The 57,671-nt window shown below is 51.5% G+C and carries 50 protein-coding genes, 1 tRNA gene and 1 pseudogene (1 of these 52 running past the window's edge); 23 read left to right on the forward strand and 29 right to left on the reverse strand.

What is annotated here, in order from left to right; all coding sequences use genetic code 11:
* Positions 1-161 precede the first annotated feature (161 nt).
* From ACO0LI_RS21570 to ACO0LI_RS21580, 3 genes and pseudogenes are all read left to right on the forward strand, one after another.
* Positions 162-1,880 (forward strand): AAA family ATPase, encoded by a 1,719-nt coding sequence (locus ACO0LI_RS21570; RefSeq protein ID WP_423035144.1) that lies wholly within the window; start codon positions 162-164, stop codon positions 1,878-1,880.
* Positions 1,811-2,422 (forward strand): AAA family ATPase, encoded by a 612-nt coding sequence (locus ACO0LI_RS21575; protein WP_423035146.1) that lies wholly within the window; start codon positions 1,811-1,813, stop codon positions 2,420-2,422. Before ACO0LI_RS21570 ends, ACO0LI_RS21575 begins: the two co-directional genes overlap by 70 nt.
* Positions 2,423-2,652: 230 nt before the next feature.
* Positions 2,653-2,925 (forward strand): annotated as a pseudogene (locus tag ACO0LI_RS21580) (hypothetical protein); the annotation flags it as partial.
* On the opposite strand, the gene ACO0LI_RS21585 reads toward ACO0LI_RS21580, so the two are convergent.
* The 8 genes from ACO0LI_RS21585 to ACO0LI_RS21620 form a co-directional block, all read right to left on the reverse strand.
* Positions 2,877-3,233 (reverse strand): phage integrase central domain-containing protein, encoded by a 357-nt coding sequence (locus ACO0LI_RS21585; protein WP_423035148.1) that lies wholly within the window; start codon positions 3,231-3,233, stop codon positions 2,877-2,879. The pseudogene ACO0LI_RS21580 and the gene ACO0LI_RS21585 overlap by 49 nt on opposite strands.
* A gap of 50 nt (positions 3,234-3,283) precedes the next feature.
* Entirely contained in the window at positions 3,284-3,487 is a 204-nt protein-coding gene (locus ACO0LI_RS21590) for an Arm DNA-binding domain-containing protein (RefSeq protein ID WP_423035150.1), read from the reverse strand.
* Between the two features lie 159 nt (positions 3,488-3,646).
* Positions 3,647-3,738, reverse strand: a tRNA-Ser gene (locus ACO0LI_RS21595).
* Positions 3,739-3,829: 91 nt separating this feature from the next.
* Entirely contained in the window at positions 3,830-5,080 is a 1,251-nt protein-coding gene (locus tag ACO0LI_RS21600) for an aspartate kinase (protein WP_422950511.1), read from the reverse strand.
* Positions 5,081-5,551: 471 nt separating this feature from the next.
* Positions 5,552-6,118 (reverse strand): DUF1415 domain-containing protein, encoded by a 567-nt coding sequence (locus tag ACO0LI_RS21605; protein ID WP_422950512.1) that lies wholly within the window; start codon positions 6,116-6,118, stop codon positions 5,552-5,554.
* A gap of 142 nt (positions 6,119-6,260) precedes the next feature.
* Positions 6,261-6,950, reverse strand: a complete 690-nt coding sequence (aqpZ, locus tag ACO0LI_RS21610) for an aquaporin Z (RefSeq protein WP_422950513.1) — start codon at positions 6,948-6,950, stop codon at positions 6,261-6,263.
* A 373-nt stretch (positions 6,951-7,323) separates the two neighbouring features.
* Positions 7,324-8,910, reverse strand: coding sequence for a malate synthase A (gene aceB, locus ACO0LI_RS21615; RefSeq protein ID WP_423035152.1), 1,587 nt, complete (start codon positions 8,908-8,910; stop codon positions 7,324-7,326).
* A 30-nt stretch (positions 8,911-8,940) separates the two neighbouring features.
* On the reverse strand, positions 8,941-9,621 hold the full coding sequence (locus ACO0LI_RS21620) for a haloacid dehalogenase type II (RefSeq protein WP_423035154.1): 681 nt from the start codon (positions 9,619-9,621) through the stop codon (positions 8,941-8,943).
* Between the two features lie 164 nt (positions 9,622-9,785).
* On the opposite strand from ACO0LI_RS21620, the gene ACO0LI_RS21625 reads away from it, so the two are divergent.
* Positions 9,786-10,691, forward strand: coding sequence for a LysR family transcriptional regulator (locus ACO0LI_RS21625; protein ID WP_423035156.1), 906 nt, complete (start codon positions 9,786-9,788; stop codon positions 10,689-10,691).
* A 43-nt stretch (positions 10,692-10,734) separates the two neighbouring features.
* Here the strand turns inward: ACO0LI_RS21625 and ACO0LI_RS21630 are convergent, their stop codons facing one another.
* The 4 genes from ACO0LI_RS21630 to ACO0LI_RS21645 all read right to left on the reverse strand — a co-directional run bounded on the left by ACO0LI_RS21630 (position 10,735) and on the right by ACO0LI_RS21645 (position 14,479).
* The gene (locus tag ACO0LI_RS21630; protein ID WP_423035158.1) at positions 10,735-12,459 is read right to left on the reverse strand and encodes a methyl-accepting chemotaxis protein; all 1,725 of its coding nucleotides are present in this window, start codon (positions 12,457-12,459) and stop codon (positions 10,735-10,737) included.
* Positions 12,460-12,695: 236 nt separating this feature from the next.
* Positions 12,696-12,899, reverse strand: a complete 204-nt coding sequence (locus tag ACO0LI_RS21635; RefSeq protein WP_007878889.1) for a cold-shock protein — start codon at positions 12,897-12,899, stop codon at positions 12,696-12,698.
* A 255-nt stretch (positions 12,900-13,154) separates the two neighbouring features.
* Complete coding sequence (locus ACO0LI_RS21640; RefSeq protein ID WP_422950518.1) at positions 13,155-13,940, reverse strand: enoyl-CoA hydratase/isomerase family protein; 786 nt, start codon at positions 13,938-13,940, stop codon at positions 13,155-13,157.
* A 59-nt stretch (positions 13,941-13,999) separates the two neighbouring features.
* Positions 14,000-14,479, reverse strand: a complete 480-nt coding sequence (locus ACO0LI_RS21645) for a thioesterase family protein (protein WP_423035160.1) — start codon at positions 14,477-14,479, stop codon at positions 14,000-14,002.
* Positions 14,480-14,634: 155 nt separating this feature from the next.
* Here ACO0LI_RS21645 and ACO0LI_RS21650 point away from each other — a divergent pair, with 155 nt between their 5' ends.
* From ACO0LI_RS21650 to ACO0LI_RS21665, 4 genes are all read left to right on the forward strand, one after another.
* Positions 14,635-15,837 (forward strand): acetyl-CoA C-acetyltransferase, encoded by a 1,203-nt coding sequence (locus tag ACO0LI_RS21650; protein WP_423035162.1) that lies wholly within the window; start codon positions 14,635-14,637, stop codon positions 15,835-15,837.
* A gap of 21 nt (positions 15,838-15,858) precedes the next feature.
* Positions 15,859-17,991: a 3-hydroxyacyl-CoA dehydrogenase NAD-binding domain-containing protein gene (locus ACO0LI_RS21655; protein ID WP_423035164.1), complete on the forward strand. Its 2,133-nt coding sequence runs from the start codon at positions 15,859-15,861 to the stop codon at positions 17,989-17,991.
* A gap of 196 nt (positions 17,992-18,187) precedes the next feature.
* Positions 18,188-18,547 (forward strand): hypothetical protein, encoded by a 360-nt coding sequence (locus ACO0LI_RS21660; RefSeq protein ID WP_423035166.1) that lies wholly within the window; start codon positions 18,188-18,190, stop codon positions 18,545-18,547.
* A gap of 26 nt (positions 18,548-18,573) precedes the next feature.
* Positions 18,574-19,539, forward strand: coding sequence for a CapA family protein (locus ACO0LI_RS21665; protein ID WP_423035168.1), 966 nt, complete (start codon positions 18,574-18,576; stop codon positions 19,537-19,539).
* Between the two features lie 15 nt (positions 19,540-19,554).
* Here ACO0LI_RS21665 and ACO0LI_RS21670 read toward each other — a convergent pair whose 3' ends face one another.
* Entirely contained in the window at positions 19,555-19,866 is a 312-nt protein-coding gene (locus tag ACO0LI_RS21670) for a 2Fe-2S iron-sulfur cluster-binding protein (protein ID WP_423035170.1), read from the reverse strand.
* Between the two features lie 103 nt (positions 19,867-19,969).
* On the opposite strand from ACO0LI_RS21670, the gene ACO0LI_RS21675 reads away from it, so the two are divergent.
* Positions 19,970-20,308: a hypothetical protein gene (locus ACO0LI_RS21675; protein WP_162041942.1), complete on the forward strand. Its 339-nt coding sequence runs from the start codon at positions 19,970-19,972 to the stop codon at positions 20,306-20,308.
* Between the two features lie 111 nt (positions 20,309-20,419).
* Here ACO0LI_RS21675 and ACO0LI_RS21680 read toward each other — a convergent pair whose 3' ends face one another.
* The 4 genes from ACO0LI_RS21680 to ACO0LI_RS21695 all read right to left on the reverse strand — a co-directional run bounded on the left by ACO0LI_RS21680 (position 20,420) and on the right by ACO0LI_RS21695 (position 23,199).
* Positions 20,420-20,716, reverse strand: a complete 297-nt coding sequence (locus ACO0LI_RS21680) for an SCP2 sterol-binding domain-containing protein (protein ID WP_162059462.1) — start codon at positions 20,714-20,716, stop codon at positions 20,420-20,422.
* Positions 20,717-20,811: 95 nt separating this feature from the next.
* A complete protein-coding gene (locus ACO0LI_RS21685) occupies positions 20,812-21,465 on the reverse strand; it encodes a class I SAM-dependent methyltransferase (protein WP_423035172.1) in 654 nt (217 codons plus the stop codon).
* Positions 21,458-22,261, reverse strand: coding sequence for an HAD family hydrolase (locus tag ACO0LI_RS21690; protein WP_423035174.1), 804 nt, complete (start codon positions 22,259-22,261; stop codon positions 21,458-21,460). Before ACO0LI_RS21690 ends, ACO0LI_RS21685 begins: the two co-directional genes overlap by 8 nt.
* The gene (locus ACO0LI_RS21695) at positions 22,258-23,199 is read right to left on the reverse strand and encodes a CysB family HTH-type transcriptional regulator (RefSeq protein WP_422950529.1); all 942 of its coding nucleotides are present in this window, start codon (positions 23,197-23,199) and stop codon (positions 22,258-22,260) included. Before ACO0LI_RS21695 ends, ACO0LI_RS21690 begins: the two co-directional genes overlap by 4 nt.
* Before the next feature lie 152 nt (positions 23,200-23,351).
* Between ACO0LI_RS21695 and ACO0LI_RS21700 the strand changes: the two genes are divergently transcribed.
* The gene (locus ACO0LI_RS21700) at positions 23,352-25,586 is read left to right on the forward strand and encodes a patatin-like phospholipase family protein (protein WP_423035176.1); all 2,235 of its coding nucleotides are present in this window, start codon (positions 23,352-23,354) and stop codon (positions 25,584-25,586) included.
* Positions 25,587-25,591: 5 nt separating this feature from the next.
* Here the strand turns inward: ACO0LI_RS21700 and ACO0LI_RS21705 are convergent, their stop codons facing one another.
* A complete protein-coding gene (locus ACO0LI_RS21705) occupies positions 25,592-26,749 on the reverse strand; it encodes an ABC transporter substrate-binding protein (RefSeq protein WP_423035325.1) in 1,158 nt (385 codons plus the stop codon).
* Between the two features lie 97 nt (positions 26,750-26,846).
* The gene (locus ACO0LI_RS21710; protein WP_162059468.1) at positions 26,847-27,833 is read right to left on the reverse strand and encodes a fumarylacetoacetate hydrolase family protein; all 987 of its coding nucleotides are present in this window, start codon (positions 27,831-27,833) and stop codon (positions 26,847-26,849) included.
* Between the two features lie 187 nt (positions 27,834-28,020).
* On the opposite strand from ACO0LI_RS21710, the gene ACO0LI_RS21715 reads away from it, so the two are divergent.
* Positions 28,021-29,751, forward strand: a complete 1,731-nt coding sequence (locus ACO0LI_RS21715; protein ID WP_423035178.1) for a methyl-accepting chemotaxis protein — start codon at positions 28,021-28,023, stop codon at positions 29,749-29,751.
* 108 nt (positions 29,752-29,859) lie between these two features.
* Here the strand turns inward: ACO0LI_RS21715 and ACO0LI_RS21720 are convergent, their stop codons facing one another.
* Positions 29,860-30,969, reverse strand: coding sequence for a hypothetical protein (locus ACO0LI_RS21720; RefSeq protein WP_423035180.1), 1,110 nt, complete (start codon positions 30,967-30,969; stop codon positions 29,860-29,862).
* 420 nt (positions 30,970-31,389) lie between these two features.
* Between ACO0LI_RS21720 and ACO0LI_RS21725 the strand changes: the two genes are divergently transcribed.
* Complete coding sequence (locus tag ACO0LI_RS21725) at positions 31,390-33,243, forward strand: DUF885 domain-containing protein (RefSeq protein WP_423035182.1); 1,854 nt, start codon at positions 31,390-31,392, stop codon at positions 33,241-33,243.
* Positions 33,244-33,471: 228 nt separating this feature from the next.
* On the forward strand, positions 33,472-34,356 hold the full coding sequence (locus ACO0LI_RS21730; protein ID WP_422950535.1) for an HDOD domain-containing protein: 885 nt from the start codon (positions 33,472-33,474) through the stop codon (positions 34,354-34,356).
* A gap of 88 nt (positions 34,357-34,444) precedes the next feature.
* Here ACO0LI_RS21730 and ACO0LI_RS21735 read toward each other — a convergent pair whose 3' ends face one another.
* The 7 genes from ACO0LI_RS21735 to prpB all read right to left on the reverse strand — a co-directional run bounded on the left by ACO0LI_RS21735 (position 34,445) and on the right by prpB (position 43,860).
* Positions 34,445-36,334, reverse strand: a complete 1,890-nt coding sequence (locus ACO0LI_RS21735; protein WP_423035184.1) for a propionate--CoA ligase — start codon at positions 36,332-36,334, stop codon at positions 34,445-34,447.
* 52 nt (positions 36,335-36,386) lie between these two features.
* Positions 36,387-37,100 (reverse strand): hypothetical protein, encoded by a 714-nt coding sequence (locus ACO0LI_RS21740; protein WP_423035186.1) that lies wholly within the window; start codon positions 37,098-37,100, stop codon positions 36,387-36,389.
* 146 nt (positions 37,101-37,246) lie between these two features.
* Positions 37,247-38,437 (reverse strand): 2-methylaconitate cis-trans isomerase PrpF, encoded by a 1,191-nt coding sequence (prpF, locus tag ACO0LI_RS21745; protein WP_423035188.1) that lies wholly within the window; start codon positions 38,435-38,437, stop codon positions 37,247-37,249.
* A gap of 76 nt (positions 38,438-38,513) precedes the next feature.
* Complete coding sequence (gene acnD / locus ACO0LI_RS21750; RefSeq protein WP_423035190.1) at positions 38,514-41,108, reverse strand: Fe/S-dependent 2-methylisocitrate dehydratase AcnD; 2,595 nt, start codon at positions 41,106-41,108, stop codon at positions 38,514-38,516.
* A gap of 82 nt (positions 41,109-41,190) precedes the next feature.
* Positions 41,191-41,664, reverse strand: coding sequence for a GNAT family N-acetyltransferase (locus ACO0LI_RS21755; protein WP_423035192.1), 474 nt, complete (start codon positions 41,662-41,664; stop codon positions 41,191-41,193).
* Between the two features lie 71 nt (positions 41,665-41,735).
* Positions 41,736-42,884 carry a bifunctional 2-methylcitrate synthase/citrate synthase gene (gene prpC, locus ACO0LI_RS21760; RefSeq protein WP_110254118.1) on the reverse strand — a complete coding sequence of 383 codons (1,149 nt, stop codon included), beginning with the start codon at positions 42,882-42,884 and terminating at the stop codon, positions 41,736-41,738.
* 85 nt (positions 42,885-42,969) lie between these two features.
* On the reverse strand, positions 42,970-43,860 hold the full coding sequence (prpB, locus tag ACO0LI_RS21765; RefSeq protein ID WP_423000559.1) for a methylisocitrate lyase: 891 nt from the start codon (positions 43,858-43,860) through the stop codon (positions 42,970-42,972).
* A gap of 207 nt (positions 43,861-44,067) precedes the next feature.
* Here prpB and prpR point away from each other — a divergent pair, with 207 nt between their 5' ends.
* The 8 genes from prpR (at position 44,068) to phnE (ending at position 51,304) form a co-directional block, all read left to right on the forward strand.
* Positions 44,068-45,705, forward strand: a complete 1,638-nt coding sequence (prpR, locus tag ACO0LI_RS21770) for a propionate catabolism operon regulatory protein PrpR (protein ID WP_423035195.1) — start codon at positions 44,068-44,070, stop codon at positions 45,703-45,705.
* 116 nt (positions 45,706-45,821) lie between these two features.
* Positions 45,822-46,187, forward strand: coding sequence for a response regulator transcription factor (locus tag ACO0LI_RS21775; RefSeq protein ID WP_423035197.1), 366 nt, complete (start codon positions 45,822-45,824; stop codon positions 46,185-46,187).
* Positions 46,184-46,795 carry a chemotaxis protein CheX gene (locus ACO0LI_RS21780; protein ID WP_422950545.1) on the forward strand — a complete coding sequence of 204 codons (612 nt, stop codon included), beginning with the start codon at positions 46,184-46,186 and terminating at the stop codon, positions 46,793-46,795. Before ACO0LI_RS21775 ends, ACO0LI_RS21780 begins: the two co-directional genes overlap by 4 nt.
* Entirely contained in the window at positions 46,796-47,818 is a 1,023-nt protein-coding gene (locus tag ACO0LI_RS21785; RefSeq protein WP_423035199.1) for a diguanylate cyclase, read from the forward strand.
* 132 nt (positions 47,819-47,950) lie between these two features.
* Positions 47,951-48,784 carry a putative selenate ABC transporter substrate-binding protein gene (locus ACO0LI_RS21790; protein WP_423035327.1) on the forward strand — a complete coding sequence of 278 codons (834 nt, stop codon included), beginning with the start codon at positions 47,951-47,953 and terminating at the stop codon, positions 48,782-48,784.
* The gene (locus ACO0LI_RS21795; protein WP_423035201.1) at positions 48,784-49,659 is read left to right on the forward strand and encodes a phosphonate ABC transporter ATP-binding protein; all 876 of its coding nucleotides are present in this window, start codon (positions 48,784-48,786) and stop codon (positions 49,657-49,659) included. Before ACO0LI_RS21790 ends, ACO0LI_RS21795 begins: the two co-directional genes overlap by 1 nt.
* A 5-nt stretch (positions 49,660-49,664) precedes the next feature.
* Positions 49,665-50,504: a PhnE/PtxC family ABC transporter permease gene (locus tag ACO0LI_RS21800; RefSeq protein WP_422950548.1), complete on the forward strand. Its 840-nt coding sequence runs from the start codon at positions 49,665-49,667 to the stop codon at positions 50,502-50,504.
* Positions 50,501-51,304: a phosphonate ABC transporter, permease protein PhnE gene (gene phnE / locus ACO0LI_RS21805; protein ID WP_423035203.1), complete on the forward strand. Its 804-nt coding sequence runs from the start codon at positions 50,501-50,503 to the stop codon at positions 51,302-51,304. The genes ACO0LI_RS21800 and phnE overlap by 4 nt, the downstream gene beginning before the upstream one ends.
* 41 nt (positions 51,305-51,345) lie before the next feature.
* Here phnE and ACO0LI_RS21810 read toward each other — a convergent pair whose 3' ends face one another.
* On the reverse strand, positions 51,346-52,737 hold the full coding sequence (locus ACO0LI_RS21810) for a YfcC family protein (protein ID WP_423035205.1): 1,392 nt from the start codon (positions 52,735-52,737) through the stop codon (positions 51,346-51,348).
* A 13-nt stretch (positions 52,738-52,750) separates the two neighbouring features.
* The gene (locus tag ACO0LI_RS21815) at positions 52,751-53,869 is read right to left on the reverse strand and encodes a succinylglutamate desuccinylase/aspartoacylase family protein (protein WP_423035207.1); all 1,119 of its coding nucleotides are present in this window, start codon (positions 53,867-53,869) and stop codon (positions 52,751-52,753) included.
* 318 nt (positions 53,870-54,187) lie between these two features.
* On the opposite strand from ACO0LI_RS21815, the gene ACO0LI_RS21820 reads away from it, so the two are divergent.
* Together ACO0LI_RS21820 and ACO0LI_RS21825 are read left to right on the forward strand one after the other, a co-directional pair.
* Positions 54,188-55,141: a MurR/RpiR family transcriptional regulator gene (locus ACO0LI_RS21820; protein WP_423011122.1), complete on the forward strand. Its 954-nt coding sequence runs from the start codon at positions 54,188-54,190 to the stop codon at positions 55,139-55,141.
* A gap of 92 nt (positions 55,142-55,233) precedes the next feature.
* Positions 55,234-57,671 carry the 5' portion of a TonB-dependent receptor gene (locus ACO0LI_RS21825; RefSeq protein WP_423035209.1) on the forward strand. The gene runs 277 nt beyond the window's last position, so 2,438 of the gene's 2,715 nt are visible here — the first part of the coding sequence; its start codon is at positions 55,234-55,236; its stop codon lies beyond the right edge, outside the window.

The raw sequence follows: 57,671 nt of genomic DNA on the forward strand, positions 1-57,671 counted from the left end.
ACTGAAGAAGTTGGGGATACAACTCCCCAATTCTTGATGAAAATCATGTTCAGCAGCACGTTTTATGCTTTGACTGGAACATGATTTTGTAATTGATGGAAATTAGAACTTAATCAGATGTTCCTTAGCTACAGTATGAGATGTTTCTTGGGAAAGTCGTTATGATTGAATCCATCAAGATTGCCAATGTTGCGACGTACACAGGACCTCAAACCATGGACGGTTTGGGGCACCTCAATTTCGTTTTCGGTGCCAATGGCGCCGGCAAAACCACCATTAGCAGGGCCTTGACCCAGCAGCCAGGCTATGAGCACTGCGCCGTCACATGGAATGATGGCGCTCCGTTGCGGACACTGGTCTACAACCGCGATTTCGTTGATACTAATTTCAACGCATCTAGTGATTTAAAGGGGATTTTTACGCTCGGGAACGATGGGATTGTCAACGAGGCAGCGATCGCAGCTAAAAAAGCGGAAGTGCAAGAAATCGACGAAGAAATGGCTAAGCTCAAGAGAAGCCTCGGAAGCAATGGCAATATCGGTAGCAAGAACAACGGCCCCCAAGTGAAAACTGGGAAATACGATGATCTTGATAAGCTTATATCCACGTTTGAGGGCCAATGTTGGGTATGGAAGCAAAAGTACGACGAAGTGTTCAAGGTAGCGTTCACCGGTGTTAGGGACTCGCGCGCCAAATTCAAAGACAAGATACTCGATCAATTGGTTTCTAACCAATCCGAGTCGCGTCCCCTGGAGGAGCTGATGGAACGCGCAAAGACCGTCTTCGGCCCACCTCCTCAAATCGAGCAAACCATTCAAGAACTGGGCACTGCCGATTTGGTGGGTTTAGAAGCCAGCGAGATCTTGCGCAAAAAAGTCGTCGGGAAGGCTGACGTCAATATCGCAGCGATGATCCATCGCCTGGGGCACAGCGACTGGGTGAAGGAAGGTCAGGGGTTTTTGAATGAAAGCGCGCCGAACTGCCCATTCTGCCAACAGCCGGTTCCGATGGACTTCGAGAAAACCTTGTCGGCATATTTCGACGAGACGTTCGAGCTAGACACCGCTGCAATCACCGACTTGCAGACCAGCTACGAAGCAAAATCAAAGACGATGTTGGCACGGCTGCAGTCGGCGCTCGATGCCAATTGCAGTTTCCTCGATAGGGTAGCGTTCGAAGCCGAGCAGGCAACGATTGAAGCGAAGTTAAGGGCCAACGCCCTGATCCTTGCCAATAAGCGCAAAGAACCCAGTTCGACCCAGACTTTGGAATCCATCGCGGCACCGTTGGCTGCTGCAACCACGCTCATCAAGGAGGCGAATCAAGCCGTCGCTGAGCACAATCGTATCGTGACCAACCTGGCCACCGAGAAAACGAAGCTTACCAACGAAGTTTGGCGCCACCTCCTCAACGTCGACCTCAAAGACGATTTGTCCAACTATCTCAAGGATAGAAAAGCGCTCGATGCCGCTATTGAGAGTTTGAGCCAGAAGATACAGGATGCCGGCGTGACTAAGACTGCGCTGGAGGTCGAGCTGGGCACGTTGGAACGAGCTGCTATCAGCGTTCAGCCAACCGTCGACTCCATCAATGGTATGCTTAAATCCTTTGGCTTCAAGACGTTTTCACTGGCGAAAGTCGACGAAGGACCTCGCTACAAGTTGGTGCGCCAAGACGGCAAAGACGCGCGCAACTCACTCAGCGATGGAGAGAAGTCGTTCGTCACATTCCTCTACTTTTACCAGTTAATCAAGGGCAGCGATAGCGAGAATGGTATCACGCTGATCGGGTGGTGGTATTCGACGATCCCGTGTCCAGTCTGGACAGCGAGGTGCTATTCATCGTCAGCAGTCTTATTCGAACGCTCTTCGATGACATGAGAAACAACCGAGGGCAGGTCAAACAAATATTCATCTTGACGCACAACGTGTATTTCCACAAAGAGGTTTGTTTCAACGCCGTTCAACCCAAAGGAAAAGATAAGATCAAAACTGGCAAAGATGCCCAGAAATCGCTGAAGCCGACATATTGGGTTGTACGCAAAGACGCCGCAGGCCCGCACATAGAATTTCATGACAAGAATCCCATTAACACGTCATACGATTTGCTCTGGAAGGAGATTGCCAGGGAAGTGCCGAACCCATTGACCATCCAGAACTCGATGCGCAGGATCTTGGAGCATTACTTCAAAATTCTTGGAGGAATCGATTTCGACGATTTGTGCGAAAAGTTCGAAGGCCAGGACAAGATCGTGTGTCGCTCTCTCCTCTCGTGGGTCAATGATGGCTCACACTATTCGCACGACGACGTGCATTATTCGTTTGGCGATGACGTCATTAAGGCACAGCTTGAGATATTCAAGAGAATATTCGAGGAAACGAACCATTTGCCGCACTACAATATGATGATTGAAAGGGCGTAAGTACGCCCTTGAAATGTGCGATCTTTACCAGTGCGCACTGAAAAAACAAGTTTGACAGTATTTGGGTTTACTTGCGCTACTCAGGTTACCTACGCAACAAATACGAATAGATGCGCAGGACTAGACATTCCGCAACCAGCCATTTTCTTATATTTTTTTGGCCTATCGGCATTGAGCTTATGCACAACTAGTTTGGACAAACTGGCGCGCTCACGGATCAGTCCGTACCGGCGTCAGAGGAGGTTGCACTTGCAAATCTTTTCGCTGGCGCGATTGGGTCATGTGGAAATCCCAATTCTCACCGAACCGTCACAATTAGGGATGTGCAGGACGCTCAAGAGATAGCAAATACTATCCAGGCGCTCGCGAACTGGTCAGCGTTTAACAGAATAGCTGGTCAGACTTCAATGGATTTATTGGTCACACTAGTCCGGTACATGCAACAAACTACAAGTCACTGCCAAATACTCCAATCATCACTGAGTTCAATGCAGGCCATGTGACGCCGCGCACGGATCGACGGCAGTACTCTAGTTAAATTGCTTGCTGAATGCTGCTCTAAGTAGCCCAGGTCCATTGCGTAATCCATCACCATAGTTACCCGGCCAGCCAATCGCCTAGCGCTTTCTGGCGTATCTGCGAAGTCTTGCAAAGCCTGAACGAATGTAGTGCGAGGTATTTTATCAACAGGCAGATTACCTATTTTCGCAATGATCTGTTCCAGGGACGTGATGGTCTGGTGCTGGTGCTTGCTATTGGAAAGTGACGGCACTTTGTTATCGAGCCATTGCCGGGCCACCTCTTTAAACAAAGGTATTTTGTTTTTTATTTCTGCCGGTGCTTTTTTCCGTTCGAGATTCTTTAGCCTTGCATCAGCCAGGGAGACTTCGGGATATTTGCCATACGTGATGGTCGTGCGCTTTCCAGCGACATCGCAATCGCAATCGCACTTCCATGTTTGGAGCCAGCCGTCGACGCATAGAGGTATAGGCCCTCTATATCGCGGATTTTGTATGGCTTGTCTTTGGGCTTTGCTGCATCAATTTGTTTAACGGTAAGAGCCATCGCGGAAAGTAGGTAAATTTTTTATCTTACCTACATTCTACCTACTTATCTATATTTACAATAGATTACGCCAAATTGCACAAAACGACGTTAAACCGTTGATTACAAAAGGAAAAAGAGGTTAAACCTTAATAGACTTAACCCCTTCTTACGTGTTACTGGCGGAGATGGTGAGATTCGAACTCACGATTCAGGTTACCCCAAATGCTTCCTTAGCAGGGAAGTGCCTTCGGCCACTCGGCCACATCTCCACACTATTGCAGCCGCTAAACTCAGCTGCAATTGAGACCGTGATAATAGCTGCTTGTATGACTTTGGTCAACAGTCAGGCCAGAAAAAATTTTAAGCGCTTTCCAGACCGAATGCTTTATGCAGGGAGCGGACCGCCAGTTCCATGTATTTTTCATCAATCAGGACCGATATCTTGATTTCTGAAGTGGAGATCATCTGGATATTGATGCTCTCTTCTGACAAGGTGCGGAACATCTGGGAAGCGATACCAACGTGGCTGCGCATGCCTACGCCAACGACCGAGACCTTGGAGACCTTGGAGTCACCGACAATGCTGCCAGCGCCGATATGGGCCTTGACGCTGTTTTCCAGCACGTCCATGGCCTTGGTGTATTCGCCGCGTGGTACGGTGAAGGTAAAGTCGGTCTTGCCTTCGACAGACTGGTTCTGGATGATCATATCGACTTCGATATTGGCATCAGCAACCGGGCCCAGGATTTGATAGGCGATGCCTGGTCTGTCTGGTACACCCAGGACGGTGATTTTTGCTTCATCACGGTTAAACGCGATGCCGGTGATGGTAGCTTGTTCCATGTGTGTATCTTCCTCAAACGAAATCAGAGTGCCGGAATTCGCTTCTTCTTCCAGCGGTATTAATGGGTCGGTCAATGATGAGAGAACGCGGGTAGGCATGCGGTAGTTACCGGCAAATTCGACGGAGCGGATTTGCAGGACTTTGGAACCCAGCGATGCCATTTCCAGCATTTCTTCAAAGGTAACGGTATTCAGGCGACGCGCATCAGATACCACGCGCGGATCGGTCGTATAGACACCATCGACGTCAGTATAAATCAGGCATTCTTGCGCCTTGAGTGCTGCGGCAACAGCCACGGCAGACGTATCAGAGCCGCCACGACCCAGGGTCGTGATATTGCCCAGTTCATCGACACCCTGGAAGCCGGTGATGATGACGATCTTGCCGGCATCGAGATCAGCCTTGACCTTGGCTTCATCAATCGAGGCGATCCTGGCCTTGGTATGGGCAGAATCGGTCTTGATGGCAACTTGCCAGCCTGCATAGGACACGGCTTGTTTGCCTATCGCCTGCAGGGCAATGGCCAGCAAACCGACTGAGACTTGTTCGCCGGTAGAGGCAATCATGTCAAGTTCACGGGGATCAGGCTGGGCAGAAATTTCTTTTGCCAGGCCGATGATACGATTTGTTTCACCAGACATTGCTGAAGGCACCACGACTATCTGGTGACCGGCATCATGCCATTTGGCGACGCGCTTGGCGACGTTCTTGATGCGTTCTGTCGAACCCATCGAAGTACCGCCGTATTTGTGGACGATTAAAGCCATAGATATAGAAACTGAGATAGAAACTGAGATAGAAGACCAAAGGGTGAAAAATGCGGAAAATCAGCCTCTTACTGTACATGTTGCTCTGCAAAATAACAAGGCACTTGTCAGCAGAAAATCAGAAGAAACACTTGCTCAGCAATTGCCAAAAGCAAATTTTCTACAGAAGCGTGGTTATTAAGGCATGGGATTTGCAAGGAAATGGGATCTGCCAGGCTTAAGCTGGCCCTGGAATTTGCGGCTGTTTTTTGGAGGCGGCAGGGACAATAGAAATAATTATATAAAATATTCCAATTTTTCTATTTTGAATCAATCACTTACGCCAACATACCCCTGCCAGTATATTGATTTTATAGTATGCCGAGCAATTGTCAGCCTTATGCAGATCGCAAATTACTTATTCACATATCGATATAAGAATTCGATTGATCTGCATTCGTCAACCGGGCTTAAGTTGCTCACTTTCTTTACTTACTTTTTAGCATAATTGGAAAACAGGCGACGCCAGCCTTCATGACCAAGCTCACGCATGGTTTCCATATTCTTTTCATAGATTTGCTCGGCTTCTGGGAAGGCTTCTACCGCCTTGTCTATGCTTTCTTCGCGCAACAGATGCAGCGTTGGGTATGGCGAGCGATTGGTATAGTTTTCTATATCGTCCTGCTCGGTATCGGCAAACTGATAGTCAGGGTGAAAGCTGGCAACCTGCAGGATGCCGTCGAGTTCCATTTCTTCCAGCATGCCATCGGCGACATCCAGAAAATCATTGAAGTCCAGAAAATCGTTCAATGCCAGTGGGTGGATCAGCAAGGTGGTTTCTATTTTCTCGGGATTGGCTTCGGCCAGTAATTCGAGTTCACGCTCCAGGTCTTCCAGCAAGGCTTCTGGCGTCTTCGCTTCACTGACGACATAGCGCACCTGCTGCTTGACCTGCACAGCCTTGGCAAAAGGACAGAGATTCAAACCGATGACGGCTTTGTCCAGCCAGGCTGCGGTCGCGGAAATAACGTCGTCGGAATTGATGAGGTGACTGGGCATGATATGCATAAAAGACAGGGAAGGCCCGAGGATACCATGCCAGATTTTCAGGTGCGTGACATCCGTCAATTTTGCATCGTATTTACGAGCCTTCAGTGCTTATGCATTACCTTGCGCGGTACTACCCTGCCCTGCAATCTGTTTATCTCGCCTCACCAGCAATCGCCTTATAGCTGACAGCACCCAGCACAGCACCAACGATAGGTGCAAGCCAGAACAGCCACAATTGCTGCAAAGCCCAGCCGCCAACATAGATGGCCACGCCTGTACTACGTGCAGGATTGACCGAGGTATTGGTGACAGGAATGCTGATCAGATGTATCAGCGTCAAACCCAGGCCAATAGCGATAGGTGCAAAACCTTGTGGTGCGCGGCTGTCGGTCGCGCCAAGGATGATGACCAGAAACATCATCGTCATGACAACCTCAGTCACCAGAGCAGCCACCATGGAATAACCGCCAGGCGAGTGTTCAGCAAAACCGTTGGACGCAAAACCACCAGACACGTCAAAACCTGCTTTGCCACTGGCAATCAGGTACAAGACACCACCGGCAACGATACCGCCCAATACCTGGGCGACGATGTAAGGCAGCAATTTGTTGGCAGGAAAACGGCCACCTGCCCACAAGCCGATAGAGACTGCGGGATTAAGATGACAGCCAGAGATATGGCCTATAGCAAAAGCCATGGTCAGCACAGTCAAACCAAAAGCCAGCGACACGCCGTGCAAGCCTATGCCCACACCAGGGAAAGCCGCTGCCAGCACCGCACTGCCGCAGCCGCCAAGTACCAGCCAGAATGTTCCCAAAAATTCAGCACCATATTGTTTCATTTTTTCACTCACTTTTCTAAGGTATGGGTTGCCCGGTTTTCCATGCGGCAGGATTAAAAATCTTGCCCGCATAGTGAGGAACAATATAACAAACTTACATTGCCATATTGTTAAATATTTATGATGAATTATTAATTTTTCGAGAAATCAACTGATTAATTAAACATGTTTTTCAAACATTGAAATATGTCTGAAAAAAACCCCAAAAAAAGACGAAAAAAAAGCGAGCTAAATTCGAGCTCGCTTTTTCACTTCTATGGCATTTACAAAGGCCTACTACCTGTTCAAGTCAAAATTCATAGATGACTTAAAGTTTGGCTTTAATGCGTAAGCTGACAAGCCACCGCGTGCCAGCCAATGCTTGCCTGCAACATTAAATTTCTTCGTACAAAGGCAAAGTCAGGAATTCTGCAAAGTCTTCTGACGTTGACATCTCTTCAAATATTTGCGCTGCGCGGTCATAGGTAGGGCCTGTACCAGCCACTTCTTTAACCTTGGCCAGCTCTTCCGGGATCATGGCACGCACCATGTCGGCAGTGACTTTGCGGCCGTCTTCCAGATTGCCCTTGACAGAGCGTATCCATTGCCAGACTTGTGAACGGCTGATTTCTGCAGTTGCAGCATCTTCCATGAGGTTATGGATAGGCACGCAACCATTGCCAGCCAGCCATGCGCCGAGGTAATGAATACCGACGTTGATGTTGTAACGCAGGCCAGCTTCGGTGATCGGTGTTTCTGGCTGGAAGTTCAGCAAGTCCTTGGCACTAACTTCGATATCAGGGCGCTGTTTGGAAATCTGGTTAGGGGCGTCACCCAATACCTTTTTGAACTCTGTCATCGCCAGTTCTACCAGACCTGGATGCGCTACCCAGCCACCATCGTAACCATCTGTCGCATCGCGGGCTTTGTCAGTACGCACGCCACCCATGGCGATGTCATTTTTCTCAGGATCGTTCTTGATCGGGATCAGTGCCGCCATGCCGCCTATCGCTGGTGCATTGCGCTTGTGGCAGGTTTTCAGCAACAGCAAAGCATAAGAACGCATGAAAGGCGCAGTCATCGTGACCTTGGCGCGATCTGCCAGGCAGAAGTCTTTGTCGTTCTTGAATTTTTTGATACAAGAGAAGATGTAATCCCAGCGACCAGCGTTCAGGCCTGAGCTATGCTCACGCAGTTCATACAGAATCTCATCCATTTCGAAGGCAGCGACGATGGTTTCGATGAGCACTGTGGCCTTGATAGTGCCCTGTGCCAGGCCGATTTCATTCTGTGCCATGACGAAGATATCGTTCCACAGACGCGCTTCCAGGTGGGATTCCATCTTAGGCAGATAGAAGTAAGGGCCAGCGCCGCGTGCCAGTTGTTCTTTGGCGTTATGGAACAGAAACAGGGCAAAATCAAAAATGCCGCCAGAGATGCGCTTGCCATCGACGAGCACATGTTTTTCATCGAGATGCCAGCCACGTGGGCGCACGACCAGAGTGGCGATCTTGTCGTTCAGTTTGTAGGATTTACCGTTTTGTTCCAGGCTGATAGTGCGGCGCACAGCGTCGCGCATATTGATCTGACCTGTGATCTGGTTATCCCAGTTTGGCGTATTGGAATCTTCAAAGTCTGTCATATAGCTATCAGCGCCAGAGTTAAAGGCGTTGATGACCATCTTGCGTTCTACCGGGCCGGTGATTTCTACACGGCGGCATTCCAGTGCCTTGGGGATAGGTGCGATCTTCCAGTCACCTTCGCGGATATGCAGGGTTTCTGGCAAGAAGTCTGGTGTTTCACCGGCATCCAGGCGTTTCGCACGCTCTACGCGGGCAGCCAGCAATTCCTGACGGCGTGGCTCAAAAGCGCGGCTCAGTTTGGCAACCAGAGCCAGGGCTTCTGGTGTCAAAATCTCGGCAAAGCCTGGCTTGATTTCGCCGCTGATTTGCATGCCTTCAGGTAAAGTCAGTTGTGTCATTGTAGTCTCCAAAAATGAATTAAAACGAAATCAGTTGCGATGTTTTGCGATAAAGGGAATCAGGTCTTGCAGCGTGTGCCCTACACCGTGCGGCGTCACGCCCAGTTGTTCCAGCGGCGCATTTTGCCGGTTAACCCAGAAGGTGGTGTAACCAAACCAGGTAGCACAACAGGCATCCCAGCAATTGCTGGATACAAACAAAATATTTTTTGCTGGCACACCAAATACATCAGGTGCCATTTGATAGGCTTCAGGTGCGGTCTTGAATTTCTTGACGACTTCGACCGACAGCAAGTGGCTGAATATACCCTGCATGCCAGCGGCATCGACAGCCGACTGTAGCATGTGCAGATTACCATTCGATAAAATCGACATTTTCATGTCTTGTGCCTGCAAGGCTTGCAGGACGGACAGATTTTCAGGAAAAGCTTTCAGCCGTGCATACTGCCCCATCAGGCTGTTTTGTGCATCCAGCGTCAAATCCAGATCCAGCTTCTGGCAGCAAAATATCAACGCGTCCTGGGTGACTTCCCAGAATGGCTTGTACATGCTGCACATGGTACGCAGGCGGGTGTATTCAATCTGCTTGTCGCGCCACAACTCTGCCAGTGCCCTGCCCTTACCGGGAAAAAGCTTGTCTGCCAGTTCGCTGATGGAATACACATCGAACAGGGTACCGTAGGCATCAAAGGCAATGGCGGAAATGGTCATGGTTTTATTGATTGCGCTGAATGTGAGACTGGCCTGGATGTGAAAAATTAAATGGCAAACATCATGAAAGCAGTATATTCAATATAAAATACTATAATCATCGAATTTCATCACTACATCTTTTCATTTTAGTTGCAAATGAAGAGGTAAGAAGCCAGGTTCTCATGGATCAGTTTAAACAAATCTCCACTTTTGCAGAAGTGGCAACCAGAGGCAGCCTGTCTGCAGCCGCCCGTGCTGAAGGCGTGGCCCCTGCCATGATAGGCCGCCGTCTTGATGCACTCGAAGAACGCCTGGGTGTCAAACTCTTGCAACGCACGACCCGCAAGCTGGCGCTAACCAATGAGGGCGAAGCCTTCCTCGAAGATTGCCAGCGCATACTGGCTGATCTGCAAGATGCCGAAGGCGCAGTATCTGAACGCAGCGCCCGTGCCAGCGGCACGCTGACGATTTCAGCCCCTGCCGGTTTTGGCCGCCAGCATGTGGCGCCACTGATGCCCTCTTTTTTAAGTGAACACCGCGATGTGAAGCTGACGCTGAGTCTGAATGACCGGGTAGTGGATTTGATCGGCGAAGGCATAGACGTCGCAATACGCATAGCCGCACTGACTGACTCCAACCTCATAGGCGTGAAGCTGGCGGACAACAAGCGTGTGGTAGTCGCCTCACCCGCCTACATCAAACGCCATGGCACACCGCAAACCCTGGATGAACTCAGCAAACACAATTGCCTGGCTTTCAGCGCTGATGGCAGCCAGCGTGGCTGGACCTTTCGGCAGAACGGTAAAAATGTGACCCTGAAGGTAGAAGGCAATATGGTCTGCAACGATGGAGAAGTCTTGCATGACTGGGCCTTGTCAGGCAAAGGCCTGGCCTGGCGCTCGATGTGGGAGGTGGGATCAGAAATTGAATCAGGCAAGCTGGTCACAGTGCTCGATGAATTCAACGCGCCGGGCAACGATATCTATGCGATCTTTGCCCAGCGCCGCCACCTGCCCTTGCGCATACGTGCCTTCATTGACTTTTTACGTCACGCCTACAGCCAGCCGGATTACTGGCAAAAATCCTGAACATGATTTTTGCCATTCAGGTTTGAACCCTGGTTGCGGAGAATTAAAACTCTTCCCAGTCATCCTGCGCTGCTGAAGCGGCCGGTTTGGCTGTCTTTTTCGGCGCAGTTGGAGTTGCCGCAGGCAGTGATTTGACTGCAGACCGCTTAGTCACAGGATTATCCCTGATGACAGCCCTTGCAGGACTAAGCACTGCAGGCCTGCTGCTATTGCCGCCCGCATCGTTTGCATCAATCTTGAAGATACTCACAGCATTGTTCAGGTTATTTGCCTGGTCACGCATGCTGCTGGCTGCGGCAGCGGCCTGCTCTACCAGCGCAGCATTTTGCTGGGTAGCTTCATCCATCTTGCTGATTGCCAGGCTAACCTGGTTGATACCATCTCTTTGTTCGGCACTGGCAGAAGTGATTTCTGCCATGATATCGGCGACGTTTTTGATGGAGACCACGATCTCGTCCATGGTCTTGCCCGCATCATCGACCAGGCGCGAGCCAACTTCGACCTTATCAACAGAATCACTGATGAGTGCCTTGATTTCCTTGGCTGCATTGGCCGAGCGCTGCGCGAGGTTACGCACTTCAGTCGCTACCACGGCAAAGCCACGGCCCTGCTCACCCGCACGTGCAGCCTCTACCGCAGCATTCAAGGCCAGGATATTGGTCTGAAAGGCAATGCCATCAATGACACCGATAATATCGACGATCTTTTTGGAACTGTCCTTGATCGAAGACATGGTGTGCACGACGTCACCGACCACCTGACCACCTTTGCTGGCAACATCCGAAGCACTCGATGCGAGGGTGCTGGCCTGGCGTGCATTGTCGGCATTCTGCTGCACTGTCGAAGTCAGCTCTTCCATGGAAGAAGCAGTTTCTTCGAGGCTGGCAGCCTGCTGCTCAGTGCGGCTGGACAAATCCATATTGCCAGTTGCAATTTCTTCTGAAGAGACGGCGATAGAACCGCTTGATTGCCGTACCATGGTGACAGTTTGCATGAGACTCTGACGCATGTTTTCAAGCGCAGAAACCAGTTGTCCCATTTCATCACGGGATGTTGGTTTCAGTTGCTGGGTCAGGTCACCATTGCCTATCGCTTCAAACTGATCAATTGCCAGCTTCAAGGGGCTGGAAATAGCAGCCAGCAAATAATAAGCCGAGATACATACGGCAACCAGACCACCAATCACACCCAGGATATCAACCCATAAAAAGGTAGTGAATGCAGTCTCGCTGTCTTTTAAAGAATTGGCGGCACCGGTAAATTGGTATTCACTGAGCTTGGCCATTTTGTCGGAGTAAGCAGTGAATGCTGGCGGTACAAGCTTCATATTGATGTTGTCGGCCTCTTCCTTGTTGCCTGCCTTGATGGCGTTGAACATGGGCATGTGCGCAGTCTTGATGTAATTGTCACGCAAGACGGCAACCTCATCAGACAACTTTTTTTCGTCGGCATCTTGCGGCAAGGCCAGGTATTTTTTCCAGTAAGCTTCAGACTGGTTAAAAAAATCCTCTGAACGCTTGAGGGTTTCAGCTGTATCCGGGAATTCGGGATGGGCGATTGCCCTGTCGACCGCAGTGCGGGCTCGCAGGAGAAAAACACGGGATTGCCCCATTGCTTCTACCGACGGCAATTGATTGGAAAAAATCTCTTTGATGACCGCATTGCTGTTGTGAACGCCGTACACTCCCATCAATCCGCCAATGATCAGCATGATTGCCATGAAAGCCATTGCACCTATCAGTCTTAGTCTGATTGTTAGATTGAACATCTTCACTTCCCCCTTTTTTACGTTCCGATTTGGAACCAGAATACAAAAAATTCTTATTAAGAGTATTGATCAGAGACAACATTAGCACGGCTAATACAGCTCAAGTATAAATAAAATTGCAAATTTTCGTGAAAGAAAATTTTGTGCTTTTGCAAAAAAAAAATCCCCGGAGAACCGGGGATTTTTTGAGCAAATCTGGCATGACACCAGATATCAGCAGACTAACAAATCAGCAATTAGATTGCTTGGATGTTAGAAGCTTGCTTGCCTTTAGGGCCTGTAGTTACTTCGAAAGAAACGCGTTGGTTTTCTTTCAAAGATTTGAAGCCGTTAGATTGGATAGCGGAGAAATGAGCAAACAGATCTTCACCGCCTTCATCTGGAGTGATGAAGCCGAAACCTTTTGAATCATTGAACCATTTAACAATACCTGTTGCCATTACAATTTCCTATTTCAGTTAATGTGGGCATATGCCCGATAGATCGTTTCAACCAAGTAAGAAATGACAGACTGATACTGCACTACCACTTTGAATCTCAACGACTGAACGATTATACGCAGAATTTCGGGGAAAAGTAAAATAAAACACTACACTCTCGATTTATCTTGCAGTTTCAGAGGAGAAAACCGGTTTTTAGACACAAAACCTGTCACAAAACTGTCATATATCCTTGTAATTGCCAAAAAATCGCGCTTAATTAAGCTTGCAGCCAAAATGGGCGGTGCGTTTATCCAGGAAGGCAGACACACCTTCGGCAAAGTCCGATGTCATTGTGACTGAGGCAAAAGCCTCGATTTCATCATTGACCTGCTGCTCCAGTGAGGTCGCATCTGACTGATAAACCAGGCGCTTCATCCTGGCATAGCTTTCTTGCGGGCCACGTAACAGTCGCATTGCCAGCTTTTCTGTGACATCCTTCAATTGTTCAGGCGGCACGACAAGGTTGATCAGGCCAAAGGCCAACGCCTCTTCAGCATCAAAATTTTCTGAAAACAATAGCCATTCCAGTGCCTTGCGGTTACCAACGAGGCGCGGCAGGAACCAGGTATTGCCCACATCCGGGCTGGCACCTATCTTGGCATAAGCCATATTGAAGCGCGTGCCTTTGGCCGCCACCACCAGATCAGCCGCATTCATGGTACCCATGCTGCCACCGGCAACTGCGCCGTGCACAGAGGCAATCACGATGGCTGGCAGCTTATGCAGGCGCAATATTGCCTGGTTCAGCTCGGCACCAATTTCACGTATGGCTTCGGGGGATGCCGGGTCACCGGGCTTGAAGCTGGCGATGTCACCACCCGCACCAAACACCTTGCCCTCAGCACGGATAATAACAACGCGTATGCTTTGGTCTTCTGCCAGCAATTCGGTTAACTGGTTCAGGGCACGAATCTCTGCTGCGCCCATGACGTTCATGCAATCGGGATTATCAAAAATGATGGTAGCCAGTCCATTGGCTTTTTCCAGACGTATGCTCATGCTGCCTCCCCTTGTTGTAGTTTGTATCTACATCCTAGTACAAGCGGGCAGAAAGGCAATCAGGCGCGGCCATGCAACATGAAGGCGGCGGCCCCAGTCGCAATCCTGTCCCCCTTCTCATTACGCAAGTCCATCAAGACATTGGCGACACGCTTGCCCAGTCGCGTGACTTCGGCAGCCGCGACAAAATGCTTGCCGCGCCCAGGTTGCAGATAGTCGATGCGCAAGTCTATGGTACTCATCTTGCCGAATTCCTTGATCTGTGAAATGACATCGTCCTGTGGGTTGTGTTGCGCCATTTTTAGCAGGATGGCGAATCCCGCTACGCTATCAAGCACAGACGCGATGACGCCACCATGTAGCATGCCCTGGGCAAAATTGCCGAGCAATTCGTCACGCATGCCTATGGACAGGCGTGGAGCGTCCGGGTCAAAACTGTCGAGCTTCATGCCCAGCAATTGGCAGAAGGGAATTTTTTCCTCAATCACCATTTTTAGCATGCTCTGAAACTCTGAATTATTAATCATGTTTTGTGTCATTGCCTTTTTCCTACTATCCTGTGAGTAAAATAGTAATAAAGTAATTAATCAAGCATTTGCTTTATTAATTGTATCATCATACACTTGCGCCACAAATTGACTCAGTTGATACCTTACAGCAACAACCCAGGATCCAACCAGACAGGAGAACACATATGACTGAAGCCTATCTTTTTGATGCGCCACGCACACCGCGTGGCAAAGGCAAGAGAGATGGTTCGCTGCATAGCGTCAAGCCCATCTCTTTATTGTCTGGCCTGATGCAGGATATGCAGCAACGCCTGTCGCTGGACACTGCACTGATTGATGATGTCGTGCTGGGTTGTGTTACCCCTATAGGCGACCAAGGGGCAGACATCGCCAAGACGGCGGCCCTGGCGGCAGGCTGGGACTGGCAGGTCGCAGGCGTGCAACTGAACCGCTTTTGCGCATCCGGCCTCGAAGCAGTCAACCTGGCCGCGCAAAAAGTACGTTCGGGCTGGGAGGACCTGGTGGTAGCAGGTGGTGTTGAATCAATGTCGCGCGTGGCTATGGGATCAGATGGTGGCGCCTGGGCAGCCGACCCGCAAACCAGCATGCAGACTGACTTTTTACCGCAAGGCATAGGTGCAGACCTGATTGCCACGCTGGAAGGCTTCAGCCGCGAGGATGTCGATGCCTTTGCCCTGCGCTCGCAGGAAAAAGCCACGGCAGCACGGGCGGCGGGCCGTTTTAAATCCCTGCGCCCTGTGCGCGACATGAATGGCCTGGTGATACTGGCTGAAGATGAATTCATTAAACCACAATCCAGCATGGCAGCGCTGGCTACTCTCAAGGCTTCATTTGAGATGCCGGGCAAGATGGGCTTTGATAGCGTCGCGATACGCAAGTACCCCCACATTGAACGTATCAAGCATGTGCATACTGCTGGTAACTCGTCCGGCATTGTCGATGGTGCAGCGCTTGCACTGATAGGCAGCGCCGCCATGGGCATACGCCTGGGCCTGAACCCACGTGCCCGTATCGTAGCGTCTGCCGTGACAGGAACTGACCCGACCATCATGCTGACCGGCCCTGGCCCTGCAACGCTGAAAGCCTTGAACAAAGCCGGGCTAAGCATAGAAGACATAGACCTGTTTGAAGTCAATGAGGCATTTTCTGCGGTAGTCATGAAATTCATGAAAGACCTCAAGGTACCGGAAGAAAAAGTCAATGTGAATGGCGGCTCGATTGCGCTGGGTCACCCACTCGGTGCCACAGGTTGCATGCTGCTTGGCAATCTGATCGATGAGCTGGAAGCGCGCCAGTTAAAGCGCGGCCTTATCACCCTGTGTGTGGGTGGTGGCATGGGCATCGCCACCATCATAGAGCGCGTATAGAAAATTGGGGAAACAGACATCATGATCAATTACAGCAAAGACCAACATCAGATAGTCACTCTCAGCATCGATATGCCTGGTTTGTCGGTGAATACCATGAATGCGGTATTCCGCGCGGCCCTGGCATCTGCGGTCAACAGACTGGAAGAAGAAAAAGAACAACTCAGCGGCGTCATCCTGACGTCTGGTAAAGACAGTTTTTTTGCTGGCGGCGATTTGCGTGAACTTGTCAACATAGAAGATGCAAAAACCTGCCTGGAAATGGTAGAGAAAAACAAGGCTGTGCTGCGCAGGCTGGAAAAACTCGGAAAACCAGTCGTTGCAGCCATCAATGGCAGTGCTCTTGGTGGCGGACTGGAATTGGCGCTGGCCTGCCATTACCGCGTAGCCCTTGATCATCCCAAAGCCAAAATCGGTTTTCCTGAAGTGTCACTGGGTTTGTTGCCAGGTGCAGGTGGCGTAGCGCGTATGGTACGCATGCTGGGCTTGCAGGAAGCCATGCCTTATCTGGTTGAAAGCAAGCAGCTTGCTCCCGCAGCAGCCGTCAAGGCTGGCCTGGTGCACGCGCTGGCCAGCAGCCATGACGACATGCTGCAACAAGCCCGCACCTGGATACTGGCCCATCCTCAAGCACAACAAGCCTGGGATGATGCCAACTATAAATTGCCGGGCGGCATACCCAGTTCTGCCAAATTGCTGCCCATGATCATGGCAGCTCCTGCCATGCTGCGCGAAAGAACCCGTGGGAATTATCCTGCGCCAGAAGCCGTACTGGCAGCCATGGTAGAAGGTGCGCAAGTTGATTTTGATAACGCACTCAAAATAGAGGGCCGCTATTTCACGCATCTGGCAACAAGCCAGGTGGCCAAGAACATGATAGGCACCCTGTTTTTCCAGATGCAGGAGGTCAGCTCTGGCAAAAGCAGACCACGGGATATCCCGAAATCAAAAATCAGCAGGCTGGGTGTGATCGGTGCGGGCATGATGGGCGCTGGCATCGCATCTGTGAGTGCGGCGCGCGGCATCGTCACGGTGATGAAAGAGCAATCACTGGAAAAAGCTGTGCAGGGCAAGGCCAATATTGCCAATAGCCTGCAGAAAAAAATCGAGCAGGGACGCCTGTCCGCAGAAAAAGCGGCTGGTCAGTTGACACTGATACTGCCTTCAGCCACTGCCAGCGATTTTGAGGGATGCGAGCTCATCATCGAAGCCGTGTTTGAAAACCGTGAACTGAAAGCCAGCGTCAGCAGCGAGGCGGAAAGCATGCTGGCTGCAGATGGCATCATGGCCAGTAATACCTCTACCCTGCCGATCAGCGGCCTGGCAAAAGCCGTCAAGAATCCTGAACGATTCATAGGCATACACTTCTTTTCGCCTGTCGATAAAATGCAGCTGGTGGAAATCATCAAGGGCAAACAAACCAGTGAGGCGACGCTGGCACGCGCTTATGACTATGTACTGCAAATAGGCAAGACACCCATCGTCGTCAATGACTCCCGCGGCTTTTTCACCAGCCGGGTGTTTGCCAGTTTTGTCAACGAGGGCCTGAGCATGCTGGCAGAAGGTTTGCCAGCAGCACTTATAGAAAATGCTGCGCTCTCAGTCGGCATGCCGGTGGGGCCGCTGGCCATGCAGGATGAAGTATCACTGAGTCTGTCACGCCATGTCACGGCGCAAACCAGGGCCGATCTGGAAGCCGAAGGCCAAAGCTGGCAAGCACCAGCATCTGCCGCGATCATCAATACCATGATTGATCAGCATCAGCGTGCAGGCAAAGCAGCAGGCGCGGGCTTTTATGAATATCCCGTAGATGGCGGCAAGAAGTATCTATGGCCGGAATTGAATAACTTGTTTGGCAAGGCCGGGCACAGCCTGCCCTATGTCGATTTGCAAGACAGGTTTTTGTACATGCAGGCGATAGAAGCCCTGCGCTGCCTTGATGAAGGCGTACTGGAATCGTCACGCGATGCCAATATAGGTTCGATTTTTGGCATAGGTTTCCCTGCCTGGACTGGCGGTGCGGTGCAATTCGTCAATCACGTCGGCACGGCACGCTTTGCTGAGCGCGCAGCAGAATTGCAGGCCAGCTATGGCGAGCGCTTTGCCTTGCCAGCGAGTTACTGGGCATTTGCTGCCGACAGCAAGCAGTATTAGTAATAGTAGTGAGCATCGTTGCAGCAGCATTAAATATATAGATGCCGCTGCGACCATGTAAAAAACAAAACAAAGCGGCTTCCCTGCACGCATAAATCCTGTGATAATCATCGCTCGACTAATTAAGGGCGGTGCAGCTATGTGGTCAGTTGAAAGATGGATGGCAAGCAGTTGTTTTGTATTCAGCAGTCTTTTAATGATGACCATGCCCTGCGCAGCCAAGCCGCTCTTGCGTTGCTATGTCAGTTATGCTGGCAGCATGCAAACCATAGAGAGTCAGTTAGTCACTGACCCGTATGATGTGAAGACCACTGATATAGGCGAGCGCTTCACCTTCAAAGCCGTCATGGTAGGCAAGGCGCAGCAGATAGACTACATCAAGCTGTATGCTTATTTCCAGACGCGTCGCAGCGATGTCCCCGTCCATCAGGCGACTTACCGCCCTCCCTTCAAAGTCAGCACTAAAGAGAACCCACTGACACCACAAAACTCCGTGTATGCGGGTGACATAGAACGTGAGCTGCAGTATCGCTGCACCTTGCAGGAGGTGCAATGATGATGAAGCTCAAATGCGTAAGTCATATGCTCGTAGCTATTGCGCTGACAGGCATGTTCACACATACAGCCATGGCGCAAGACGACAGCGTCAGCATATTGTTTGCCGGCGATGTAGTCCTTGATGGCAAACCCGGCAAAATGATCGCCGACGGCAAAGACCCATTTTTTGCCTTTGCCACATTATTCAAAAGTACTGACATACGCGTCGTCAACCTCGAATGCGTGGTTGCCACAACGGGTGATGCTGCCGACAAGAATTTCACCTTTCGCGCGCATCCCCGCACCCTGGCTACTCTGAAGCAGCATGTTGATGCAGTGTCGATTGCGAATAATCATTCCGGTGATTTTGGCCGTGCGGCTTTCCAGGAAATGCTGGGTTTGCTGGATCAGCAGCAGATCAAGCGCTTTGGCGGCGGCAATAATCTGCGTGAAGCGCATACACCACTGATCATAGAAAAGAAAGGCTTGCGCATTGCCCTGCTGGGCTACAACGAATACATGCCGCGCAGCTTTGAAGCGGAAGCACAGGCAGCAGGTGTGGCCTGGAGCGAAGATGAACAAGTCGTACTTGACATACGTAAGGCACGCCAGCAATACCATGCCGATCTGGTCATACCCTTCATGCACTGGGGCTGGGAAAATGACAAACTCGCTGTCGAAAGACAGCGCCAGTTAGCGAGACTGATGATAGATGCAGGCGCCGATGCCATCATAGGTGGCCACCCCCATGTGATACAGGATGTAGAGCATTACAAGGGCAGGCCCATCATATACAGCCTCGGTAATTTCGTCATGGATGAGCTCGACAATGAACCGCAAACCCGTGGCTGGGTCGTACGCCTGCAACTCGATAAAAAGGGTGTCAAAGCCTGGGATACCCGTGTGGCCAAAATAGATCAGGATGGCGTGCCTCACCCTGTACCTGAGGCCAGCACTGCGTGCTGGAATCGCAAGGACGGGCAGCTCAGGCAATGCAGTAACGCTGAATAATAATGATGCCAGCCGCTACACTTTGACTGCGGCTGGCACATCCAGCACCACATCCGAGCAGGCCTGCGCGACACAGGGCAATATCCAGCCATCCTGCTTTTCTTCCAGGCTCAGGCCCGGCCAGTCTATCTGGTAGTGTATTTCCCCGGCCAGCATCTGGCACATGCAGGTGCGGCAGGTGCCATTACGGCATGAATTAGGGATACGCACACCGTCCAGCAAGGCGGCTTCCAGCAGGCTGAGCTCATGCTGAGTTTCGCAAGTCCAGCCCTGGGGTTGTATGGTCACAGTCCATACCTTATTCCCTAATACTTCCGGCGTATTCATTTTTTCTCGCTATCAACCTTGTCTTCAGGCTTGAATTTTACTAGATTGAAAGCCTGCCCTCCTGATAACTCAGCAGAGGCAGAAGTCTTTTCAGGAGCTCAACATGATGACAGCCAGTGCACATCTACTTTCCCAACAGCAAGACACTTATTCAGAAAGGCGCAATGCCCGCGCACCAGATTTTATACTGATGCAGCTTGACCCTCGTGATGTCATAGAAGGAGTAATGTTAGAAGAAGGTTTTCAATCCGAGGATGCGCCCTCGGCAGGCCATATGCGTGAGCATTGCCCCCATTGCAGTGGAGTGCAATTGCAGCTCATACTGCGCTATAAATTCGTCAAGCGCTCCCACCTTTTTTGCAGCAGTTGCACACGCTGCTATGACGCCTTATATCCAGATGGTACGTCGGCACTGGCATTGAGTGCCATGTCACTGGTTTGACAACAGTAATATCGGCAAGGTCAGCAATATTGCAAGTCCAAAATAAAACGGCATTTCCTCGCTATCGCCAAGGAAATGCCGCTCTGTAAAACTTGTCTGTAAGACTGGTTCTTACACCACAGTCTGCAAGCGCATGGCCACGCCCATGTCGCCGGATACTTTAAGTTTGCCCATCATGAAACCGTTCATAGGGTTCAATTGACCGGTCAGCAAGGCTGCCAGGTTTTCCAGTGAAATTGTGATGGTGCAGCCAGCTTCCTTGTTTTCATTGCTGACTGTATTTGGCGTCACCAATGCATCAACGAATACCACGCCGTCATCACCGCAATCAAATTTCAGGGTAGCGTTCAAACCACTATCATCACCAACTTTAGCGCGTATCGCTTCTGTGCAAGCTTGCAGATCCATGAATTACTCCAGAAAAAATTTAAACGACTTGCAATGTATCACGGCAGGCTTTCGAGGGACAATACTAGAAGAGTATGGAACTCAATCGCCGATGCTTACTTCAATGTGCAAGTCAGCATCCAGTAGTAAGTGTTTCTGAAAATACGGATGTCGCGTACCGCAGGACCAAATTTTTTGCGCAGTGCACTATCAGTAGGGAAGTTCTTGAGTATCTCTACCCTGCTGCCATCTTCCTGCTTGCGTAACTGGAAGGTATTGCCTTCAAGATCAGTTCGGGCAATCACTGTGCTGCTGCCTTCGACATAGTTATTGTCGATCAACACCAGTGTCGTGCCTTTACCGGTTACCTTGCTCAGATGACCCAACAGGCTGGTCTGATCATCACGCATGACATGTGACCAGAAAAAACCGGCAAAGCAAGTTGTATATTGGTTTGCTGTCGCGGCGGGCAATTCATGCAAATCAGCCAATGCAAATTGCACTTTGCCTTCGGGGTAAGCTTTGGCCTGGGCCACATCCAGCATGGGCTGGTTATAATCAGTCGCCACGACGCTTGCCGCTACGGGGGCAAAACGCTCAGTCCAGTAGCCTGTGCCACAGGCCACTTCCAGCACGCGCTGGTCTTTCAATACGTCCAGGACTTTGCCCTGGATTTCACGTAAGTCTTGCTGGCGCTCTGGTTTTTGGTAAACCTTTTCCAGGGTCTGGGCACGTTGCGCATAGTATTCGCGCATTTTGTTTTCACTCATTTTTATCTTTCAACAGAAAATCCACCAGCTCTACAAATCCCGCGCCATATTCGGCATGACAGACATAGGCCGGGTGGGCCTCAAACCTGTCCAGGTATTTGCAGACGTTTGCCACTCCAACGGAGTATGGGTAATGGGCAAACATGCTGGCATCATTGGCAGAATCACCAATAAATACATAAGTCTTTTTTGCGGCTTCATCGCTGATGCCAAATACTTCATGCAACACGCGCTGGCTCATGCTTTGTTTGCTAAACGGCGCAACCGAGGCATGGGCGTGGATGCTGCTGGTAGTCGCATGAAAGCCATGTTCACGGATCAGGGCGACGACTTCATTCAATTGCGTCAGCGGTATTGCAGGAATATTTTCAGCAATATCAAATGCCAGGTCACCTATTCGTTGTGCAGCATCTGAAGCAGGCAATACATCCGGGAAATGCTGGCGCATGGTGTCAGCAAAATCCAGCAGGCGCTGCCTATGCTGCTGACGGGTTGGTGCATCGGCATAATACATCGCCTGTTGCCTGCCATTCTCATCCAGCCAGAAAGCACTCGCGCCATTCTCGGCAATGACTGCATCAAAATCGCATAGCCTTAATAACGGCAAAGTCCAGTATGTCGGTCGCCCTGTCACCGCTATACGCCGCAAACCTGCGTTTTTTGCCCGCTCGAGTGCGGCAAGCGCAGCCACGGTCAGCTTGCCATGGCTGCTGAAGGTGTCATCAATGTCCGTCAGTATACCGCGCACCTGCCTGCGTTGTCCGGCAGGCCAGCTACTCAGTGCCTGCATGCTCATAAATCGTAAGTATCCTTATTGCCCTGCATGACATTGTCTATCATTTTACGATTCAGGGTAGGATTCAGCAATTCTATAAAGGTGTAAATATAGCTGCGCAAATAAGCACCCTGCTTGATCGCGACTCGCGAAATATTCATGCCAAACAATTGGCCGACTGGTATGGCGCGCAAATTCTTGTCGCGCTCAGCATCAAAGGCCATGCCGGCAATAATGCCAACACCCATACCCAGCTCTACATAAGTCTTGATGACGTCTGCATCAATGGCTTCCAGCAGGATATCGGGCTTAAGGCTGCGTATCTGGAAAGCGTGGTCTATCTTGCTACGGCCTGCAAAGGCGGCATCGTAGGTGATCAATGAATAATTGGCAATTTCTTCCAGGCTGATGTTCTTTAATTTCAGCAGGGGATGATCCACTGGCACCACGACCACATGTTCCCATTGATAACATGGCAGGGATATCAAACCATCAAAGCCGGCAATGGCTTCTGTCGCTATCGCAATATCTGCCTGGTCACGCATGACCATCTCGGCAATTTGCTTGGGGTTACCCTGCAATAAAGACAATCTTACCTTGGGGTATTTTTGCATGAAAGCTTGCACTACCTTGGGCAAGGCATAGCGTGCCTGCGTGTGAGTAGTGGCAATGGTGAAACTGCCGCTGTCCTGTGCCGCAAACTCTTTGCCTATGCGTTTGAGTCCATCAATTTCCTGCATGATGAGCTCAACAGACTTCAACACCGCCCTGCCCGGCTCGGTCAGGCCGCGTATGCGCTTGCCATGACGGGTGAAAATATCAACGCCCAACTCCTCTTCAAGCTCAATAATTGCCTTGGAAACACCTGGTTGCGATGTAAATAAGGCCTTGGCAGCCTCAGTCAGATTAAAATTCTGTCTTACAGCTTCGCGTACAAAACGCAATTGATGTAGGTTCATGGGTAGATTTTTGTAAAGGCGAGGATAATCTCTTATGCAATTAGACCTAGGTTAGCATCGTTTTATATGCATGCGCTAGTATATAGACCCTGAGCCAAGAATTCCATGTTTCCACCAATTACAACATGCACAAATCATTATTAGTAACAGTTTTGAGCCTTTTCGTTTATTTAACGACAGCATCTCTTGCCCTGGCAGAAAGTATTACCGTACCGGGGCCAGAACTTAAAAGACCCAAAATTTGCCTGGCCCTGTCTGGTGGCGGTGCGCGTGGCTTTGCGCATGTTGGTGTGCTCAAGGTACTGGAGGAATTACATGTCCCCATCGATTGCATTGCAGGCACCAGCATGGGTGCAGTGGTCGGTGGCTTGTATGCGGCGGGGTTTTCTGCAAGCGAAATTGAAAAACGGCTGGACGCCTTGAAGCTCAACGATATCGCGTTAGACAGAGTGGAAAGACGCTATCTGCCGCAAAGCGTCAGGGAAGAAGATGAGCAATACCCTCTTGGTGCCACTCTGGGCCTGAGCGCCAATGGTGTGCGCCTGCCCGCAGGTGTGGTACAGGCCAGCCAGTTTCTGGAAATTTTGCAGAACTGGACTGCGCACCTGCAACCCGACATCGATTTTGATCGCCTGCCCATCCCTTTTCGTACCGTCGCGACCGATATGGAAACCGGCAAGATGGTACTTTTCACGAAAGGCCCCTTGCATAAAGCCATACGCGCCAGCATGGCAGCACCTGGCGTGTTTGCGCCAGTAGAAATAGATGGCAAATTATTGTCTGATGGCGGCCTGGTCAGGAACCTGCCCGTCGATATCGCCCGGCAAATGGGGGCAGATATAGTCATCGCGGTTAACATAGGCACACCGCTGATGCCACGCGACCAGTTACTCACCCTGTTCAATGTCAGCCAGCAGATGGTGAATATTCTGACTGAGCAAAATGTGGAAGCACAAAAAGCCCTGCTGAATTCAAAAGATATTTTGATAGAGCCAGGCCTGGGCAATATCACTTTCATGGACTTCGCCAGATCCAAGGAGGCGGTGAAGATAGGTGAAAAAGCCACGCATGAACTGGATGCCCGCTTGCTGACTCTGAGCCTGCCGCCAGACATGTATACCGTCAAGCATGAGATACGCCTGAACCCGCAATTACCGCCGATCAAAATCCAGTTTGTCGATATCAGCACCGACGGTGCCGTGCCTGAGAGTGATATACGCCGTCAGTTGAATATACGCCCGGGTACAGAATACAAGGCGGAAGAAATCAACCGCAAGCTGGCCATACTGAATAACGCGCGCGAGTTTGACAGCGTCAACCATGAACTGGTAGAGCGGGATGGCGAATATGGCATACGGGTAAATGCCCATGGCCGCAACTGGGGCCCGCATTTCCTGCGTTTTGGCCTGGCCCTGTCCAGCGGTTTTGAAGGTGCTGGCGGCTTCAAGCTGCAAGTTGGTCACCGCCGGCCCTGGCTGACTGATGGCGGGCTGGAATGGCGCAATGACCTGGAATTTGGTAACAGCATCAAATATCACACTGAATTGCGCCAGCCACTGTTTGAACGTGAAGGCATGTATCTCGCACCATTTGCAGAGATAGGCCAGAACACCCGCAACCTGTATAGCGGCAATACCCGTATTGCTGAATACAATTTCCGCAGCGACAAACTGGGGCTGGATCTGGGCTTTCGCATAGGTGAACAAAGCACACTCGGTGAAGCCAAGCTGGGCCTGAATTTCAATCACTACCGCGTGCGCCCGAAGATAGGTGGTTTCCTGCTATTGAATGAAGATGGCAGCACGAAAGTCGAATCCCTGCCGAGCGCAGACTTGCAGCAATTTGGTCTGAAGTCGGCAGTCGTCTTCGACCAGCTCAGCGATGCCAGCTTCCCACGCTATGGCTACAAGATAGATGCCAGCGCCTTTCTGGGCACCAGCGATACCCGAAAAAGTTTCCAGGAAGTGACAATCAATACGACCTGGGCCAATAGCATAGAAAACCATAGCATCAATCTGAAACTGAACGCGGCAGGTCTGTTCCAGAAAGGCACGGATGTGCGCGGTATAGGCTATACCCTGGGCGGTTTCCAGCAATTATCCGCGTACCAGCCTGACCAGTTCACGGGTGACTTTATGGTCTATGGCAGCGTGACTTATTTGCTGCGGGCGGTGAAGTTTGATCTGGCGGGACAAAGCCTGTTCCTGGGCACATCACTGGAAGCAGGCAGTGTCTGGAACAGGGGCGAGGATATGTCATTCAAGTCATTGCGCAAGAGTGCCAGTCTGTTCGCCGGTTTCAATAGTTTTATCGGTCCTATTTACCTGGGTTTTGCGGTGGGGCAAAGTGGCGCAAAAAATGTCTTCTTCCAGTTGGGCAGGCAATAAATTTTTTAGCCACCGTAGGCATATACAAATTTGCCGCTCTGTATTTTACCCATGACGCGTGAACGCTGGTCCAGGCCCACATGGTCACCGGCATTCATGTTGATGACACCCTGAGGCACAACCAAATCCCTGGTGTTTTCCAGCGCAGTGCGCAAGGCTTGCCGGAAAGCCTTGCTGCCAGGCTGGCTGGTTTTCAGGGCAGCAGGAATTGCACTCGCCAGCAGCATATACGCTCCCCAGGCGTCACCAGCAAACTGCGTTGTCGTGCCTGCGCCATAAGCAGCTTCATACTTGCGCACAAATTCGGTAGAGACTTTTTTGACTGCATGCTTTTCCGGCAATTGCAATGCCACCACTGCTGGCCCGGTAGGGAATAGAGTGCCTTCCACATCCTTGCCGCCGAGCTTTAAAAATTCCTGGCTGGCGATACCATGGGTCTGGTAAATCTGCGCCTTGTAACCACGTTCTATCAAGGTTTTTTGCGGCAAGACTGCAGGTGTGCCAGAACCTGCAATCAATACGGCATCAGGTTTTGCCGACATCATTTTCAAGACCTGCCCCGTAACGCTGGTATCGGTGCGGGCAAAACGTTCATTCGCAACGATCTTGATATGGCGCAGTTCGGCCAGCTTGGAAAACTCACGCCACCAGCCTTCGCCATAAGCGTCAGCAAAACCAATAAAGGCCACGGTCTTCACGCCGTGATCAGCCATGTGCTGTGTCAATATGGTGGTCATATGGGTATCATTCTGCGGCATCTTGAAAGCCCAGGCACGCTTGGCGTCCATGGGTTCAACGATGCTGGCAGATGCGGCCAGGGTGATCATCGGCGTTTCATTCTCTGCCACGGTTTCCAGCATTGCCAGCGCGCTCGGCGTGGTATTCGGGCCGACGATGACATCGACCTTTTCTTCGGTGATCAGTTTGCGCGCATTCTTGACGGCATTGCCTGGGTCGCTGGCATCGTCAAGCAAGATATACTCGATTTTTTTGCCTGCAATTTCTTTGGGCCACAGCATGATGGCATTTTTGGATGAGGCACCGATAGCCGCTGCCGGCCCGGTGGTAGATAAATTGATACCCACCCTGATCTGCGCCTGCGCCACGACACTACCCAAGCTCAAAGCTGCGACGACTGCTCCACGCAGGGAATAAGAAAAGATCAGGGACATGCGGTGACTCCAAAAAAATAGGTGATGAAAGAAGTTGATAAAATTTGGCAGAAAAAGCTGACAACAAAATCAGGCAAAAAATAGCAACTTAAAGATGCGACTCAACAACGCTTTGATCAATCGCCCCAAAAATGGACTTGCCGTTTTTATCCAGCATTTCTATCTTGATGCTGTCACCAAATTTCATATACGGTGTGACTGGTTCACCCAGGGCGATCATTTCCAGCGCACGTTTTTCAGCGATGCAGCTATAACCCTTGCTGGCATCTTTGTTTGATACCGTGCCAGAGCCAATGATAGTGCCCGCCTTGGCATTTCTGGTCTTGCACAGATGCGTGATCAGTTGCGGGAAAGAGAACACCATATCCACACCCGCATTCGGTTGTCCTACCAGCATGCCATTCATGCTGGAACGCAGGGGCAGGTGAACTTTGCCCTCCTTCCAGAATTCTCCGAGTTCATCCGGCGTGACCGCCACCGGTGAAAAACTCGATGCGGGTTTGGACTGGAAGAAACCAAAGCCTTTTGCCAACTCAGCCGGGATCAGGTTGCGCAGGGACACATCGTTCACCAGCATGAGCAATAGTATGTGGTCGCGTGCATGCTGCACCTTGACACCCATGGGTACATCGCCGGTCACGACGGCGATTTCACTTTCAAAGTCTATGCCCCATTCTTCCGACGTCATGACGATGTCATCGCAAGGGCCAATGAAGTCATCGCTGCCGCCCTGATACATCAAAGGGTCATGCCAGAAACTGTCTGGCATCTCGGCGCTCCTGGCTTTGCGTACCAGTTCTACGTGATTGACATAAGATGAACCATCCGCCCATTGAAATGCACGCGGCAGAGGTGACATGCAGTTTTTTGCTTCAAACTCAAAACTATAGGCTGCCCTGCCAGAATTCAGGCGGTTATACAGCTCTTCGAGCTGGGGCTGGATGAAATTCCAGTCATCCAGGGCACGTTGCAAGGTCGGGGCGATGCCGTCAGCAATGGCTGCTGTCTTCAAGTCACGGGAAACAACCAGTAATTGCCCGTCCCGGGAACCATCCTTCAGTGTTGCTAGCTTCATAATTCCTCTGTTTTGATCAAGTATTCTGCGATTTTACCCGAAGGGTTTGATGAAATTGTCAGGAAACTGACAGGTGCCGCGACTAATGACCAATTTACTTAGCAGAACAGCGCAATTTTAGGTATGCTAAAACCTCAAACTGCCGTTGCCTGCCCCCTCAAAACTGATCTGCACAGGAATAATTACCATGAACTTCAGTAATTTAAAAATCAGGGTACGTCTCAGCTTTGGCTTCGGCCTGACCTTGTTGACCATGCTGCTCATGGTAGTAATCAGCGTGGTGAGGCTCAATGAGATCGCAGACAGGAACAAGGAAATACTCGAAGATGATGCGGTCGGCGTCATCAGCGCCCTGGAAATTTCTGCGCTGATACAGGAAAACGGCAGCCGTACACTGGAGTTGTTCATTACACCAGATCAGAAAGCCCGCACGGCGCAGTATGCCTCCATTGATGCAAACAAGAAAAAAATCAACGCCTTGCTTGAGATTTCCAAAAAACTGGCGATACCTCAGAAGGAAAAAGACGCTGTAGAAAAACTCATCGCCTCCAATGCCGCATTCGTCGCGGCTTTCAGCAAGACCGGCGACCTCATAGAGCTGGATCAAAAGGATGAAGCCACCGCCATGATGGGAAAATCCACCTTCCCTGCGCTGAAACAATCCCTGATTGACATAGAGAGTCTGAGCGCCATACAAAGAAATGATATGGAAACCAATGGTGAGGCGATCAAAAGCATCATCATGTTTTCACGTAACCTCATGATAGTACTGGGTATTATTGCCTTCATCATCAGTGCTGTCATTGCCACCTGGATTTCTCGCTCGATTACCATCCCACTCGATGAAGCCGTCCAGGTCGCCACCAAGGTCGCCAATGGCGACCTGACCGGTCGCATAGAAGTACGCTCAAGGGATGAAACCGGTCAGTTGCTGAGTGCGCTGGCAGATATGAATAACAGTCTGGTCATGACCATCAGCCAGGTGCACAACAGCACGGAGATGATCTCAACGGCATCCAGTGAAATCGCCTCTGGTAATGCAGACCTTTCAAGCAGGACAGAGTCGCAAGCCAGCTCCCTCGAAGAAACCGCGTCTTCCATGGAAGAACTGACATCCACCGTCAAGCAAAATGCTGATAATGCCCGCCAGGCCAATCAACTGGCAATCTCGGCGACTGAAGTTGCTACCAAGGGCGGCAATATCGTTGGTCAGGTTGTTAATACCATGGGCTCCATCAAGGACAGCTCTGGCAAGATCGTTGATATCATCGGCGTCATTGATGGTATTGCCTTTCAGACCAATATCCTGGCTTTGAATGCCGCAGTCGAAGCCGCCCGTGCTGGCGAACAAGGCCGGGGTTTTGCCGTGGTAGCCGCCGAAGTCAGGAACCTCGCGCAACGCAGCGCCAGCGCCGCCAAGGAAATCAAGACCCTCATCGATGACTCTGTAGAGAAAGTTAATCTCGGTAACAAGCTCGTCGATGAAGCTGGCCTGACCATGGATGAAATCGTCACTTCCATCAAGCATGTGGCTGACATCATGAGTGAGATCACTGCCGCCAGCCAGGAACAAAGCGCAGGTATAGAACAAGTCAATCTGGCCATTACGCAGATGGATGAAATGACGCAGCAAAACTCTGCCCTGGTCGAACAGGCTGCCGCGGCCGCCGAGAGCATGCAAGAACAGGCTGGCGCACTGGCCCAGGCTGTCAGCGTTTTCAAGCTTGATGCGGTAGTGAAAAAAACACCTGCACCAACACCTTCATTAAGCAAGGCGCCAAATAAAACACCACGCGCTGCAACGACCACTTTAAAAATCAGCAAGGCACCAGCAAAAGCAGCGGAGAAACCGGCGATGAAAACATCCCGCATGGAAAAACCGACCGCTGCGACAAATGACGACTGGGAAGAATTTTAAATGGTGATTGAGTAGTGATTGAATAAAGATTATCAACGCGCATACAAAAACAGCTCCTCGTAAGGAGCTGTTTTTGTATGCGCAGGTCAGAAAAGCAGGCCAGGCAATTTATACCGATAAATCCACTTGCTGCAAACTATGCGCCTTACCGTCTTCACTTAACCATATGCCGGAAGAACGTAACTGTCCGTTAGACTGATTTTGCGCATTCTTCAAATCGAATTCAGTGCTGGCATTGCCAAGATACAGTGCGCCGACATTCGCCTGTTTCAGGGTTTGCAATTGATCATGCCCGGCACCATCCTTGGTCCATACTTTGAGTTTTTGGTAAATCGCATCGTTTTCATCTATCCAGTGATTGCCATCACTGTCATAAGCTGCGAGTTCAGAAAAGCCATTCCCTGTGCCGGGGCCAAACAATTCACTGCCATTATTGATCTTGCCATCATTGTTTTTATCCAGCGCCAGAAAACCGGCGCCCTGAACGAAAGAGATATTATCTTTCTTGCCATCGGCATCCAGATCAAAAGCAAATTTTTGCGATGTCAGTTGGGCAGAATTACCAGAGAAATTAATTACCAGAGGATCGACTTTTTTGGCATCGCCAAGTCGCACACTGCTGCTACTTTCTTCATGATAGCTGCGGTTTAATTCAAACGACAGATCAAAGCTGATTTCCTTATTATCTGCAGTCACTATTTTGCCGGTCGAATGGAAAGAAGTCTGTTCAGTCTCGGTATAGGATTGATGCGTATCTACTTCCACTCCCCAGCCTTTCTGCGCTGGCTGGGCATTTTGTGCTGCGTCAGCAGGTGCCTGGGACGCTGGCGCTGACGGTGCTGCAGGCGCACTGGTATCTGCCTGTATATCTGCACTGCTCAGGGTGTTGATCTGTTTACCCGTCATGAGTTCTATGATGTATTTGATCAGGCGTATGCGCGGGTCATTGTCTGCCTCATCGCTGGCTTTCTGCACTGCGTCAGTCTGTGCAGCCGCATTGTCGGCAGGTACTGCCGGCGCAAGCTGGGCGGCCCTGGCAGCGTCTGAAATTTGCACATTGCTTGATGTGTTTCTCAAGTTCGCCGGGAGACTGGCATTCCTGCCTTCAAAATCAGGGCGTTCCTTGCCTATCCAGGCGCGCAGTTTTTCCTGCGTTTCCAGCGTTGTAGTGGCAGTATGTTGGGAAGAAAAGGAAATATCCGAGGAAGCAATTTTCATGATGTGCTCCAGCCATGAGCTGATGATGAAGTAAACCTGGAACACATACCGGGGGCTTATATTTTTTACATACAACAGCTCCCCTCGCCGTCCTGCGCTCAACACACAGGACACGACCACGCGAAGCTTGTCAGCCCGATATACCTTCCATCCGCACGCACTTCAGTATTGCTCATTCGTCAATTGGAATATGCGTGATCTAATTGGGTAACGGTCAAAGTTTAAAAAGCTTTATGACAAAGAGGCAGACAAGACCGTTTTTTTTCAGCCAGCTTTAGCGGCAAGGGAACTGCCAATATCAAACCAGGTCTTAGCAAGGTCAGAACAAGGCTATGACAAGCCCAGAACAAGCACATGACAAACTTGCGTACACACAGTGGTATGCTTGCAAACTATTTTTATCTTCTCCGGGAAATTCTTATGCTCAAGTTGCGTTTCAAGTTGCGTTTATTATCCATTGTCCTTATTTCTGCCGGTGTCCTCAGTTGCGCCAGCGCGCTGGCTGCAAATGGCAAAGATGACAAAGGCAGCGCAACTGGCAAGCAGGCGGTAGTCGCGCAAGCCGGACAGCAACAAGGGCAGCAACTGAACAAGCTGGCTGACGAATACTATGAAAAACAAACCGCTTTCGACCCCATAGGTGCCACTTACAATGGCGACACCCGCTATGACGACAGACTGCCAATGACACTGTCAGCACCTGTCAGGGCGAAGCAGATTGCCATGTTGAAGGAAGTTTCCAGCAGACTGGCACGCATACAGCGCGAACAATTATCAGCAAGCGATGCCGTCACCTATGACTGTCTGGACTATGAACTCAAGGCCAGCCTGGAAATGTCCAAATTTGACGGGCATCTGCTACCCGTCAATCAGATGGACAGCCTGCCCGTGACCCTGGCCCACTTCGCCTCCGGCCAGAGCGCACAACCCCTGAAGACAGTCAAACAATACGAAATCTTCTTGCGTCGTCTGGCGCAATTGCCGGTATGGATCAACCAGGCCACCGCGAACATGCGCGAAGGCATGAAACGCGGCATCGTCCTGCCCAAGGCCCTGGTTAATTCTGCCCTGCCCCAGTTTGCCCAACTGGTGACCGACAAGGCGGAAGATCATGCCTACTTTGCCCCTGTCAAAAACTTCCCCGAAGGCTTTAGTGAAGCAGACAAGCAACGCCTGAGCAAAGAATACAAGCAGGTATTAACTGCAAAAGTCTTGCCCGCCTTGCGCCAGTTCAATCAATTCCTGTCACAGGATTATCTGGCCGCCAGCCGCAGCAGCAGTGGTTTTGGCGCATTGCCAGGTGGTGATGCCTGGTATCGCGCTCTGGTACGCGACCAGACCACGACTACCCTGGACCCGGAAACCATACATGCGATAGGCTTGAAGGAAGTTGCGCGCATACAAAGCGAATTTGTCGCCCTCGGCCCTAAACTGGGTTATAGCGGCGACCCGGTGGGCCTGCCAGCCTGGATAGATACGCAAAACCAGTATCGCCCATATAAAACAGAGGCTGAGGTGCTAGATGGCTATCGCCAGATAGAAAAAATGGTCAAGGCCAAGCTGCCAGAACTGTTCAATAAAATGCCCAAGGCTGCGCTGGATATCCGAGCCGAGCCAGAAATCAGCCGTCAGACTGCGTCTGACCATTACACCCAGCCAGCCTTTGATGGCTCACGCCCCGGTGTATTCTGGGCCGTCATCAACAACCCCGCTGACTACAGCACGACGGGCATGAAAACCCTGTACCTGCACGAAGGCCAGCCAGGACATCATTTCCATTTAGCAACATCGCAGGAACTGGACATACCCAAGTTCCGTAAATTCGGCGGTAATAATGCCTACACCGAGGGCTGGGCCTTGTATGCCGAGACCCTGGGCAAGGAAATGGGTCTGTTTGAACATGACCCAAGTGCCTATCTAGGCCACCTGACAGATGAACTCTTGCGCGCCACCCGCCTGGTCGTCGATACCGGCTTGCATGCAAAAGGCTGGACACGCGAGCAAGCCATTCAGTACCAGCAAACGACTCTGGGATATAGCGAAGCTGCCTCACGCCAGGCAACCGAGCGTTACATGGCCTGGCCGGGCCAGGCGCTGGGCTACAAGATAGGTTCACTTAAAATTGTCGAACTCAGGCAAAAAGCCAGTGCGGCCCTGGGCAAGCGCTTTGACTTGCGCCAGTTCCATGACGTGATACTCAGCGACGGCACCCTGCCACTGGCCCTGCTGGAAGCCAAAGTCAACAAGTGGATAGACAGCCAAAAGACAAATTGAGCAAGTTTGGATTTATTTTCTATCGCTTGATTGACCTGCAACACTATCTGAAGCAGAATGAAACATAAGACTCATTCTGCAAACCCATTTTCAAACTTATTTTCAAGCATAAGCAATATATCGAATACAGCACCGGGCTTGTTGATCAATAAACAAGCCTGATGCTGACCGGCCGGGTGTAGCTTGCACCTGTCATATGTTTGTTTAACTTGTGCAAAAGACATAGCGATGAATAAAATCGATGCGCTCAACAGCATAGCTGAACAAGCCAAACGGGGAGAGCTGGTTTTCCCGACGAATGTAGCGGCTTCCATTAAACTGCAACAGACCCTGGATGATCCGGATTGCAGTATTGATACGGCAACCAAACTGGTCTTGAACGAACCTTTCCTGGCGGCCCGCATGGTCGCCATTGCCAATTCTGCAGCCTACAACCGCGGCAATGATGTCACCAATGTCAAGGCGGCCATCAGCCGTCTGGGCTTCCGCACACTGCGTGCGGTGGTTGCTTCGCTGGTAGTGCGCCAACTGGCGGGCACCAGCAAGAACAAGCAATTGCAGGCCATGACGAATAAGCTGTGGGAGCATACGGCCCAGGTAGCAGCGCTGTCACGCGTCATTGCCAGGCGTATCACCAAGCTGGACCCGGACACAGCAATGTTTGCCGGTATCGTGCATGAAGTGGGAAATTTTTACCTGCTGTCCCGTGTCGATGAATACCCTTCTCTCATAGAACGGGATGAACCTGCACCTGATTCCAGTCCGGATGACCTGCCCTCTTTCCTCGACACCATCATAGACCGCGAATCATCCGAGTCACAGATAGGTGCCGCCGTGATCAAGAGCCTCATGCTGCCACAACAAGTGGTAGAAGCAGTAGAGGCCCTGTGGTTCGGGCTGCGCGCCATGCCGCCAGAAACCCTGGGAGATACGCTGTTACTGGCGAACGAACTGGCAACCACGCATTCACCCATGGATATCCATTCCTATGCCGAGGTGTCTGAACAGTATTCTTCAGAAATTGACTTTGTCGTCGGCGACGGTACGCTGAACAGCATACTGGAAGAGTCAGAAGAAGAAGTCCAAACCCTGGCTGCAGCGCTGCAACTCTGAGTTTTTAAATTCTGCATGCAACAAAACCAGGGGAGCATATGCTCCCCTGGTTTTTTCCAGCGCACGGTTTTCAAACGTTCAGGCCTTTTCATGCCTTCAGAGCTTCCTGGATTTGCTGCAAGGAAGATGGGTCTTCGATAGTCGTCAAATCCCCTGCCTCGCGCCCTTCACAGATCGCCTGTATGGAGCGGCGCAGCAATTTACCGGAACGGGTTTTCGGCAACATGCTGACAAAATGCACGCGTGAAGGCCTCGCGACTGCACCCAATTGCTTATCCACCACGGCCATGATCTCGCCTTCCAGTGTTCGCTTCTGCTCAGGCGTTTCTGCCAGTTCAGGGTTTTTGAGTATCGCAAACGCGACTGCCACCTGACCTTTGAGCTTGTCTTCAACACCCACCACCGCCACTTCAGAAATTTGCGGATGGCTGGAAATGCTTTCTTCTATCTCACGCGTACCCAGGCGGTGTCCGGCAACATTGATGACATCATCAGTACGGCCGAGGATGAAGTAATAGCCATCAGCGTCCCTGATACCCCAGTCAAAGGTGGAATACAACTGCTCGTGTGAGAAATTGGACCAGTAAGTATTGACGAAGCGCTGATCATCGCCATACACGGTTTGCATGCAGCCTGGTGGCAATGGCCCCTTGATGGCAACCACGCCTTTTTCATTTGCAGTACATTCTGCCCCAGTGTTTTCATTGATAATGCGCACGTCATAGCCATACATGGCAATGCCCGGGCTACCGAGACGGGTAGCGGTCTGCTCCACGCCACGGGCCACGGTCAAAATCGGCCAGCCGGTTTCTGTCTGCCAGTAATTATCGATGATGGAGACACCCAGTTCGCTGGCTATCCAGCTTGATGTAGTTTCATCGAGCGGTTCGCCAGCCAGGTACAGGGCTTTGAGTGATGACAGATCATATTTGCACATCAGCTCTGAAGGATGCTTTTTCAAGACGCGTACTGCGGTCGGCGCCGAGAACATGCGCGTGACCTTGTATTTCTCGACGATGCTCCACCAGATGCCTGCGTCAGGACGTATCGGTGTGCCTTCATACATGATGGTCGCCATGCCAACAATCAGCGGGCCGTAGACGATATAGGAATGGCCGACTACCCAGCCTATGTCGGAAGTCGCAAAATAGGTTTCCCCCGGCTTGCCGCAGAAAATATGCTTCATTGATGAAGCCAGTGCCACTGCATAACCGCCGACATCACGCTGCACGCCTTTGGGTTTACCGGTTGTACCAGAGGTATATAAGACATAGGACATGGCATTTGATTCCAGCCAGGTCACAGGCACTTGTGCATCCATATGCTGCGCTCTTGCAGCCGCATAATCAACATCACGCCCGGCTAGCAGTTGCATGGCGTCGAGACCGCGATCTACCAGCAAGACATGCGCAGGCTTGTACTCAGCCAGAGCGATGGCTTCATCCAGCAAGGGTTTATAAGGCACAGCCTTGCCGCCACGCATACCGGCATCAGCCGACACCACCAGCACAGGCTTGGCATCATCAATGCGTGTGCCCAGGCTCTTGGAAGCAAAGCCACCAAATACGACAGAATGCACCGCACCTATGCGTGCACAGGCCAGCATGGCAAATGCCGCTTCAGCGATCATGGGCATATAGATCAATACCCTGTCTCCCTGCTTAACACCCAGCCCAAGCATGATGGCAGCCATGCGCTGCACTTCTCCATGCAATTCAGCAAAGCTATAGGTTTTTTCGGTATTGGTTTCAGTAGAAATGGCGATCAGCGCAGGCCGGTCTGCCTGGCTCGCAAGCCAGCGGTCGACAGCGTTATGGCAGAGATTGGTTTCACCACCGACATACCATTTGGCGAATGGCGGCTTGCTGTGATCAAGCACCTGCTCATAGGGTTTGTGCCAGTCTATCAGTTTGGCTTCCTGACCCCAGAAAGCCTCAGGCTCTTGTATGGATTTTTGATAAAAAGCTGCATAAGACATGGTATCTCCTTCATTTTATTATCACTAAAATCGTATTCTTCGCAGTCCCGAATCAGGCAAAGCCGCTCCTGCGCTCAAATGCAAGGGGGCTGAATTCCACCCACTTAAACAGGTACATGATGACCAGCTTGGTGATGGCACTGACCGTCGCCAAAAATAATAAAGGCCAGCCAGTTTGCAAACCCATGGCAAAGGCAAACAAGATCGTCGTCACATCCATGGCCAAAATGAATTGACTCATTTTCAAAGAGACCGCACCTGTCTTGCCTGACTTCCAGATCAGACCGATCTGATGCGCATATCCTTGCGCTAAAAACAAAGTAACCAATACGATCAGGCTTTGAGAAACCCTGCGACCTTCGTCTATAAAAGTTCCTCCAAAGATCAATCCCGACAAAGCGAGCAACATGATGACGGCTGCCATCATGGAAGAAACAAAAGCAAGCCTGGTCTTGCGATCTCTGTAAATTTCCCACAACAAAGCCAGTATCAGCATCGCTGCTATCATCCTCGGCCAGACAATGAAATGATTTAATGGCCGTATGGAATAACCATAAACAAAGAATGCGCAATACGCCAGAAAGCTGACAGTGAACTGGTTTAAGGACAGCAAGTCAGTCGGCTTGTCGCTTTCATCCCCGCTCACATCACGCGCAGGCCACGCCGCAGCCTTTCTATCCCAAACCATCTTCACTTGTGACCAGATACCGTACAGACTAATCAGTATGAAGATGGAATTCAAACTACCAGCGAGCGTGTACCACATGGCTATCCTTCATTTCACAGTCTTGCAAAAACACAGGCGCAAGCCTGCCCTGCTCTCAGGTGTTTCCCCTTGAGAGCCGGATATGTTTATCTTGAATTACTTTGCTTGCTACAGCCTTACCAGGCTCTCTAACAGCAACAAAAGAATCAGAAACTGCCGCTGGGTACGCGTACCCAGCCTTCCATGAGCACACGTGCGCTACGGCTCATGATGGCCTTGGTGACACTCCATTCGCCGTTGACTTGCGTAGCTTCTGCGCCCACTCTTAAAGTGCCGGATGGGTGACCAAAACGCACCGCAGTCCGCGCACCGCCGCCTGCCGCCAGGTTCACCAGCGTGCCAGGGATTGCTGCCGCAGTACCGATGGCCACGGCTGCCGTGCCCATCATCGCATGATGCAGCTTGCCCATGGACAGGGCACGTACTAGCAAATCGATATCTGCTACCTGGACTTGTTTGCCGCTGGATGAAGTGTAGTCAGCAGCCTTGGCAACGAAAGCAACTTTTGGAGTGTGCTGGCGCTGTGTCGCTTCAGAAATATCCTTGATCAAGCCCATGCGCAATGCGCCGTGTGCGCGTATGGTTTCAAACATGGCGAGTGCTTTGGCATCACCATTGATGGCATCCTGCAATTCTGTACCGGTATAGCCTATCGCTTCTGCATTGATGAAGATGGTGGGAATACCGGCATTGATCATGGTTGCCTTCAGCGTACCCACGCCAGGCACTTCCAGATCATCGACCAGATTACCAGTCGGGAACATAGAACCACCTGCGCCCTCTTCATCGGCGGCAGGGTCCATGAATTCAAGCTGGACTTCCGCTGCCGGAAAGGTCACACCATCAAGTTCAAAATCGCCAGTCTCCTGCACTGCCCCATCAGTCATAGGCACATGAGCAATGATGGTCTTGCTGATATTCGCCTGCCAGACGCGAATGGTGGCCATGCCGTTTTGCGGAATGCGCTCAGCATCGACCAGACCAGCACTGATGGCAAAGGCACCGACTGCAGCAGACAGGTTGCCGCAATTGCCGCTCCAATCGACAAAGGCCTTGTCTATCGCCACCTGGCCAAACAGATAATCAACATCGTGATCCTGCTTGCTGCTTTTTGACAGGATGACAGTCTTGCTGGTACTGGAAGTCGCACCACCCATGCCATCAATCTGTTTGCCATAAGGGTCGGGGCTGCCTATCACACGCAACAACAAGGCATCACGTGCTGCGCCTGGCTGCTGGGCAGCCTCAGGCAAATCCTGCAGGCGAAAAAACACGCCCTTGCTGGTGCCGCCGCGCATGTAGGTTGCCGGAACTTTGATCTGTGGAAGATGGGCCATGTATTTACTCTTTAAGATTTGAATCATATGCAGCATTACTCAATCAAGACTGGCGCTTGCAACACCATCAGTGAAACTATGCAGCCTTGGCAGACTCCAGGAAGTCTTGCGCAAAACGCTGCAAGACACCACCGGCTTCATAAATCGACACTTCTTCTGCCGTATCCAGGCGACACAGCACAGGCACTGCCACTGATTCACCATTCTTGCGATTGATGATCAGGGTCAGGGTTACGCGTGGCATGCGTTCACCGATGACGTCAAAGGTTTCTGTGCCGTCTATATTCAGCGTCAGGCGGTTCACGCCCGGCAAGAATTCAAGTGGCAAGACACCCATGCCGACCAGGTTGGTCCGGTGTATACGCTCGAAACCTTCAGCAACAATCACTTCTACACCCGCCAGGCGCACACCCTTGGCCGCCCAGTCACGTGAAGAACCCTGGCCATAATCGGCACCGGCAATCACGATCAGCGGCTGCTTACGCTCCATGTAGGTTTCTATGGCTTCCCACATACGGGTAACCGTGCCTTCCGGTTCTATGCGGGCCAGTGAACCTGCCTTGACCTTGCCATCAACGATGACCATTTCATTCTTCAAGGTCGGGTTGGCAAAGGTGGCACGCTGCGCCGTCAAATGATCGCCACGATGGGTCGCATAAGAATTGAAATCTTCTTCTGGCAAACCCATCTTGGCCAGGTATTCGCCAGCAGCACTGTCGAGCATGATGGCATTTGATGGTGACAGATGGTCAGTCGTAATGTTGTCACCCAATACCGCCAGCGCACGCATGCCCTTCATGCTGCGCGCGCCTGCCAGTGCGCCTTCCCAATACGGTGGGCGGCGGATATAGGTCGTCTGTGGACGCCAGTCATACAAGGGGCTGACTTTTTCACCATCATCTGCCTGCTTGGCAAACATGGGGATATACACTTTACGGAATTGCTCAGGCTTGACGCTGGCAGCAACCACCGCATCAATCTCTTCATCTGTAGGCCAGATGTCTTTCAAGGTCACCGGCTTGCCTGCTGCATCCAGACCCAGCACGTCTTTCTCGATATCAAAACGGATAGTGCCAGCAATCGCGTATGCCACGACCAGTGGCGGTGAAGCCAGGAAAGCCTGTTGTGCATACGGGTGGATACGGCCATCAAAATTACGGTTACCCGACAACACTGCTGTCGCATACAGATCACGGTCTATGATTTCTTTCTGGATGACAGGATCAAGCGCACCGGACATACCATTACAGGATGTGCAGGCATAGGCAACCACACCAAAACCGAGTTGCTCCAGCTCAGGCATCAGATTGGCTTCTTCAAGATACAGGGTCACGGCCTTGGAGCCAGGGGCCAGTGAACTCTTGACCCAGGGCTTACGAGTAAGGCCCAGCTTGTTGGCATTGCGTGCCAGCAAACCGGCAGCCACCATATTGCGGGGGTTATTGGTATTGGTGCAACTGGTGATAGCAGCAATAATGACGGCACCGTCTGGCATCAGGCCAGGTTCGTTTTCAACCGTGCCGCTGATGCCACGCGCTGCCAGTTCAGAGGTTGGTACACGCTTGTGCGGGTTAGACGGGCCAGCGATATTACGTACGACAGAAGACAGATCAAACTTCAGTACGCGTTCATATTCCGCATTCTTCAGGGTATCTGCCCACAGGCCAGTTTCTTTGGCATATGTTTCTACCAGCTTGACGAGTTCATCATCACGGCCTGTGAGTTTCAGGTATTTGATGGTTTGATCATCGATGTAGAACATCGCTGCAGTGGAACCAAATTCAGGTGCCATGTTGGAAATGGTGGCCCGGTCACCCAGGGTCAGGTGAGATGCACCTTCACCATAAAATTCCAGGTAAGACGACACGACTTTTTGATTGCGCAAGAATTCTGTCAATGCCAATACCGTGTCTGTTGCGGTGATGCCTTCTTGCGGTTTACCTGTCAGTTCGACGCCGATGATGTCTGGCAAACGCATCCAGGATGCACGACCGAGCATGACGCTTTCTGCTTCCAGTCCACCGACACCAATCGCGATCACACCCAGCGCATCGACCATGGGTGTATGACTGTCGGTACCGACCAAAGTATCTGGATAAGCTACGCCATCAGTCACTTGCACGACTGGCGACATGCGTTCCAGATTGATCTGGTGCAGGATGCCATTGCCAGGTGGGATCACATCAACATTCTTGAATGCCTTTTTGGTCCAGTTGATGAAGTCAAACCTGTCTTCATTGCGCCTGTCTTCAATCGCACGATTTTTGTCGAAGGCGTCGGGATCAAAACCACCGCATTCGACCGCCAGAGAGTGATCGACTACCAGTTGGGTAGGCACGACAGGATTCACAAGTGCCGGGTCACCACCTTGCAGGGCAATCGCATCGCGTAAACCCGCCAGATCGACCAACGCAGTCTGGCCCAAAATATCATGGCAAACCACACGAGCCGGGAACCACGGAAAATCCAGGTCGCGCTTGCGTTCTATGAACTGGCGCAGTGAATCAGTCAGCGTAGCCGGGTCGCAGCGGCGCACCAGGTTTTCTGCCAGCACGCGTGAGGTGTATGGCAGCTTGTCATAGGCACCTGTCACGATGGCATCTACTGCTTCACGTGTATCAAAGTAATCCAGAGTAGTGCCAGGTAGTGGCTTGCGGAATTGAGTATTCATGGCTCGCTATTTTTTTAAAATTAGTATTCGGTGTTCAGAAGAGATAAGACAGCAACTCAGAGTTACAACCCATAGTTACAATTCAGAGCTGCAGCTTGAATCCTTCATGTGATGCTGTGAAGCCCATGCTTCCATAGAACCTGTGCGCCTGTATGCGCTTTTTGTCGCTGGTCAGTTGCACCAGTTGGCAACCGCGTTCACGTGCAAGGGCGATGGCCTGTTCTATGAACCAGTGGCCTATGCCCTGCCCGCGCAGATAGCCATCAACCCGCACGCTTTCTATCATGGCGCGGGTAGAACCTTTCCTGCTGAGGCCGGGGATGAAAGTGACCTGCTGCATGGCGATGATGCGGCCATCCAGCTCGGCCACCATGAGGAACTGATTGTCGTCGGCTGTTATACGCTCAAAGGCCTCGGCATAACATGCCTCCTCCGAGCCTACACCTTCACGGTTCTTGCCCAGGTCATCATCGGCGATGAGTTCCAGCAGGCGCGGCAGATCCTGCCTCACAGCGCGTCTGATGCTGAGTCTGGACAGGTCTGCCTGCACTTTCATATTACAACCTCTGGCTTATTTATTTTCGTTGATTTATTTTCGTTGATTTATTCTCGTTGATTTATTTGCGCTTATTTACGCTTGTTCAATGGAACAAATTTCAGATCTTCAGGGCCGACATAATTGGCACTTGGACGAATGATCTTGTTATCGATACGCTGTTCTATGATGTGCGCAGCCCAACCGGACGTGCGCGCAATCACGAACAAAGGCGTGAACATGGCAGTCGGCACACCCATCATGTGGTAAGACACAGCAGAGAACCAGTCAAGGTTAGGGAACATTTTCTTGATATCCCACATCACTGTTTCCAGACGTTCGGCGATATCAAACATCTTCATTGCGCCAGCTTCTTTGGACAGGTTGCGCGCCACTTCCTTGATGACCTTGTTACGTGGATCAGAGATCGTGTACACAGGGTGACCGAAACCGATGACGACTTCCTTGTTTTCTACACGTTTCTTGATATCTGCCTCTGCTTCATCAGGGTTGTCGTAACGCTTCTGGATTTCAAACGCGACTTCGTTGGCACCACCATGTTTAGGGCCACGCAAGGCACCGATCGCGCCGGTGATAGCGGAATACATGTCAGAACCTGTGCCAGCGATGACGCGGCCAGTAAAGGTAGATGCATTGAACTCATGTTCTGCATACAGGATCAGCGATGTATGCATGGCTTTTTCCCAGGATGCGCTTGGTTTTTCACCATGCAGCAAATGCAGGAAATGGCCGCCTATGGACTCATCATCCGTTTCCGTTTCTATGCGTTTGCCATTATGGCTATAGTGATACCAGTACAGCAGCATGGAACCCAGCGATGCCATCAGACGGTCAGCGATGTCGCGTGCACCTGGGTGATTGTGGTCATCTTTTTCTGGCAATACGCAACCCAGTGCGGAAACACCAGTACGCATGACATCCATAGGATGGGATGATGCAGGCAGCCATTCCAGTGCCGCCTTGACATTCGCTGGCAAGCCGCGCAGGGCCTTCAGTTTGGCTTTGTAGCCACGCAATTCTGCAACAGTAGGCAATTTGCCGTGCACCAGCAAATGGGCAATTTCTTCAAACTCACAGGCATCTGCCACGTCCAGGATATCGTAACCGCGGTAATGCAGGTCATTACCGGTTTTACCTACCGTGCACAAGGCAGTATTGCCAGCAGTAACGCCAGACAGGGCGACGGATTTCTTAGGTTTGAAAGGAACTGCTTCAGTCATGATTATTTCTCCAGAGGTTCATATTCAGGGCTGTTCCCATCCGCCAACTTGATGTGGCACAAGGACGGGACAGCTTATATCATTATTATTTGGCTTTTTGCTGAGCAAACAGGGCATCGAGCTTTTGCTCAAAGTCGTGGTAGTTGATGCGCTCATACAATTCCATACGGGTTTGCATGGTATCGACGACATTCTTTTGCGTACCATCACGACGTATTGCGCCATAGACGTTTTCTGCTGCCTTGTTCATCGCACGGAAAGCGGACAATGGATACAAGACCAGGCCCACATCCACAGCGGCCAGTTCTTCGACAGAATATAAAGGAGTAGCGCCAAATTCAGTGATATTTGCCAGGATAGGTACTTTGACAGCATTGGCGAATTGCTTGTACATCGCCAGTTCAGTGATGGCTTCCGGGAAGATCATGTCGGCACCAGCCTCTACGCATGCTAAAGCACGGTCTATCGCCGCTTCCAGACCTTCAACTGCCAGTGCATCGGTACGCGCCATGATAACGAAATTGTCGTCAGTACGGGCATCGACTGCCGCCTTGACGCGATCTACCATTTCCTGCTTGCTGACGATCTCTTTGCCAGGGCGATGGCCGCAACGCTTGGCACCTACCTGGTCTTCGATATGTATGGCAGCGGCGCCAAACTTGATCATGGATTTGACGGTACGTGCCACATTGAAGGCAGAGGAACCAAAACCGGTATCCACATCGACCAGCAAAGGCAAGTCGCAGACATCGGTAATACGGCGTACGTCTGTCAATACGTCATCGAGATTGGAAATACCCAGGTCAGGTAAGCCCAGGGAACCAGCAGCGACACCGCCACCAGAAAGGTAAATCGCCTTGAAACCGGCACGTTTTGCCAGCAAGGCATGGTTGGCATTGATTGCACCAACTACTTGCAGCGGGGATTCTTCCTGCATCGCCTTGCGGAAGGCGGCACCTGCGGAGTATGTACTCATGTGTATGCTTTCAGGTTAATGAACAGATTCTGGGCAGCATATTGCAATCAGCGTGCCAGCTTTTCACTCTCCCTGATGTTTCAGGCTGATATGTATATAAATCAACTACTTATTCGCGTCGATGCCAGAATAAAATCTGTGCAAGGGCGTAGATTTGTTTCATAATGATGTTTCATATTGAATTTTGAAACATCAATTGAAACGCACATGAAACAACCTTCTGCATTACGCGATACCCACGACAAACCTGTCATCTGGACAGTCTCCATCTCGCGCCTGTTTGATATGTTCCGCGACATCATGGTTGAATATGATGTCAGCGCCGATATAGAACCCATACACATGGGTTTCGAAGAGGCCGCCCAATATCTGAAAGAGCGCCTGCAGACCGAGAGGTGTGATGCAGTCATTGCAGCAGGCTCTAATGGTGCTTATCTCAAGAACCGCCTGCCCGTCCCGGTAGTTATTGCCAAGGCCAGTGGCTTTGATGTCATGCAGGCATTGGCAAGAGCGCGCAAGGTGTCGCCTGCCATAGGTCTCATCAATTATCAGGAGACCATGCCAGAACTGGCGGATTTCAAGACGACCTTCGGCTTCCCGCTGGAACAACGCACTTATGTCACAGAAGAAGATGCGCGTGCCCAGATCAGTGAGCTCAAGGCGGGTGGTGTCAAGGTCATCGTCGGCGCGGGTCTTATTACCGACCTGGCTGAGGAAGCCGGCTTGACCGGCATTTTCATGTATTCCGCCACATCGATACGGCAGGCTTTTGATGATGCACTGGAAATCGCTCGCCTGACACGACTGGAATCCACCAGAGGCAGACATCACCCTGCTGCTGAATCTTTGCGCGCCAAGCATGGCCTGAATGATTTGCGGGGTGAGTCTGCCATCATGCAAGCCACCCGCAAGTCCATCGCCCTGTTTGCCCGTTCCCCGGCAACAGTGTTGTTACAAGGTGAAACCGGGACGGGCAAGGAATTGGCGGCTCAGGCGCTACACAGGGAGAGCACGCGGGCACGCCAGCCCTTCGTCGCCGTGAATTGTGGTGCAATTGCCGAAAGCCTGCTGGAATCTGAACTGTTTGGCTATGAAGAAGGGGCTTTTACAGGTTCGAAACGTGGCGGCCATGCAGGTTTGTTTGAAATTGCCCACAGAGGGACAGTATTCCTCGATGAAATTGGGGAAATGCCACTCCCCCTGCAAACCCGGCTTTTGCGGGTATTGGAAGAACGCGAGATCAACCGAGTGGGCAGCATGCGCCCTATACCCGTAGATGTGCGTATCGTCAGCGCTACTCATTGCGACCTCGAAAGCCGGGTAAAAGAAGGAAAGTTTCGTGCTGACCTGTATTTCCGCCTTGCCGTACTGCGCCTGCACTTGCCTCCTTTGCGTCAGCGTCCTGACGACCTGCTGCCCCTCGCAGTATGGTGCCTCAAGCATGCGCTGGCTGCCATGGGTGCCAGGCCACACGCCAACCTGCATGCTGAAATAGCCACTTGCAGCAGTCTGCTGCAAACCTATGACTGGCCAGGAAATGTAAGAGAATTACGCAATCTCATGGAGCGCCTGGCCCTGTTCCTGGCGGCAGAACCCCTGCAAGCACTGACACCCGCTTTCGTGGCGAAAATCTTGCCTGAACTGCATATACAACAACCTATACAACAGCCTATACAACAGACCACCACAGAGATGGCAGGCAGATCAGGCAACATTGGCGATCTGGCTGCAACAGAGCCCCTGGAACTGATCATGGAAAAATTCAAGCACAATCGTGAAGCAGCGGCAGACTATCTGGGTATCAGCAGAACGACTTTGTGGCGGCGTTTGAAGCAAAAAGCGTAATCATTTGAAACATTAATTGATCATCTGGAGGGCGAATTTTGTGTCGCTCTAAGGTAGAATGAATTTGCGCTGCCACTCACAACCTTTGGGTGCACTTATCTTGCATAAAAAATATTATGAAAAAAATACTAATTGTTGACGACAGTAAAGTTTCCCGTATGGTGATCCGTGCGCACGTCAAAGCAGTGCATCCAGACTGGGAATTTTTTGAGGCGGGCAGTGGCGAAGAAGCCATCAAGTCAGTCATAGAAAACAAGCCCGATTTTTGCACGATGGACATCAACATGCCAGGCATGCTAGGCACTGATGCCGCAGAGCAAATTTTGCAGCAACATCCTGAAGTGCGCATCGCCATCTTTTCAGCGAATGTGCAAGACACCATGCAAAACCGTGCGACCTCAATAGGCACCATTTTTGTGGCAAAACCGGTGACTGAAAAATCCATCACGATTGTCCTTAACTATTTCGCGAGCGGAAAATGAATTCCCTGACCGAACTTCATCTCGATGCTTTAAGCGAGGTCTTCAATGTCGGTGCTGGCAGGGCTGCTGCCAGCCTCAGCGATATTGTCGGTGAAGAAGTTCGCCTGTCTGTTCCCTCGGTCGAAATTCGCAAGTCCTCAGAAATAGATGTTTCTTCCATGGGTTTGCAGAGTGATCGCTTTGGTGCGGTACACCAGACTTTCAGCGGCTCTTTTGAAGCAGAAGCCATATTGTTGTTCACTGAAGAACATGCACTAAAAATCGTGCGTGACATGATGGGCTCGCAAATCAGCCTCGAAGATCTGGCTGAATTTGAACAGGAAGCGATGTGCGAGCTGGGTAATATCATCCTCAATGCCTGCCTGTCGGCGATGGCAGATATGCTCAATATTCCCTTGAACTGTTCTCTGCCAGATTACTCCGTGGCCAGCACAGAAGAAATTTTCCGCCGCGTCAGCAATGATCTACAGCAGCCTTATGTCCTACTGCTGCATATCGACCTGGCGATAGAAAGCCGTCATTCAGAAGGACATTTGATTTTCTTGCTGAGTTCGACTTCCCTGACAGATTTGGTGACGCAGCTTGATCGTTTTCTGGGAGCTGTTTAAATGGCGCAGTTGATGCCTGCTTCTGCCTATCGGGTGGATGAGATATTAAATACCATCAGCCTGGGGCTGATTGTGCTTGATGCTGACCAGACTGTACTCTTATGGAATGGTTGGGTAGAAAGATATAGCGGCATCCCAGCCAGCCAGGCCATGGGCAAGCATGTCTCAGAAGCCTTTGAAGAACTGCCCAGCCGTGCCATATTAAGCGCAATTACCAACACCCTGAGCTATGGCTTGCCCGTCGTCTTGTCGAACGCCCTGCACCGCTCCCCTTTACCCCTGTTCCAGCGTAGCGAACAGGATGTTGAGAAAAAACGCATAGACCAGTCCGTCACCATCACCCCTATTGCAGCGGAAGATGGCACACGTCAGTGCCTGATACAGATCAGTGATTCAACGACGTCCATCAAGCGCGAAAAAATCCTGCGCACACATTCTGAAGCCTTGAAGCGCGAAGCCACTACCGACAGCCTGACTGGCATCTATAACCGCCGTTTCTTTGATGAACACTACAAAATGGCCATGGGCCATGCGGTACGCCACAATGTTCCTCTGACAGTCTTCATGGTCGATATAGATTACTTCAAGGAATATAACGATAACTATGGTCATGTGGCAGGTGACAAAGCCTTGATACAGGTGGCCGCAGCCCTGCGCAAGCAATTACTCAGGGCGACTGATGTGCTGGCACGTTTCGGTGGTGAGGAATTCATCCTGATGCTGCCTAATATGGCACCGGACACAGCCATGCAGTTTGCAGAAAAACTGCGTACTGCAGTCTGGGATCTGAACATACCGCATTTCAAATCACACATCAGCCAGCGCATCAGCGTCAGCATAGGCTTTAGCAATTACCACAAGCATCCAGACGTTGATGCCAATGCCTTGCTCAAGTGCGCTGACGCAGCACTGTATGAAGCCAAAAAGGCTGGCCGCAATCAAAGCTATTTCCTGCCCCTGCAGCAATTCAATACCCAAACTACAGCACCCGCAGGTACCTTGCATAAATCTATCAGTCATTAACAACTGTCATTGAATACAGGCCACTAATGCGGGCCTGCCATTGATTGCCCCGCGCTTTTCAGACCACATTAGAGCATATAAGGACATATTATGACGAATTCTGTTTCATGCTTTTCCGTATCCCGTCGCAGCATGATCGCGGCCTTAGGTTTGCTGGCGTTTGCGGGCGTGGCGCAAGCACAACAGGTCTTGCGTGTATCCGCCATACCTGACGAAGCACCAACTGAATTACAACGCAAGTTCAAACCACTAGGTACCATGCTGGAAAAGAAACTGGGCATGAAGGTAGAATTCATACCCGTCACTGATTATGCCGCATCGGTAGAAGGACTGATCAACAAGAAACTGGACATGGTCTGGTTTGGCGGCTTCACTTTCGTGCAAGCCAAGGTACGCAGCAAAGACCAGGTCATACCACTGGTGCAACGTGAAGAAGATGAAAAATTCAAATCGGTCTTCATTACTACCGATAAAAATATCACCAAACTGGAAGACCTCAAGGGCAAGACCTTCACCTTTGGTTCCGAGTCATCCACTTCCGGCCATTTGATGCCACGGTCTTATTTGCTGGCCGCGAAGATCAACCCTGATACGGACATGAAACGCATTGCTTTTTCCGGCGCCCATGATGCGACTGTCGCTGCCGTGTCTGGTGGCAAGGTAGATGCTGGCGCCCTGAATATCTCAGTATGGGAAAAACTGCTGGCGCAAGGCAAGGTCGATACTAAACTGGTACATGTGTTCTACACTACCCCAGGCTACTATGACTATAACTGGTCAGTACGTGCCGACATGCCTGCCGACTTGCGCAAGAAGATCAGCGATGCCTTCCTGAACCTTGATCCGGCCAACCCGCAAGACAAAGAAATACTTGAGCTGCAACGTGCGACCCGCTTCATCCCCACCAGGGCAGACAACTACAAGGCCATAGAAGCGGCAGCTCATAATGCTGGCCTGCTGAAGTAATGCCAGCAACAATGACGGCAACAGCGCTACGCTTGCGGCAGCTCTGTGTGACGTTTCCCGGTGCAGCACACACTGCGCCGCTAGCAGGGCAAGCGCAACAGCCATACATACTGGAAAATCTTGACCTGACCGTGGCCCAGGGTGAACAGATTGCCATCATCGGTCCCTCCGGTGCAGGCAAAACCACGCTGCTGCATACCCTGGCTGCAGCCCATCAACCGGCCAGCGGACAATTCCAGTTCATGGGCCAGGATGTCTGGGCCCTGTCGCACACAGCGCGCCATGCCTTGCGCCCTCATTTGTTTCTGGCACCACAAACACCGCCGTTACCTGCACGTCAGCGCGTCGTGACTGCGGTACTGGCCGGACGCCTGCCGCGCTGGACACTGGCACAGGCATTACGCAATCTGATCAAGCCAGCAGACCCGCTGGCCGCCTGGCAAGCCTTGCAGCGTTTTGATCTGCATCATAAGCTGTATGCCAGGGTCGATAAACTGTCTGGCGGTGAGCGGCAGCGCTGTGGGCTGGCACGCCTGCTCTTGTCCGACGCCAGCCTCTTGCTGGTAGATGAACCATTGTCTGCACTGGATCCGACACTGGCCCAGCAAACCCTGAACACACTGCAACAAGAAGCAAAGCAACGCAATGCGACGCTGATCTGCAGCCTGCATCAGGTGGAGCTGGCACGCCAGCACTTCCCGCGCATCATAGGCTTGCGCGCCGGTAAAATCCTGTTCGACAGCGACAAGGTCAATGACCAGATGATCGCCGACCTGTACCAGAATGCGGGCAGTCCCGGGCAACAGCCTGTGGATATGGCTGCGCCGGATCAGGCTGATTTCTCTGATTTCTCTGACGCGCCCCGCTGTTTTTAAGCACGATGACACAGCAGGCGAGCCATCCAGAGATACAACATGATCCCGCATGGCGCATGCGGGTAACAATCAGCTTGTGCATGCTGGTGCTGCTCTGGCCCATGCTGCAAATCACTGAATTCAAACCCTGGCAACTGATTGATGCACAAAGCCTGGGCGCAGCATGGCGCTTCCTATCCGGCTTTTTTCCACCAGCGCATTCCACGGAATTTTTACTCATCGTGCTGGAGGCAAGCTGGCAAACCATCGCCATTGCAACGGCAGGCCTGACGCTGGCGCTGCTGGGGGCAATCCCCATGACCCTGATCGTCAATGAGCATTTATCGATCTCACGCATAGGTAGCGGGCGCATGCATGGCATGGCCAGACTGTTGCGTCAGCTCATGCGCTGGAAGCTGGTTTTATTACGCAGCGTACCTGAGCTGGTCTGGGCCCTGCTGCTAGTGCGTCTGGTCGGGCTGGGGCCGACTGCGGGCGTATTTGCCATCGCCCTGACCTATGCCGGCATGCTGGGCAAGGTCTATGCCGAAATACTGGAGGCCAGTGATGCCCACGCCACCGATAGCCTGCTCAGGAATGGCAGTAGCCGCCTGACAGCATTTCTGTATGGTGCTTTGCCAAATGCTGCACCAGAACTGATTTCCTACACCATCTATCGCTGGGAATGCGCGATACGCGGCTCTGTCGTCATGGGTTTTGTCGGTGCTGGCGGCCTGGGTCAGCGTATGGATGAATCCATGAAAATGCTGTCTGGCGCGGAAGTATCCACCATGCTCATCGTGTTCGTGCTGCTGGTGGGTCTTGCAGACCTGGCCAGTAAATTATTCCGCAAGGCACTGGCATGAGTGCACTTGATAAGGAGATGCCAGTTGCACCGGCGCTATTCAGTCCGCTGAAGCTGATATTAAGCGCAGGCATCATCTTGCTGGTCGTCGCCAGCTTTGTCAGCCTGAATATCGAATGGCGCGCCCTGTTCAGCGACGATGCCGCAGGCAAAACCTGGGAGTTTCTGCTAGGCTTTGCGCCGCCTGATGTCAGCCCTGCCCTGCTGACAAAAACCGCCCTGGCTTCTTTTGAAACCCTGGCCATGTCGGCACTGGGCACCCTGATTGCCGCCATGCTGGGTCTGTTACTGGCCCTGCCAGCCAGCGGCCGCTTCGGCAAAACTGCAAAAAGCAGCACGCGCTTATTTTTAAATGTAGCGCGTGCCATACCCGAACTCGTGTGGGCATCCATCATGCTCATCGCAGCTGGCCTGGGCCCATTTGCAGGTACTATTGCGCTGGCCGCCCATACCACAGGCGTACTTGGCCGTCTGTTTGCAGAAGTATTGGAAAACGCTGCGCCGCATGCGGAATCCACATTACGCCTGAACGGTGCATCTGCCATCAATGCCTTTCTGTATGCGACGCTGCCACAAAGCCTGCCGCAAATGCTTTCTTACACCCTGTACCGCTGGGAAAACAATATCCGCGCTGCTGCCATCTTAGGTGTCGTCGGTGCTGGCGGCCTAGGACAGATGTTGAAGTACCATCTGTCGCTATTCCAGATGCAGACCGCCGCCACGGTCATCGTCGCCATGCTGATACTGGTTGCCTTGGTGGATGCATTGAGCTTTGCGGTGCGGCGCTGGTTGATGCAATAACACCACGCATTAACACTGCCCATTAGCATTATCCATTAACACTACCAACTGATCACACAAGACAAAGCCAGCAATCCCAGGGCCAGGACAAAGTATAGTAACTGCAAGGGTATCATCCATTTTGCCCAGGTCGCCCATGGTATGCGCGCCAGCGCCAGCACGCCAACCGTGATGCCTGACGTTGGTATCATCGGCGTCGTGAATTCACCAAACTGAAATGCCAGTATCGCCGTCTGTCTGGTCACACCAACCAGGTCAGCCAGCGGTGCCATGATGGGCATGGTCAGTGCCGCCTGCCCGCTACCGGAATGGATAAAGAAATTGATGACAGACTGGATCACAAACATCTTGTGAGCCGCAAAAATGGGATGTGAGGACTGCACGAAAGGCATGAGAAAGTTCAACATCGTGTCGATGATATTCGCGTCCCGCGCCAGTATCATGGTGCCGCGTGCCAGGGCTATCACCAGTGCAGTGGTCACCAGGTCTTTCGCGCCTTGCATAAAGGCTTCGACAAAACTATCAGCATTGAGTTTGCCGACTATGCCTACCAGGATGGCCATGACCAGGAACAGGGCAGCAATCTCTTCTATATACCAGCTGTATTTAACGACACCCACGACCATGGTAATGAGAGTCAACAGAAACATGCATAGCACCGCCTTGTGAGTAGCTGTCATGCCGGTGAAACTGGTGAATTCATCGATCCTGAGGTTTTTGCGTTTTTCTTCATCAAGAACAAAGGTCGGACTTAATTGTGGATTTTTCTTGATACGCGCCGCATACCAGCTGAGAAAAACAATAGTCACGGCTGTCGCCAGCAACCACGCAACAAGCCGGAATCCTATGCCAGAAAACAGCGGCACACCCGCAATGCCCTGGGCAATACCGACATTAAAAGGATTCAGGAACGCCGCTGCAAACCCGACTTGCGAGCCAACGAAGGGTATTGATACGCCGATCACCGAGTCATAGCCAAGTGCCAGCGCCAGCGGGATAAAGATCATGATGAAGGGTATGGCTTCCTCTGCCATCCCAAAGGTCGCCCCACCCAGAGAAAATAGTGTTATGAACAAGGGAATGATGCCAGCCCTGACCACACTGGAATGCGTGTGCGCACGAGCGACAGATTTGATCATGGCATCAATTGCTTCGGTCTTTTGCAAGACCGCGAAAGCACCGCCAACAATGAGTACAAAACCGATGATCAATGCAGCCTCAACAAAGCCCTTGATGGGTGCCATCATCAGCGCAACTGCCCCTTGCGGATTGCTGGTCACATAGTGAAAACTGGCAGGATCTATCAGCGTCTTGCCGTTCACCGCATGGGTATCATATTTACCACCGGGTACCAGCCAGGTAGCCAGCGCGATCAGTGCCAGCAAGGAAAACAGCAGGACAAAGGTATTCGGCAATCTGAGTTTTTTCAGCATGATGCGCTCCTGGTCACAAGGACAGTAAATTACCGCTGCGATAGGCAACGGGACCAGCGATCTTGGCGATGCGCATGCCGTGCGTAGCATAGCGTCTGGCCACGCGAGCAAATAAAATGCCGGATACAGTCGCCAGTACTGGCGTCACCTTCGCGCTGATCGGATCGACAATATCGGCCACTCTCTCACCTGCCTTGACCTGATCGCCTGTTTCTCTGGTAAATACCAGGATGCCAGCATGTGGGGCACGCAGAGGCTCCACACCTTCTAGCGGTGTAGGCTGGCATAAGGCCTGAGGTAAGGTTGGTGCTTTTCCACGCAGGTAACCCGCGTGTCTGAGAAAATTGATGATGGCCGTGGCGTCTGCCTGCGCCAGATCATGACTGACCTCGGTTTCTCCCCGCAATTCCACCGTGATGGACAGGCAGGCATTTGGAACAGGCGTCGCCGTACCGAAATGTTGTGCCAGCTCCCACCAATGGCGTGAGCAGGATTCATCAAAAGGATCATCACCCGACAATACCGACACCAGCACAGCCTGCGCCCCAAGATAGACGGCCAGCGGCATACAATCGTGCGCCAGCGGAGTACCCGTATATAAGTGCATGACAGCCTGGTTATCACAATGCAGGTCCAGCACGATGTCAGCATCGGCTGCCAGGGTTTGCAGGATTTTCTTTTGCTGTTCTGTTGCTGTTTCTGGCTGCCACGCCTGCAGCACTGCCTGTGCCTGCTCGCGTATCAGCTTTACATTTTCTTTTTCATCCGCACCCAGCTTGCCTTCCAGCAGAGGCAAAAGATGCGGTGTCAGGTGGCGATAGCCACGGTTGAAATTGACACCTGTCGCCAGATCAAAGCGGCCAAAGGCCGTGCCCTGTATGTCCTGTGCCAGACCTATAGGGTTGGCCACTGGCACCAGTACGATTTCAGCCGCAATCGCAGAAATTTTTTCATACTGCTCCAGCATTTCGCGCAAATAGTGATTCACCAGCATGCCGGGTATCTCATCTGCGTGCAAGGACGACTGTATATACACCTTGCGGCCCAGGCCTGGAGTGCCGTAATGAAAACTCCGCAATTCCCGCACTGTCCCGCTACTGATATCTGGCATGGCATGGCTTTGTATTTGCATAAAAACTCTTTTCTTTTGTTGGTAATGGTAAGGCCCAAAAACTGGCCCATGCAGTATTTATCCCATAGTGCAGACTTTACTCTCGCCGTCACATCGTTTTTTACAATGGCAGTTTTTGCAAGCAGAAAAATACAACACTGTCTGAACCCGTCTACACTGCAGTTTATGAACGATTTTTTACATATTCTACATTTATGAAAATAAAACGACAAATAGTATTGAAAATATTTTTAAACAGGGCTACAGTTCATTCATCGAAAAAAGTTTTACTCAATGTTTTACTGAATGTTTTACTGAATGCTTTACCGAATACGGCACATGAAAAAATTAAATACCCCTGTTGAATCTGCCTCGCCGGAAATGGTCTTTGCCAAATCCACGCTGGGTGAATCACTGATGCTGGTCTTGCAGGAAGGCTCTGCCTCCTATAAGCGTATTGCCAATTTCCTCTTGCGTAACCAGGTCAAGGTGACGGCGCTCGGTATAGAAGACATGGCAGAACAATGTGATGTATCAACCGCCACCATCAGCCGCTTTGCGCGTGACATGGGCTTTAATAATTATGCGGGGCTGCGTAACCAGATTGCAGAAGTGGTGCAAGCCGTGTTTCAGCCAGTAGAAAAACTTCGCAATACCATAGAAGCCAAAAAGAATGCGCCCTCGCCCGCCCATACCAGCATGCAATTTGCTGCTGCCAATATTGATGCAGCAAACCAGGGCATGTCTGAACCAGACCTGAACGAGGTAGTCAGCCACATCGCCAAGGCTAAAACCGTGTATGTCATGGGCTTTGGACTCAGCGCCCATCTGGCCGGCATGCTGGCCCTGCATTTGCAGCCATTCTGCTCGCATGTGGTGGAAGTGGTGGGGTATGGCGGTACTGAAGTCGCGGCTGGTCACTTGGCGAATATTACTGACAAGGATGTACTCATCGTCATCTCTTTCCCACGCTATGCGCTGGACGTCATCAAGCTCACGCAGTTTGTACGCGACCACGGTGCCTGCATAGTCACGATCACCGATTCACCTGCCTCACCTATCGCGCAACTGGGTAATTATCTGCTGCTGGCACCAAGCACCCACGGTGTCTTGCCCAGCAGTGCGAGTGCCGCGATCGCCGTCATCGAAGCCCTGGTCAGCAGCATGATGGTGTCGAATAAAAAGAACGTAGAGAAGGCCATGCGCCTGACCGAAGCCATATCAGCCTATCTGCATAGCGCTGACAACAACGTCAAATACACACAGCCGGATAGCAATAAACCCAAGAAGTAAATAAACAAAATTAGCGAATCACAGTCACTCCCCGGAGTGCCTGAGGGGTATGCTTTTTTTAAATTTCTGTAAAACCTGAGGAGAAGAAGGCAATGGCAACGAAAAAACAAGCATGTCAGCCCATACCCAAGAAATTGGCTGTCGCAACCTGGTCGGCACTGAGCGTCATGGCGATGCTGGGCATGAGTACGCAAAGCGCATGGGCGCAAACTGAGAATGATCCCAACAAACCGCAGCGAGTAGAGATTACCGGCTCGTCAATCAAGCGCATTGATGCAGAAACTGCCCTGCCTGTGCAAATCATCAGCCGTGAATCGATAGAAAAGTCTGGCGTTACCACAGCGGCAGAATTATTGAGCAAAGTGTCGGCCAGCACTGCTGGCCTGACTGATGGTGCCAGCTTCAGCGACAACGGGGGTACGCAACGCGGCTTCAATGGTGCCAACCTACGTGGCATAGGTGTGTCATCTACGCTGATCTTGCTGAATGGCCGCCGCCTTGCCAACTTCGCTTCGCCCGGCACTTCATCTGGTGTGGATTTGAATTCCATTCCTTCCGCTGCCATCCAGCGCGTGGAAGTCTTGAAAGATGGCGCATCAGCCATCTATGGTGCAGATGCGATTGGTGGTGTCATCAACTTCATTACCCGTCCTGATTATCAGGGAGCAGAAATATCCGCCTACGTCGGCAATACCCAGCACGGCGGTGCCGACAAAAAAATCATCAGCCTCTCTGGTGGCATAGGCAACCTGATCCAGGACAGGTACAACCTCATGGGTGTGGCTAATTTCCAGAACACCGGCAGCTTGCGCTCCACCCAACGTTCATGGATAGGGTCAGCCTATCAGCCCGACATCAATCTCGATGTGGGTAGCTCAAATACTTTTCCGGCCAATGTACGCCGCACTACGACCAGTGGCGGAGCCACCGGTTCACGCCTGAACCCTAGCGCACCGACTTGCAACCCACCTGCCACGGTGTTTGCGGCAGACAGCTTTGTTGGTAGCAAAGCTTGTTTGTATGATTACATGCATGACACCGAGATTTTCCCTGAATCCCAGCGTGCGTCACTGCTAGGCCGAGCCCAGTTTGCCATTGATGCTGACAATACTCTGTTTGCAGAAGTGCTGCACAGCGACACCAAAACGACTTACCGCATCAGCCCGCTGACAGTCAGCAACCTGAACTACCCGGTCACTGGAATTTACTATCCGAATGACCTGATCACGACCAACAAAACGCCTTTGCGCGTAGGCTTGCGCCTCAGTGCAGCGGGCCCACGCACTAATGAAGTGAATGCAGTTGCACAACGCCTGATAGTTGGTGCAAAAGGCACAATCGCAGGCTGGGATTATGATACCGCCCTGAATCACAGTGTCAGCAAGGTCGATGACAAGTATGTCGATGGCTATGTCAGGACATCGGCTTTTGACAGCGCCTTTTTGACAGGCAAGATCAATCCTTTTGGCCCATCAGGGACTGAAGGTACGAGTCTGTTGAACGCAGCAAAAATCAGCGATGCTGCGCGCCAGTCCAGAGCCACGACCGATGCTTTTGACATCAAGGCTTCACGCGAATTGTTTGCCATGGCAGGTGGCAATGCCGGTCTGGCGATAGGAGCAGAATACCGTCGTGAGAAACTGGAATTCACTCCCTCTGCCCTGCTGGCTGCTGGCGAGATACGCGGTGACGGTGCTGCATCCGCCTATGGTGGCAGCCGTACAGTCAAAGCCCTGTTTGCCGAATTGAATTTGCCCATACTCAGCAACCTCGAAGCCCAGGCCGCCGTACGCCATGACAGCTATAACGATGTGGGCAGCACTACCAATCCAAAATTTGGCCTGCGCTGGACACCCGCCAAAGAAGTCGTGGTACGCGGCTCTTATAGTGCCGGCTTCCGTGCACCCAGCCTGGCTGACATCAATGAACCAGCACGTACAGGCCAGACCAGCGGTATCTATAATGACCCGCTTGGTTGCATCAAGACCGGCAATATCGACAATACCAAGAACCCTGATTACTGTGGCATACAGCCAGACCTGATCAAGGGTGGTACGGCCAATCTCAAGCCTGAGACATCGAAGCAGTTCTCTGCAGGCTTTGTGGTCGAACCCAGCCGCAGCCTGACCGCCTCCCTCGATTACTGGCGCATAGAAAAGTCTGACACCTTGCTGGCCAACGAAGGTGCTTACTTCAGCGACCCCAAGTCCAACCCAGGCTACGCGATACGTGGCGCGGCTGACCCCAGCCTGCCAGGCATCCCCGGCCCTATATTGTCCGTCGATGGTCGTGTGAAAAATATAGGTTCGCTGAAAACCTCAGGTGTGGATATCAACGTCAACTGGAAATTACCAGAAAACAGCCTGGGCAAATTCAATGTCAGCCTGAACGGCACCTATGTCATCGACTACAAGACCCGTAACACAGCTGCCAGCCCCGAAGTGAATGGCGTCGGCATCTATACCGACACCCAGGTAGTACAACGCTGGAGACATACCCTGACATTTGACTTTGACCGTGGCCCATGGGG

The sequence above is a fragment of the Undibacterium sp. Tian12W genome (genome assembly GCF_049339405.1).
In the GTDB taxonomy this organism is placed as follows: Bacteria; Pseudomonadota; Gammaproteobacteria; order Burkholderiales; family Burkholderiaceae_D; genus Undibacterium.

Bases quoted from the DNA above. Each gene is read 5' to 3' on its own strand.
- ACO0LI_RS21570 (WP_423035144.1), top strand. From the start codon at position 162: ATGATTGAATCCATCAAGATTGCCAATGTTGCGACGTACACAGGACCT.
- ACO0LI_RS21590 (WP_423035150.1), bottom strand. From the start codon at position 3,487: ATGGCTCTTACCGTTAAACAAATTGATGCAGCAAAGCCCAAAGACAAG.
- ACO0LI_RS21600 (WP_422950511.1), bottom strand. From the start codon at position 5,080: ATGGCTTTAATCGTCCACAAATACGGCGGTACTTCGATGGGTTCGACA.
- ACO0LI_RS21605 (WP_422950512.1), bottom strand. From the start codon at position 6,118: ATGCCCAGTCACCTCATCAATTCCGACGACGTTATTTCCGCGACCGCA.
- aqpZ (WP_422950513.1), bottom strand. From the start codon at position 6,950: ATGAAACAATATGGTGCTGAATTTTTGGGAACATTCTGGCTGGTACTT.
- aceB (WP_423035152.1), bottom strand. From the start codon at position 8,910: ATGACACAACTGACTTTACCTGAAGGCATGCAAATCAGCGGCGAAATC.
- ACO0LI_RS21620 (WP_423035154.1), bottom strand. From the start codon at position 9,621: ATGACCATTTCCGCCATTGCCTTTGATGCCTACGGTACCCTGTTCGAT.
- ACO0LI_RS21625 (WP_423035156.1), top strand. From the start codon at position 9,786: ATGGATCAGTTTAAACAAATCTCCACTTTTGCAGAAGTGGCAACCAGA.
- ACO0LI_RS21630 (WP_423035158.1), bottom strand. From the start codon at position 12,459: ATGTTCAATCTAACAATCAGACTAAGACTGATAGGTGCAATGGCTTTC.
- ACO0LI_RS21635 (WP_007878889.1), bottom strand. From the start codon at position 12,899: ATGGCAACAGGTATTGTTAAATGGTTCAATGATTCAAAAGGTTTCGGC.
- ACO0LI_RS21640 (WP_422950518.1), bottom strand. From the start codon at position 13,940: ATGAGCATACGTCTGGAAAAAGCCAATGGACTGGCTACCATCATTTTT.
- ACO0LI_RS21645 (WP_423035160.1), bottom strand. From the start codon at position 14,479: ATGACACAAAACATGATTAATAATTCAGAGTTTCAGAGCATGCTAAAA.
- ACO0LI_RS21650 (WP_423035162.1), top strand. From the start codon at position 14,635: ATGACTGAAGCCTATCTTTTTGATGCGCCACGCACACCGCGTGGCAAA.
- ACO0LI_RS21655 (WP_423035164.1), top strand. From the start codon at position 15,859: ATGATCAATTACAGCAAAGACCAACATCAGATAGTCACTCTCAGCATC.
- ACO0LI_RS21660 (WP_423035166.1), top strand. From the start codon at position 18,188: ATGATGACCATGCCCTGCGCAGCCAAGCCGCTCTTGCGTTGCTATGTC.
- ACO0LI_RS21665 (WP_423035168.1), top strand. From the start codon at position 18,574: ATGCTCGTAGCTATTGCGCTGACAGGCATGTTCACACATACAGCCATG.
- ACO0LI_RS21670 (WP_423035170.1), bottom strand. From the start codon at position 19,866: ATGAATACGCCGGAAGTATTAGGGAATAAGGTATGGACTGTGACCATA.
- ACO0LI_RS21675 (WP_162041942.1), top strand. From the start codon at position 19,970: ATGATGACAGCCAGTGCACATCTACTTTCCCAACAGCAAGACACTTAT.
- ACO0LI_RS21680 (WP_162059462.1), bottom strand. From the start codon at position 20,716: ATGGATCTGCAAGCTTGCACAGAAGCGATACGCGCTAAAGTTGGTGAT.
- ACO0LI_RS21685 (WP_423035172.1), bottom strand. From the start codon at position 21,465: ATGAGTGAAAACAAAATGCGCGAATACTATGCGCAACGTGCCCAGACC.
- ACO0LI_RS21690 (WP_423035174.1), bottom strand. From the start codon at position 22,261: ATGAGCATGCAGGCACTGAGTAGCTGGCCTGCCGGACAACGCAGGCAG.
- ACO0LI_RS21695 (WP_422950529.1), bottom strand. From the start codon at position 23,199: ATGAACCTACATCAATTGCGTTTTGTACGCGAAGCTGTAAGACAGAAT.
- ACO0LI_RS21710 (WP_162059468.1), bottom strand. From the start codon at position 27,833: ATGAAGCTAGCAACACTGAAGGATGGTTCCCGGGACGGGCAATTACTG.
- ACO0LI_RS21715 (WP_423035178.1), top strand. From the start codon at position 28,021: ATGAACTTCAGTAATTTAAAAATCAGGGTACGTCTCAGCTTTGGCTTC.
- ACO0LI_RS21720 (WP_423035180.1), bottom strand. From the start codon at position 30,969: ATGAAAATTGCTTCCTCGGATATTTCCTTTTCTTCCCAACATACTGCC.
- ACO0LI_RS21725 (WP_423035182.1), top strand. From the start codon at position 31,390: ATGCTCAAGTTGCGTTTCAAGTTGCGTTTATTATCCATTGTCCTTATT.
- ACO0LI_RS21730 (WP_422950535.1), top strand. From the start codon at position 33,472: ATGAATAAAATCGATGCGCTCAACAGCATAGCTGAACAAGCCAAACGG.
- ACO0LI_RS21735 (WP_423035184.1), bottom strand. From the start codon at position 36,334: ATGTCTTATGCAGCTTTTTATCAAAAATCCATACAAGAGCCTGAGGCT.
- ACO0LI_RS21740 (WP_423035186.1), bottom strand. From the start codon at position 37,100: ATGTGGTACACGCTCGCTGGTAGTTTGAATTCCATCTTCATACTGATT.
- prpF (WP_423035188.1), bottom strand. From the start codon at position 38,437: ATGGCCCATCTTCCACAGATCAAAGTTCCGGCAACCTACATGCGCGGC.
- acnD (WP_423035190.1), bottom strand. From the start codon at position 41,108: ATGAATACTCAATTCCGCAAGCCACTACCTGGCACTACTCTGGATTAC.
- ACO0LI_RS21755 (WP_423035192.1), bottom strand. From the start codon at position 41,664: ATGAAAGTGCAGGCAGACCTGTCCAGACTCAGCATCAGACGCGCTGTG.
- prpC (WP_110254118.1), bottom strand. From the start codon at position 42,884: ATGACTGAAGCAGTTCCTTTCAAACCTAAGAAATCCGTCGCCCTGTCT.
- prpB (WP_423000559.1), bottom strand. From the start codon at position 43,860: ATGAGTACATACTCCGCAGGTGCCGCCTTCCGCAAGGCGATGCAGGAA.
- prpR (WP_423035195.1), top strand. From the start codon at position 44,068: ATGAAACAACCTTCTGCATTACGCGATACCCACGACAAACCTGTCATC.
- ACO0LI_RS21775 (WP_423035197.1), top strand. From the start codon at position 45,822: ATGAAAAAAATACTAATTGTTGACGACAGTAAAGTTTCCCGTATGGTG.
- ACO0LI_RS21780 (WP_422950545.1), top strand. From the start codon at position 46,184: ATGAATTCCCTGACCGAACTTCATCTCGATGCTTTAAGCGAGGTCTTC.
- ACO0LI_RS21785 (WP_423035199.1), top strand. From the start codon at position 46,796: ATGGCGCAGTTGATGCCTGCTTCTGCCTATCGGGTGGATGAGATATTA.
- ACO0LI_RS21790 (WP_423035327.1), top strand. From the start codon at position 47,951: ATGATCGCGGCCTTAGGTTTGCTGGCGTTTGCGGGCGTGGCGCAAGCA.
- ACO0LI_RS21795 (WP_423035201.1), top strand. From the start codon at position 48,784: ATGCCAGCAACAATGACGGCAACAGCGCTACGCTTGCGGCAGCTCTGT.
- ACO0LI_RS21800 (WP_422950548.1), top strand. From the start codon at position 49,665: ATGACACAGCAGGCGAGCCATCCAGAGATACAACATGATCCCGCATGG.
- phnE (WP_423035203.1), top strand. From the start codon at position 50,501: ATGAGTGCACTTGATAAGGAGATGCCAGTTGCACCGGCGCTATTCAGT.
- ACO0LI_RS21810 (WP_423035205.1), bottom strand. From the start codon at position 52,737: ATGCTGAAAAAACTCAGATTGCCGAATACCTTTGTCCTGCTGTTTTCC.
- ACO0LI_RS21815 (WP_423035207.1), bottom strand. From the start codon at position 53,869: ATGCAAATACAAAGCCATGCCATGCCAGATATCAGTAGCGGGACAGTG.
- ACO0LI_RS21820 (WP_423011122.1), top strand. From the start codon at position 54,188: ATGAAAAAATTAAATACCCCTGTTGAATCTGCCTCGCCGGAAATGGTC.